The sequence below is a fragment of the Bradyrhizobium genomosp. I (2014) genome (genome assembly GCF_000261685.1).
Lineage (GTDB): Bacteria > Pseudomonadota > Alphaproteobacteria > Rhizobiales > Xanthobacteraceae > Bradyrhizobium.
Genome location: NZ_AJQE01000187.1, coordinates 1 through 43091 on the forward strand (window position 1 = coordinate 1; position 43091 = coordinate 43091).

At 64.5% G+C, this 43091-nt stretch carries 40 protein-coding genes, 1 pseudogene and 1 riboswitch; of the genes and pseudogenes, 16 read left to right on the forward strand and 25 right to left on the reverse strand.

Annotated elements, in window-relative coordinates; translation table 11 throughout:
* Positions 1-1310 (forward strand): GMC family oxidoreductase (locus IC50_RS17795; RefSeq protein WP_035707410.1); only part of this gene is annotated, 1310 nt, incomplete at its 5' end.
* 919 nt (positions 1311-2229) lie between these two features.
* On the opposite strand, the gene IC50_RS17800 is transcribed toward IC50_RS17795, so the two are convergent.
* Together IC50_RS17800 and IC50_RS17805 are read right to left on the reverse strand one after the other, a co-directional pair.
* Entirely contained in the window at positions 2230-2628 is a 399-nt protein-coding gene (locus IC50_RS17800; RefSeq protein ID WP_035707413.1) for a hypothetical protein, read from the reverse strand.
* A gap of 38 nt (positions 2629-2666) precedes the next feature.
* Positions 2667-2897 (reverse strand): hypothetical protein, encoded by a 231-nt coding sequence (locus IC50_RS17805; RefSeq protein WP_081492463.1) that lies wholly within the window; start codon positions 2895-2897, stop codon positions 2667-2669.
* Between the two features lie 101 nt (positions 2898-2998).
* On the opposite strand from IC50_RS17805, the gene IC50_RS17810 reads away from it, so the two are divergent.
* Positions 2999-3820 carry a helix-turn-helix domain-containing protein gene (locus IC50_RS17810; RefSeq protein ID WP_035707419.1) on the forward strand — a complete coding sequence of 274 codons (822 nt, stop codon included), beginning with the start codon at positions 2999-3001 and terminating at the stop codon, positions 3818-3820.
* Between the two features lie 71 nt (positions 3821-3891).
* Complete coding sequence (locus tag IC50_RS17815; RefSeq protein ID WP_035707422.1) at positions 3892-4557, forward strand: DsbA family oxidoreductase; 666 nt, start codon at positions 3892-3894, stop codon at positions 4555-4557.
* A 5-nt stretch (positions 4558-4562) separates the two neighbouring features.
* Here the strand turns inward: IC50_RS17815 and IC50_RS17820 are convergent, their stop codons facing one another.
* The 6 genes from IC50_RS17820 to IC50_RS17845 form a co-directional block, all read right to left on the reverse strand.
* Complete coding sequence (locus IC50_RS17820) at positions 4563-5732, reverse strand: GNAT family N-acetyltransferase (protein ID WP_035707425.1); 1170 nt, start codon at positions 5730-5732, stop codon at positions 4563-4565.
* A gap of 106 nt (positions 5733-5838) precedes the next feature.
* The gene (locus tag IC50_RS17825; RefSeq protein WP_244429604.1) at positions 5839-6321 is read right to left on the reverse strand and encodes a DUF6789 family protein; all 483 of its coding nucleotides are present in this window, start codon (positions 6319-6321) and stop codon (positions 5839-5841) included.
* A gap of 28 nt (positions 6322-6349) precedes the next feature.
* Positions 6350-7789, reverse strand: coding sequence for a cytochrome c oxidase accessory protein CcoG (ccoG, locus tag IC50_RS17830; protein ID WP_035707427.1), 1440 nt, complete (start codon positions 7787-7789; stop codon positions 6350-6352).
* Between the two features lie 36 nt (positions 7790-7825).
* Positions 7826-8029: a YgaP family membrane protein gene (locus IC50_RS17835; RefSeq protein ID WP_028181089.1), complete on the reverse strand. Its 204-nt coding sequence runs from the start codon at positions 8027-8029 to the stop codon at positions 7826-7828.
* 25 nt (positions 8030-8054) lie between these two features.
* Positions 8055-8498, reverse strand: a complete 444-nt coding sequence (gene trxC, locus IC50_RS17840) for a thioredoxin TrxC (protein WP_035707430.1) — start codon at positions 8496-8498, stop codon at positions 8055-8057.
* Positions 8495-9781, reverse strand: coding sequence for an NAD(P)/FAD-dependent oxidoreductase (locus IC50_RS17845; protein ID WP_035707432.1), 1287 nt, complete (start codon positions 9779-9781; stop codon positions 8495-8497). Before IC50_RS17845 ends, trxC begins: the two co-directional genes overlap by 4 nt.
* A 115-nt stretch (positions 9782-9896) precedes the next feature.
* Between IC50_RS17845 and IC50_RS17850 the strand changes: the two genes are divergently transcribed.
* From IC50_RS17850 to IC50_RS17865, 4 genes are all read left to right on the forward strand, one after another.
* Positions 9897-10196, forward strand: coding sequence for an ArsR/SmtB family transcription factor (locus IC50_RS17850; RefSeq protein ID WP_193374131.1), 300 nt, complete (start codon positions 9897-9899; stop codon positions 10194-10196).
* 131 nt (positions 10197-10327) lie between these two features.
* Positions 10328-11320, forward strand: a complete 993-nt coding sequence (locus IC50_RS17855; protein WP_035707437.1) for an efflux RND transporter periplasmic adaptor subunit — start codon at positions 10328-10330, stop codon at positions 11318-11320.
* Entirely contained in the window at positions 11317-14541 is a 3225-nt protein-coding gene (locus tag IC50_RS17860) for an efflux RND transporter permease subunit (RefSeq protein WP_035707440.1), read from the forward strand. Before IC50_RS17855 ends, IC50_RS17860 begins: the two co-directional genes overlap by 4 nt.
* Before the next feature lie 10 nt (positions 14542-14551).
* The gene (locus tag IC50_RS17865) at positions 14552-14908 is read left to right on the forward strand and encodes a carboxymuconolactone decarboxylase family protein (RefSeq protein ID WP_035707443.1); all 357 of its coding nucleotides are present in this window, start codon (positions 14552-14554) and stop codon (positions 14906-14908) included.
* Positions 14909-14985: 77 nt separating this feature from the next.
* Here the strand turns inward: IC50_RS17865 and IC50_RS17870 are convergent, their stop codons facing one another.
* From IC50_RS17870 to IC50_RS17885, 4 genes are all read right to left on the reverse strand, one after another.
* Positions 14986-15318, reverse strand: coding sequence for a hypothetical protein (locus IC50_RS17870; RefSeq protein WP_035707445.1), 333 nt, complete (start codon positions 15316-15318; stop codon positions 14986-14988).
* A 115-nt stretch (positions 15319-15433) separates the two neighbouring features.
* Positions 15434-15904 carry a PaaI family thioesterase gene (locus IC50_RS17875; RefSeq protein WP_035707448.1) on the reverse strand — a complete coding sequence of 157 codons (471 nt, stop codon included), beginning with the start codon at positions 15902-15904 and terminating at the stop codon, positions 15434-15436.
* 10 nt (positions 15905-15914) lie between these two features.
* Positions 15915-16505, reverse strand: coding sequence for a bifunctional transcriptional activator/DNA repair enzyme AdaA (locus IC50_RS17880; RefSeq protein WP_050991024.1), 591 nt, complete (start codon positions 16503-16505; stop codon positions 15915-15917).
* Positions 16506-16602: 97 nt separating this feature from the next.
* Positions 16603-17007 carry a hypothetical protein gene (locus IC50_RS17885; protein WP_035707451.1) on the reverse strand — a complete coding sequence of 135 codons (405 nt, stop codon included), beginning with the start codon at positions 17005-17007 and terminating at the stop codon, positions 16603-16605.
* Between the two features lie 185 nt (positions 17008-17192).
* Here IC50_RS17885 and IC50_RS17890 point away from each other — a divergent pair.
* Positions 17193-17415, forward strand: a pseudogene (locus IC50_RS17890) (hypothetical protein).
* Positions 17416-17467: 52 nt separating this feature from the next.
* Positions 17468-19456 (forward strand): pyrroloquinoline quinone-dependent dehydrogenase, encoded by a 1989-nt coding sequence (locus IC50_RS17895; protein ID WP_050991027.1) that lies wholly within the window; start codon positions 17468-17470, stop codon positions 19454-19456.
* A gap of 46 nt (positions 19457-19502) precedes the next feature.
* Here the strand turns inward: IC50_RS17895 and IC50_RS17900 are convergent, their stop codons facing one another.
* Together IC50_RS17900 and IC50_RS17905 are read right to left on the reverse strand one after the other, a co-directional pair.
* Positions 19503-19745, reverse strand: a complete 243-nt coding sequence (locus IC50_RS17900; protein ID WP_035707457.1) for a PilZ domain-containing protein — start codon at positions 19743-19745, stop codon at positions 19503-19505.
* A 230-nt stretch (positions 19746-19975) separates the two neighbouring features.
* A complete protein-coding gene (locus IC50_RS17905; RefSeq protein WP_035707461.1) occupies positions 19976-20440 on the reverse strand; it encodes a PaaI family thioesterase in 465 nt (154 codons plus the stop codon).
* A gap of 396 nt (positions 20441-20836) precedes the next feature.
* Here IC50_RS17905 and IC50_RS17910 point away from each other — a divergent pair, with 396 nt between their 5' ends.
* Positions 20837-21133: a hypothetical protein gene (locus IC50_RS17910; protein WP_035707494.1), complete on the forward strand. Its 297-nt coding sequence runs from the start codon at positions 20837-20839 to the stop codon at positions 21131-21133.
* A gap of 109 nt (positions 21134-21242) precedes the next feature.
* Positions 21243-21497, forward strand: coding sequence for a hypothetical protein (locus IC50_RS17915; protein WP_035707463.1), 255 nt, complete (start codon positions 21243-21245; stop codon positions 21495-21497).
* Between the two features lie 78 nt (positions 21498-21575).
* Here IC50_RS17915 and IC50_RS17920 read toward each other — a convergent pair whose 3' ends face one another.
* The gene (locus IC50_RS17920; RefSeq protein ID WP_035707466.1) at positions 21576-21809 is read right to left on the reverse strand and encodes a DUF6894 family protein; all 234 of its coding nucleotides are present in this window, start codon (positions 21807-21809) and stop codon (positions 21576-21578) included.
* A 382-nt stretch (positions 21810-22191) separates the two neighbouring features.
* Here IC50_RS17920 and IC50_RS17925 point away from each other — a divergent pair, with 382 nt between their 5' ends.
* Positions 22192-22449 (forward strand): DUF2798 domain-containing protein, encoded by a 258-nt coding sequence (locus IC50_RS17925; RefSeq protein ID WP_035707497.1) that lies wholly within the window; start codon positions 22192-22194, stop codon positions 22447-22449.
* A gap of 824 nt (positions 22450-23273) precedes the next feature.
* On the opposite strand, the gene IC50_RS42500 is transcribed toward IC50_RS17925, so the two are convergent.
* The 4 genes from IC50_RS42500 to IC50_RS41345 form a co-directional block, all read right to left on the reverse strand.
* The gene (locus IC50_RS42500) at positions 23274-23441 is read right to left on the reverse strand and encodes a hypothetical protein (protein ID WP_035707469.1); all 168 of its coding nucleotides are present in this window, start codon (positions 23439-23441) and stop codon (positions 23274-23276) included.
* Between the two features lie 154 nt (positions 23442-23595).
* Positions 23596-23796 carry a hypothetical protein gene (locus IC50_RS17935; RefSeq protein WP_035707471.1) on the reverse strand — a complete coding sequence of 67 codons (201 nt, stop codon included), beginning with the start codon at positions 23794-23796 and terminating at the stop codon, positions 23596-23598.
* Between the two features lie 205 nt (positions 23797-24001).
* Positions 24002-24187 (reverse strand): hypothetical protein, encoded by a 186-nt coding sequence (locus IC50_RS17940; RefSeq protein ID WP_035707500.1) that lies wholly within the window; start codon positions 24185-24187, stop codon positions 24002-24004.
* Between the two features lie 131 nt (positions 24188-24318).
* Entirely contained in the window at positions 24319-24495 is a 177-nt protein-coding gene (locus IC50_RS41345; RefSeq protein ID WP_157460996.1) for a hypothetical protein, read from the reverse strand.
* 210 nt (positions 24496-24705) lie between these two features.
* Between IC50_RS41345 and recA the strand changes: the two genes are divergently transcribed.
* Positions 24706-25794: a recombinase RecA gene (gene recA, locus IC50_RS17945; RefSeq protein WP_035707474.1), complete on the forward strand. Its 1089-nt coding sequence runs from the start codon at positions 24706-24708 to the stop codon at positions 25792-25794.
* A gap of 237 nt (positions 25795-26031) precedes the next feature.
* Here recA and gcvP read toward each other — a convergent pair whose 3' ends face one another.
* From gcvP to gcvT, 3 genes are all read right to left on the reverse strand, one after another.
* On the reverse strand, positions 26032-28899 hold the full coding sequence (gene gcvP, locus IC50_RS17950) for an aminomethyl-transferring glycine dehydrogenase (protein ID WP_035707503.1): 2868 nt from the start codon (positions 28897-28899) through the stop codon (positions 26032-26034).
* Between the two features lie 216 nt (positions 28900-29115).
* On the reverse strand, positions 29116-29484 hold the full coding sequence (gene gcvH, locus IC50_RS17955; protein ID WP_035707475.1) for a glycine cleavage system protein GcvH: 369 nt from the start codon (positions 29482-29484) through the stop codon (positions 29116-29118).
* A gap of 11 nt (positions 29485-29495) precedes the next feature.
* The gene (gcvT, locus tag IC50_RS17960; RefSeq protein WP_035707478.1) at positions 29496-30644 is read right to left on the reverse strand and encodes a glycine cleavage system aminomethyltransferase GcvT; all 1149 of its coding nucleotides are present in this window, start codon (positions 30642-30644) and stop codon (positions 29496-29498) included.
* Positions 30645-30788: 144 nt separating this feature from the next.
* Positions 30789-30880: riboswitch (glycine riboswitch) on the reverse strand.
* 221 nt (positions 30881-31101) lie between these two features.
* On the opposite strand from gcvT, the gene alaS reads away from it, so the two are divergent.
* The gene (gene alaS / locus IC50_RS17965; RefSeq protein ID WP_035707508.1) at positions 31102-33798 is read left to right on the forward strand and encodes an alanine--tRNA ligase; all 2697 of its coding nucleotides are present in this window, start codon (positions 31102-31104) and stop codon (positions 33796-33798) included.
* Positions 33799-33803: 5 nt separating this feature from the next.
* Positions 33804-35030 carry a cyclic nucleotide-gated ion channel gene (locus tag IC50_RS17970; RefSeq protein WP_035707480.1) on the forward strand — a complete coding sequence of 409 codons (1227 nt, stop codon included), beginning with the start codon at positions 33804-33806 and terminating at the stop codon, positions 35028-35030.
* A gap of 79 nt (positions 35031-35109) precedes the next feature.
* On the opposite strand, the gene IC50_RS17975 is transcribed toward IC50_RS17970, so the two are convergent.
* Positions 35110-36324: an NADP-dependent isocitrate dehydrogenase gene (locus IC50_RS17975; protein WP_035707483.1), complete on the reverse strand. Its 1215-nt coding sequence runs from the start codon at positions 36322-36324 to the stop codon at positions 35110-35112.
* Between the two features lie 327 nt (positions 36325-36651).
* On the opposite strand from IC50_RS17975, the gene IC50_RS17980 reads away from it, so the two are divergent.
* Positions 36652-37848: a TrmJ/YjtD family RNA methyltransferase gene (locus tag IC50_RS17980; RefSeq protein ID WP_035707511.1), complete on the forward strand. Its 1197-nt coding sequence runs from the start codon at positions 36652-36654 to the stop codon at positions 37846-37848.
* A 123-nt stretch (positions 37849-37971) separates the two neighbouring features.
* Here the strand turns inward: IC50_RS17980 and IC50_RS17985 are convergent, their stop codons facing one another.
* Together IC50_RS17985 and IC50_RS17990 are read right to left on the reverse strand one after the other, a co-directional pair.
* Positions 37972-42162 carry a hypothetical protein gene (locus tag IC50_RS17985; protein WP_157460998.1) on the reverse strand — a complete coding sequence of 1397 codons (4191 nt, stop codon included), beginning with the start codon at positions 42160-42162 and terminating at the stop codon, positions 37972-37974.
* Positions 42163-42606: 444 nt separating this feature from the next.
* The coding region (locus tag IC50_RS17990) for a TetR/AcrR family transcriptional regulator (protein ID WP_035707486.1) at positions 42607-43091 on the reverse strand (485 nt) is incomplete at its 5' end.

The window sequence follows — 43091 nt, forward strand, 5'->3', positions numbered from 1 at the left end:
GTGCCATGGGCGGCAGCTCGACCATCAACGGCCAGATCGCGATCCGCGCCGTTCCCGACGATCTCGACCGTTGGGTAGACGCGGGCTGCACCGGCTGGTCATGGGACGAGATGCTGCCGTTCTTCTGCAAGCTCGAGACCGACAAGAATTTCCCCGAGGCCGCCTATCACGGCGACCGAGGTCCGATCCCGGTGTATCGCGCGCCGATTCCGGCTTGGGGCAATGTCGACCGGGCGCTGCGGTCCTCGGCGCTTGCGCTCGGCTATGGCTGGTGCGAGGACCACAACGCGCCCGATGGCACCGGCGTCTCGCCCTACGCGATCAACAGCGAAGCGGGACTGCGCATCTCCACCAATGACGGCTATCTGGAGCCGGCGCGCGGCCGCGCCAATCTCCACATCGTGGGCAACGCGCTGGTCGACACCGTCGTCTTCGAGGGCAACCGGCTGCATGCCAGCGGCGTCCGGGTCCGCGTCAACGGCCAGTCCTACACGCCCCGCGCCGCGCGCGAGGTGATCCTCTGCGCCGGCGCCATCCATTCGCCGGCGATCCTGCAACGCTCCGGCATCGGCCCCGCCGCGCTGCTGGAGCGGCTCGGCATTCCGGTCCGCGCCGACCTGCCGGTCGGCGAGAACTTGCTGGACCACCCGATCGTCAACGCGCTGCTGCATCTGCGCGACGACTGCCAGGTCTCGACGCTGATGCACCGGCACACCAATTGCTGCCTGCGTTATTCCTCCGGCCTTGCGGGCACCGGTGACAACGACATGATCATGATCGCAGGCAATCTCGCCCGCACGCCGCAGGCGCTGGCCGTGGTCTCGCTGGGACGCATCGCCGTCTCCGTCTATCAGGCGTTCAGCCAGGGTCACGTCCGCATCACCACGACCGACCCCGAGGTCGACCCTGCGGTCGAGGAACGCATGCTGTCCGACCCGCGCGATCTCGCGCGGATGCGCGACGGCGTCCGCCGCCTGCGCGAGATCTGCCTGCAGCGGGCGGTGACCGAGATCGCCTCCCGCGTCGACTACGGCAACAGCGGCCGCTCGATGGACGCGCCGTTCAGCGATGCCGAGCTGGATGACTGGCTGTTCGCCGAGTGCAGCGATGCCCAGCACGCCAGCGGCACCTGCCGCATGGGCGCAGCCTCCGATCCGCGCTCCGTCGTCGATCCCGACTGCCGGGTGATCGGCTGCACGGGGCTGCGGGTGATCGACGCCTCGATCATGCCGGAAGTGCCGCGCGCCAACACCCATCTCACAACCGTCGCCATCGCCGAGCGCATGGCCGAGCGGTTGAAGATGTCGTAGGACGGGTGGAGCGAAGCGATACCCATCACCGGTCGTTCGGCAAAGCCGATAGGTTTCGCAAGAGCTCAACCCATCCTACCGGCTCTGGCGAGGCGTCGGGCAAAACACCCAAAACCCGTCAATCCCTCCCGTCAAAAATATATCACTTTTCCGAATTTCGGATTTGTGGCATATGTGCGCCCATCCCGGCCCTGCCAGAGGGGCGCTTCGCGATCGTCACGAGATGCGGGCTGGGGTGCGGTGGACGCGGCAGCGCCGGCGCGATTTGCGTGGGGCAGGGACGGGCGACCGTTGAGTTCCGGCACAACGTGCATACGACACGGCGCGGTCACAGCGGTTTGGTCGACGGTCCGGGGTGCGCACACCGAGCGCCGGGCGCTGAGGCCAGGCCGTCCGCGGACGGAGAAGTCGTGTGGTCCCGACGCCCGGGGTTCTGGCGTCAAGGCTTGCGGTGATGTGGCGACCGACCGGCGCGCGCATCAGTCATCCGCAAGGCGACGGGGGCAATAGTGCAACGCTCCCCGAGGAGAGCACGAAGGACACCGTTAAAACCATCCGCGCAGGGAAGGCCGGGCGACCGGCAACACCTGTGGTCCACCCCGTGTGCATTCCTTGTACACGGACTCGGGTGCCGCCGGCGCCCGGCCTTCCCTGCGCCCTTTGGCAATTGAAGGGTGCGATCGATCGGGCAAAGCTCGGGCGAAATGCGCCGCGAGAACGCGAGGCTATGTCTGCAATGACGATTGTGGAAACGGGTGTGCGACAAACTACGGTCTCGTGCCCCGGACGCAGCGCAGCGCGACTTCAGCGGTGCGCTGCTGAGCCGGGGCCCATATATCCGCGAGCGATCCGTGTGGCATGGGTCCCGGCTCTGCGCAGCAGCGCAGGAGCGCTGCGGCGCGTCCGGGACACGGGAGTGTCACGCCGCCACCACGCTCCCGCTCTTCCGCAATCCCACATATTGCAGCTCGGCGAACACGCCGGTGGCGATCGCCTGCGCGACGACCATGAGCTCGCCGGCGATATTCGGCGACACCGCGCCGGAGAGCAGTAGCGCGATACTGCCGACGGTCCAGGCCGCATTGCCGACCACGACCAGCAGCACGAGGGGCTTCGCCACTGTCGCGCGTGAGGCTAGCCAGCCGACCAGCGCGGTGTAGGCGATCAGGAACAGGCCGGTCTCGCGCAGCAGTGCTTCGGGCAGGTTGAACAGTGCCGAGAACGCGCTCGCGCCGAAAGTGAAGCCGAGGGCGGCGATGCCGCTGAAGATCGCGTCAGCGAGCAGGGCGCGGCGCAGGAAGGTGGATGCGTCGATCATCTTGGGTCTCCATGGTTGGGGTGGGCTCGGGGTGAAAGTCAGCGCAATCCGCGCCACCAGGCGCGAACGAGGCGGGCGAGGCGGAACGGGCAGAGGCTCCTGCCGACGCCGTGCTCGAAGGCGATGACCTGTGCGACCACGTAATCGCCGGTCGAATGCACCAGCGGCTCGGGCAAGTTGAGGCTGCGCGCCAGCATGCGGGTCGCGAGCGTCATGGCCCAGGGAAGAAGGTGGTCGGCGACGGTCCGGTACAGCAGCAGCGCGATCATGGTCATCTCCTGTTGCAACCGAAGATGCGCCGGCCGGCGGGCCAATTCGATTACCTCGCTGGTAATGGAAGGGCCGAAATCCGCATGATAGGTTTCTGGTCATGAACCCACATGCTTCCACGGCACGTACCGAACGCAGCCAGCCGGTCCATATCGGCGACCATTTGCGCGAATGGCGGCAGCGTCGCCGCATGAGCCAGCTCGATCTCGCTGGCGAAGCCGAGATCTCGGCGCGGCACCTGAGCTTCGTCGAGACCGGCCGCGCCGCGCCGTCGCGCGACATGGTGCTCAGGCTCGCCGAGCGTCTCGACGTGCCCTTGCGCGAACGCAACGTGCTGCTGGTGGCCGCCGGCTACGCGCCGGCATTCCAGCAGCGCACGCTGGAGGATCCCGCCTTGAAGTCAGCCCGCCAGGCGATCGACCTCGTGCTCAGGGCGCATGAGCCCAATCCCGCGCTCGCGGTGGACCGGCACTGGAACCTGGTCTCCGCCAATCGCATGGTGGCACCGCTGCTCGACGGCATCCCGCAGCATCTGCTCGGACAGCCCTTCAACGTGCTGCGGCTCGCGTTCCACCCGGAGGCGCTGGCCCCGCGCACGGTCAATCTCGCGGAATGGTGTGGGCACCTCCTGGAGCGGCTGCACCGCCAATGCGAGGCGACGGCCGACCCGGAACTGATCAAGCTCTACAACGACCTGAAGAGCTATCCCATTCCCGCGCGCGCGGCCCCGCTGTCGAGCGACACTGTCGCGATCCCCTTCAAGCTGCGGCATGGCGGGGAGATCCTCAGCTTCTTCTCCACCACGATGGTGTTCGGCACGCCCGTCGACATCACCCTGTCCGAACTGGCTCTGGAGACCTTCTTTCCCGCCGACGAGCGCACTGCCGAACGGCTGAAACAGATGGAAGCAGCCATGACCTAGCGCTCTTGCCTCGGGGCGGGTTCGGCTTATCTTTGGGCGAACCCGTGACCTGCCCGAAGGAGGCGCCTGACATGAGCACGCTGAAACCGCTCCAGATCGATGTCGTCTCCGACGTGGTGTGTCCCTGGTGCTATATCGGCAAGCACCGGATCGAGAGCGCGCTGGCGCTCGTGCCCGACGTTCCGGTCAAGCTCAATTTCCGCCCGTTCTTCCTCAATCCCTGGGTGCCGCGCGAGGGCATCAGCCGCGAGGCCTATCTCACCCAGAAGTTCGGCTCGGTGGAGGCGTACAAGGGCATTGCCGGGCGCGTCGTTGCGGCCGCAAGCGAGGAGGGCCTCGTCTACAAGCCCGAGCTGGTGGCGCGCCAGCCCAACACGACCGATTGCCATCGCCTCATCCTGTGGGCGGAAGCGATCGGCAAGGCGCCCGAGATGAAGCAGCGCCTGATGGAGCTGTATTTCCGCGACGGCGGCGATCTCACCGATGTGAACGTGCTGGTCGAGGCGGCCGCCGATGTCGGCCTCGATGCCGACGACGTGCGCAAGCGCCTTGCCACCGACGAGGATGTTGCGCGCGTCTCGGCGGACGCGCAGGAGGCTGCCGAAAAGGGCATCTCCGGCGTGCCGACCTATGTCTTCGCGCAGAAATACGCCGTCTCCGGCGCGCAGGATCCGAACCTGCTCGCCCGCGCCATCCGCCAGGTCTCGGCCGAGATCAACGCGCAGGCGGCGGAGTAGCTGTTCTATCTGCGAAGCAGGCGAACTGCGCGGCGCGCCGCTGCGTACGCGATGCCGTGCGCCGCGAGCGCGCCGTGAACCAGCGCCACGACGGGATCGTGCCGCCGCAACGGGATCAGCACGTCGCCGATCGCGAAGCGTCCGCGCCAGATCGGGTTGATCATGGGGTGATCGGCGCTCGCCGTCGAGTCCGCACTGGCGACGGCGGGATCGGCGCAGAGGTGGCGGGTGAGATCGAGGGTGAGCTGCACGCCCGGCGAATACCTTGCAAAGCGCTCGTCGATGCCGAGCTTGAAGAAGAAGGCGCGGTCCTGGTGGCGCAGCACGATGCCGGCGGCCACCGCTGTCGTGCCGGCGCGCAGCGTGATGATCTCGCATTGCGCGGTCTCCGCCAGCGCCGGTACGGCGCGGCGGATGAAGGCCGCATCGCCCGCATGCTGGACCAGCGCGGTGCCGCGCTTGCCCTTCCAGCCGCTGGCCTCGAGCTGCAGGAATGTCTCGAGCGCGGGCCCGATCTCATCCGGCCTGCGCGCAACCTCGAACCTGACCGGGCCGTGCTCTTCGAGACGATGGCGCTGGCGGCGCAGCTCCTTGAGCTTCCTGGCGCCGAGCGCCTCGCGCAGCAGCGTGTCGCCATCCTGGGTCGCATCGAGGCTGGCCCGGACGTAGGAGGAGAGGATTCGTGGCTTCAGGCCGCCGCGATTCAGGGCCTGCTTGAGCGAATTCATTGCCGCGCCGTCGAGCGCGACGTCGTTCAGCACGAGCGCATGTGCGCCGGCTTCGCGCGCCTGCTGCAACAGCTGCGTGGCCGCCTCGATCGGAGCCTCGCCGTCGAGCAGCGGGCTGCACAGCGTGCCGTAGGGATGCGCGCTCACCAGCGCGGGCAGGGGGATCTTCAGGGTGTGCCAGAGCGAGATCACCGGCATCAGCCCGATCAGCCGCGCCGAAGAGCCGTCGAATGCGGACAGTGCCGAGGCGTCCGTGCGGCCGCGCGCGGTGGCACTGACGGCCAGCTCCCAGGCGGGCAGGTAATATCCGTTCGGCTCGACCGCGCGCTGCGCGAGTGCGCGCCACTGGCCGGGGTCGATCGCGGTGAGCGGGACGCGCGCGCGCGCAGCTCCGGCATTCCTCGCCGATGCCGGATTGATCGCCGCCTGCTGCGCGATGTCGACCACGTCCCGTCGTCCCCGTTCACGCGGGCCGAGCCCGTGTTGCGCGGTCATCCTTAGCGCAAAGAATGGAAAATACCGTTGGGGCGCCGCTTCAATTCGAGTGGTAGCGTTAACCGCGCGTTGACCAAAGCCGCCCCGGCTCGGAATGCAGCACCGAAAACGCGATGCCCATGAAACTGCTGTAGGCGAGCACCATAGCGAACGAAAATGCGGCCGGAAGCACGCCTAGCCCCAGATGGGAGGCGAACGGTCCTCTCCCGAGGATGGGGAAGTAGAGCAATCCCATGGCGATCCAGCCCATGATGCCGAACAGGAATCCCTTCGTGACGGCGTTGTGCCCGGGCAGGAGATGGTAGGTGGAGCGGAACAGAATGCCGAGCACGAGAGTGCCGTTCACGAACGACATCGCCCATGGCACAGTGGGGTGGACCGGGCCGCCACCCAGCCAGTGGCTAAGGCCGAGCTGAAGATCGTGGTACGGCTGGAACGTTGGAAGCCAGCCCATCCACCGCTTGAGGAACATCACGCTCGAGTGTGCGGCGTTGCCGCACAAGCCGGCCGCCACGGATTTCCAGACGTGGTGGTTCACCATGCGGCGCATCGTTCCTCAGCCTGCTCCCTCATTGGTCAGACGGCACGAAGTGGTCGCGGGCGGTCGCGGTCTGGCCGCTGGCGATCTCGGTCGCTTCGATCTCGATGTCGGTGGCTGCCTTCGGCATCTGCGCGGGCGCAACCTGCACCGACATCCGGATCTCCCGGGTCTGGTCCTGCCCGACCTCGACGATCAGTCGGCCGTCGGGCTTGTGCTCGACGCCGGCGACGCGCACGCTCGCGCCCGGCAAGTCCTTGACCTCCATTGCGAAGGATCTCGTTGCGCCCTTGTTCAGCAGGCGCACCGTGTAGTCGTTGCGCACCCCGCCATCGGCCAACTGGACGAACAGCGGATTGCGCTCATGCAGCACGTTGATGCTCATCGTGCTGCGGGTCGCGAGCGTGTAGATCATAATGCCGCCGACGATCGCGATCGCAGCCGTGTAGATCACGGTGCGCGGGCGGATGATGCGGTAGATCGGCGGCTTGCCTTCGCGCCGGCGCTGCATGTTGATGTCGGTGTCGTAGCCGATCAGGCCCCTGGGCCGGCCGATCTCGCGCATGACATTGTCGCAGGCGTCGATGCACAGGCCGCACTGGATGCAGCCGAGCTGGATGCCGTGGCGGATGTCGACGCCGGTCGGGCAGACATTGATGCACTGGTGGCAATCGACGCAGTCGCCGGCGAGATCGCCGTGGGCGCGGGCAGCTTCGGCCTTCTTCACCGACATGCGCGGCTCGCCGCGGTCGCGGCGATAGGTGACGTTGAGCGCCCATTCGTCGGTCAGCGCCGCCTGGATGCGCGGCCAGGGGCACATGTAGATGCACATCTGCTCGCGGGCGTGACCGGCGAACAGATAGGTCGTTGCGGTCAGGATGCCGATCCAGAGATAGGCGAGGAACGGGGCCTGGAAGGTGGCGAGCTCCTTCACCAGCGTCGGCGCGTCGTCGAAATAGAGCACCCAGGCGCCGCCGGTCCACCAGGCAATCATGATCCAGAGGAAGTGCTTCAGCGCGACTTTTCGGATGTGATCGAATGTCCAGTAGCGCTTGTCGCCCTGCATGCGTTCGCGCCGGTCGCCTTCGACCCAGCGTTCGACGGCGTAGAACAAATCGGTCCACACCGTCTGCGGGCACAGATAGCCGCACCATAGTCGTCCCGCGACCGCGTTCATCAGGAATAGAGCCATGGCCGCGAGGATGAGGAGGCCGGTGAAGTAATAGACCTCCTGCGGCCATAGCTCGATGAAGAAGAAGTAGAAGCGCCGATGCGGCAAGTCGATCAGCACGGCCTGGTCGGGCAGGCCGGGGCCGCGATTCCAGCGAACGAACGGCAAGAGATAATAGATCCCGAGCGTGACGCAGAGGATCGCCCATTTGATGCGGCGGAACGGCCCGTGGACCGACTGCGGATAGACCTTCCTGCGCTTCTCGTAGAGAGGCCCCTCGATGAAGGTGTCGTCGGTCATGGCACGTTCCCCCGCATCACAGGCTACATTGCGCGTTCAGGAGAACGCGCAGCCGCTGCTCAGGCCAAGCTTCCTGAACACGATCGCTGCCGGGCAGAAGCCGGTGAACGAGGCTTGCAACATGTTCAGCCCCGCAAATGCGGTCAGCAGGTACCAATACGCATTGACATAAGTGCCCAGTGCGAGACCGAGCAGGACGACGAATCCCGCAAAGGCGAGAACGGCTTTATCGACATTCATGGCAGGCTCCTTTTTTCTGGCGACGTTACGAACGGGTCAGGCCGGCTTCGGTCCAGGCGACGATGCTGCGGGCATCCATCGCGCCGGAATGGCGGGCGATCTCGCGGCCGCCGCGCATCAACAGCAGGGTCGGGATGCCGCTGATGTTGAGGCGCGACGACAGCGCGGGTGCGTTGTCCGAGTTGAGCTTCAACAGCCGGACGTTCGGCTCCAGCTGTTGCGCGGCGCGCTCGAACATCGGTGCCATGGCGCGGCACGGGCCGCACCATGGTGCCCAGACGTCGACCAGCACGGGAATGTCGCTGTTGGCGACATGGCGGCCGAAGGCTGCTTCGTCCACCTCGATCGGATGACCGGTGAACATCGGCTGGTGGCAGGCGCCGCAGCGCGCAGCTTGCGCCGCGCGTTCGGCAGGCAGGCGGTTGATGCGTCCGCAACTGCCGCAGACGATCTGGCGTGTCGTGCTCATGTGCCGGTGCGGACCTCCTTGAGCTTGGTGATGTTCAGCTTGTCGAGAACGAAGCGTTCGTAGAACGGCTCGCTCTCGCCGCGCCGCATCTTGCGCAGGAAGTACTTCTCGAAGGCGACCTTGGCGAAGTGCACCCATTCGCCCTTGGAGGACCAATTGACGTTGCGCGGCGGAATCTGCGGCTGCGCCAGGAAGGCGACCCCGGAGTCGCCGAAATCGGCGAGACAGATCGCGTTCCAGGTCGGCTGCGCCGTCGGTGCCTTGCCGCGGAGCAGGGCGCCGATGTTGATCGCGGTTGCCGTCACCATGGATTCGATCATGAAGCCGGTCTTGGGGACGCCGACCGGCACCGGTGTCGCGCCGACCGGTGCGATCGCGACGCAGACACCGACCGCAAACACGTTGGGAAAGGCGGGGTTCTGCTGATGCTTGTCGACGACGACGAAGCCGCGCGGGTTGGTCAATTTCTCGATGCCCCGTACCGCCTCGACGCCGCGAAAGGCCGGCAACATCATCGAATAGACGAAGGGAAGCTCATGAGCCTTGCGGGACGTGCCGTCGTCGGAAAACTCCTCCACCGTCATCATGCCGGGGGCGACGTTGTCGACGCGGGCGTTGGTGATCCACTTGATGTGCTTCTCGCGCATCTCGCTTTCCAGAAGCCCCTTCGTGTCTCCGACGCCGTCGAGACCGAGATGGCCGATATAGGGCTCCGAGGTGACGAACGTCATCGGGACCCGGTCGCGCAGCTTCCGCCGGCGCAGCTCCGTTTCCAGGATGAAGAGGAATTCATAGGCCGGTCCGAAACAGGAAGCGCCCTGCACCGCGCCGATGACGACCGGACCCGGGTTCGCCGCGAGCTTCTCGAAGGCTTCACGGGCATGCGCGGCGTGATCGACGTGGCAGATCGACTGGGTATGGCCCTGTGGCCCGAGACCCGGAATCTCGTCGAACGCCAGTTCGGGACCGGTGGCGACGACCAGGTAGTCGTAGTCGATCGACGTGCCGTCGCCGAGCTCGACGCGGTTCTCGATCGGGTGGACGCGCTTTGCGCCCTGCGTCAGCAGTCGCACGCCCTTGCGTTTCATGATGTCCGCCAGATCGATCTCGATCTCTTCGCGCTTGCGCCAGCCGACTGCGACCCAGGGATTGGATGGGACGAAGTGATAGACGGCGCCTTGCGAGACGACGCTGAGGCGATCCTCCTTCCTCAACTGCGGCAGCAATTCATAGGCCATCAGCGTTCCGCTCAGACCAGCTCCGATTACGACAACTTCCGCCATGGGTACCTCCGTTGGACCAAGCCGCTCCGCCGGTTCAGCCCCGGCTGTCGTGCGGCGCTTGACTATATATTCGTATTTGCGTATATACGCAAGTATGAATATGAATGCTGAGATCATGGAGCGGGCGGCGGATCAGGCGAGCGAGCTGCTGAAGGCGCTCGCCAACCGGCACCGTCTGCTGATCATCTGCCAGTTGATCGATGGCGAGCAGTCGGTCGGCGAGTTGGCCGAGTTCCTGAACCTCCGGGATTCCACGGTCTCCCAACATCTTGCGCTCCTTCGCAAGGATGGACTGGTGTCTGCCCGGCGCGAGGCGCAGACGATCTTCTATTCGATCGCGAGCGAGCCGGCGCGCGAGGTTCTGAAGACGCTCTACCAGGCGTTCTGCGCGCCGAGGTCCGCAAGGACGAGATGAAACCTAGGAAAGCTCGGGTGAGGGCGCCTTGAGCAGGATCAACACGCTCCATTCCGATGCAGATGAAATGCGCTGCGCGGCGGCGTGGTGATGCTTCGATCATGACACGGAAGAGTTCCATGCGATGTACGATGAGATATTTGGGCCTGCTGGCCGCCTTTGCGGCGATCGGCTTGGCTGGAGCACCGGCGAGGGCAGCCGAAACACTCGTGGTCGTCAGGCAATCGATCGCCGATGAAAAGGCCGTCTTCGCCACGGTCGAAAGCATCAGCGTGGTGCCGGCGCGTGGGCGGATCGGCGGTACGGTGGTTCAGCTCAAGGTCAGGGAAGGGGATCGCGTTGCCGCCGGCCAGGCGATCGCGACCATCGGCGACGAAAAGCTCGTGCTGCAGATGAAATCGCTCGACGCGCAGATAGAGGCGCTGCAGGCGCAGGCGAACCAGGCGCAGCTCGACTTCACCCGGACCGAAGGGCTGGTCGAACGCGGTATCCTGCCCCGGATCAAGCTCGACGAGCAGCGCACCGCGCTGAACGTCGCCGAGAACGGCCTGCGTGCCAAGACTGCCGAACGTGCGGTGATCGCCGAGCAGCTCAACCAGGGCCAGGTGCTCGCGCCGGCGGATGGTCGCGTGCTGAAGCGGTTGATCACGATAGGGTCCGTCGTGCTCGCGGGCGATCCGATCGTCACCGTCGCCCAGCAGAATTTCAAGCTGCGGCTTCGCGTGCCGGAGCGGCATGCGCGCTTCCTCAAGGCGGGAGACAGGATTCGCGTCGACGGCGCGGAGTTCGTCGGAGAAGCCGCCAAGTCGGGCGTCATCGACCTCGTCTATCCCCAGATCGAGGAGGGGCGCGTCATTGCGGACGCGACCGTCGAGGGTCTCGGCGAATATTTCGTCGGCGACCGCCTGCGGGTCTGGATCTCCGGCGGCACGCGATCGGCCTACGTCATCCCCTCGAGCTATGTGACCACCAGGTTCGGTATCGACTACGTTCGGCTGCAGAAGGACAGCGGAGCGATGGACGTGCCGGTGCAGCGTGGCCGCGAATTGCCGACGCCGGCGCTTCCCGATGGGCTCGAGATCCTGTCCGGCGTTTCAGCCGGCGACCAGTTGGTGCGGCCGTGAATCTCGGGCTCTCAGGACGGTTGACAAAGTCGACCATCGCATCGCCGCTGACGCCGCTGTTCCTGCTCGCGGCGCTCGTCGTGGGGCTGATGGCCGTCGTGGTGATCCCGCGCGAGGAGGAGCCGCAGATCAGCGTTCCCATGGTGGACATCCGCGTCAATGCCGACGGCCTGCGCGGGCCGGACGCGGTGGAGCTGGTGAGCAAGCCGCTGGAGTCGATCGTCAAGGGCATCGACGGGGTCGAGCACGTCTACAGCCAGACCGAGGACGACCGCGTGATGGTCACCGCGCGCTTCCTGGTCGGCACCAAGTTCGAGGATGCCATCCTGCGGGTGCACGAGAAGATCCGCGCCAATCTCGACCGCATTCCCGTCGGCATCCCCGAGCCGCTGATCGTCGGCCGGGGCATCAATGACGTCGCGGTCACCGTATTGACGCTGTCGCCGAAGCCGGAAGCTGCCAGCCGCTGGACCGACAAGGACCTCTACGAGCTCGCCGACAAGCTGCGCGCGGAACTGATGAAGGTCGAAGATATCGGCCTGACCTACATCTCCGGCGGCGCGGCGCAGCAGATCCGGGTCGAGCCCAATCCGGAGAAACTGTCGCTGTTCGGCATCACGCTGCAGCAGCTCGTGGCCAAGGTGAAGGATGCCAACCGCTCGTTCCTGGCGGGGCAGGTCCGTGATGCCGGCATCGTGCGGAGCGTTGCGGCGGGGCAGACGCTGTCCGGCATTCCCGATATCGGACTATTGCTCATCACGAGCCGCGACGGCCGGCCGGTCTACGTCAAGGACGTCGCCTCCGTCGTCGTCGGCCCGAGCACCATCGAGCATCGTGTCTGGACGGAATCACGCGACGCCGCCGGGCAGTGGGCGCGGACGCCCGCCGTCAGCCTGGCGCTGGCGAAGCGGGCCGGCGCCAATGCGGTCGTCGTGTCCGAGAGCATCGCCGAACGCCTCGAAGGATTGAAGTCGCGCCTGATTCCCGAAGATATCCAGGTGACGGTGACGCGCGACTACGGCGAGACGGCCAACGAGAAGGCCAACGAGCTGCTGTTCCACCTCGGCCTTGCGACGATCTCGATCGTCGTCCTGATCGCGATCGCGATCGGATGGCGCGAGGCGCTGGTGACGTTCGTCGTGATTCCCACGACGATTCTGCTCACGATGTTCGCCGCCAACCTGATGGGCTACACCATCAACCGCGTCAGCCTGTTCGCGCTGATCTTCTCGATCGGCATCCTCGTCGACGACGCCATCGTCGTGGTCGAAAACATCGCGCGGCACTGGGGCATGCGCGATGGCCGGCCACGCCTGCAGGCGACCATCGAGGCCGTGGCGGAGGTCGGCAACCCCACCATCGTCGCGACGTTGACCGTGGTCGCGGCGCTGTTGCCGATGCTGTTCGTGTCGGGCCTGATGGGCCCCTATATGGCGCCGATCCCGGCCAATGCGTCGGCTGCCATGCTGTTCTCCTTCTTCGTCGCGATGGTGGTGGCGCCCTGGCTGATGCTCAAGCTCGCGCCGAAGGGCGACATTGCCCCGACGCATGCGGCCCACGATGAAGGCCGGCTCGGCCGGCTCTACCGGCGCTTCGCCACACCGATCGTGCGGAGCAAGCGGTCGGCCTGGATATTCCTGCTCGGCGTCGGCATCGCGACGCTGCTGTCGATGACGCTGTTTGCGACCAAGTCGGTGACGGTCAAGCTTCTGCCGTTCGACAACAAGTCCGAGATCGCCGTGGTCGTCGACCTGCCGGAAGGGGCGAGCCTGGAGGCGACCGAGCGCACGCTGTTCGGTGCGGCCGAAATCGCGCGGCAACTGCCGGAGGTCACCTCGCTGCAATCCTATGCCGGCACGCCGGCTCCCTTCAATTTCAACGGCCTGGTGCGGCACTATTACTTGCGGGAGAGGCCCGAGCTCGGCGAAGTGCAGATCAACCTGGCTGCGCGCGGCGAGCGCAAGCGCGCGAGCCATGAGATCGCGCTCGAGCTGCGCGAGAAGCTGAAGGCGCTCGTTCTGCCCGCGGGCACCAACATCAAGGTGGTCGAAGTGCCGCCCGGGCCGCCGGTGCTGTCGACGCTGCTCGCCGAGGTCTACGGTCCCGATGCGACCACGCGCCGTGCGGTCACGGCCGAGCTCAGAAAGATCTTCGCGGAAGTGCCGTTCATCGTCGACATCGACGATTCGGTCGGCGAGAAGCGGCCACGGCTGCGGCTCTCGATCGATCAGGACCGGCTCGAGTTCTTCGGCGTCGAGCAGCGCGATGTCTACGACACCATCCAGACGCTGTTCGGCGGCACATCGATCGGCTATTCGCATCGCGGCGAGGACCGCAACCCGATCGAGATAGCGGTGCATCTCGGAAAGCGCGATCTGCTCTGGGACGAGGCTCTGGCCTCCACGCCGGTGCCGGCCAATACATTGCCCGGCAGCAAGACGGTGGTCGAACTCGGCCAGGTCGTGAAGGCGACCGTGGAGGAGGGCTCGCCGACGATCTTCCGCCGCGACGGCCGCTTCGCCGACATGGTGATGGCCGAGCTTGCCGGGCGCTTCGAGGCGCCGCTCTACGGCATGCTCGCCGTCGCCGATCGCGTGGATGCACATGATTGGGGCAAGCTGCCGAAGCCTGCGATCAGCCTGCACGGCCAGCCGTCGGACGAGTCGCGTCCGACGCTGCTGTGGGACGGCGAATGGGAAATCACCTGGGTGACCTTCCGCGACATGGGCGCCGCCTTCGGCGCAGCCATCCTCGGAATCTACGTGCTGGTTGTCGCCCAGTTCAGGAGCTTCCGCCTGCCGCTCGTCATCCTGACGCCGATCCCGCTGACGCTGATCGGCATCCTGATCGGGCACTGGCTTCTGGGTGCGCCGTTCACGGCGACCTCGATGATCGGGTTCATCGCGCTGGCGGGCATCATCGTACGCAATTCGATCCTGCTGGTCGATTTCATCCGGCACAGCGGCGGAGACGGCAAGTCGCTTCGCGAAGTGGTGCTGGAAGCGGGCGCCGTCCGCTTCAAGCCGATCCTGCTCACCGCGCTCGCGGCCATGATCGGGGCGGCGACCATCCTGCTCGATCCGATCTTTCAGGGATTGGCGATCTCGCTCCTGTTCGGGCTGGCGTCGTCAACGCTGCTGACCGTGCTGGTGATTCCCGCGATCTATGTCGCCCTGCGCGCGCCGCGCGAAGCGGCTCCGACCACAGCCGAATCCAGCTAGCGAGGAACTGATGGACAAGAACTACGTCGACATCACCAAAAACATCTCGGCCAACCTGAGGAAGCTGCGGGGCGACATTCCCGACACCATGAAGGGGTTTGCCGTACTCGCGCAGGCCGCCACGCGCGACGGCGCGCTGGACAAGAAGACCAAGGAGCTGATCGCGCTGGCACTCGGCGTCGCCGCACATTGCGACGGCTGCATCGGCTTCCACACCGAGGCGCTGGTCAAGCTCGGTGCGACGCGCCAGGAGATCGAGGAGACGCTCGGCATGGCCGTCTACATGGGAGGCGGACCGTCGCTGATGTATGCCGCGGATGCGATCGCGGCCTACGAGCAGTTCCAGCAGCAATTGGCCGCCGTGTAATGTCGGTCACCTGATACGATTGTGCGAGCGGGACCGGACGAGTCGTCTCGCCGGTCCCGCCATCAAGCCTCGATCGATTACCAGCGGTCGTCGACACCGACGCCGACGCTGACGCCGGGCGCGCGAATGCCGACTCCGGCGCGCGGGCCGTCGTCCCAATGGCGATGATAGGTCCGGCGCTCGTAATAGCGGTCGCGCGGCATGTAGTTGTAGGAGTCGCGTACGATCACGCGCGAACCACCGCGCGTGCGATAGCAGCGGCCGGCGTCGTCGCAAACGAGTCGCACCTGCTGGACGAGATCCGGATTCGCATATTCGCTGGTCGTGTAGATATCGGAAGCGCTCGCACTCGACGCGGCTGCCAAAGCACCGACGCCCGCCAACAGCGCAATCGTAAACGTCCTCATCATGTCCTCCTCCGAGATTGCCCTCGGCGGTACAAGAAGGGGAGGCGGTGATCGTTCCCGGCCGCGATGCTGGTTTTTCCCGGAACCGGGACCTTGTGGGTGGTTTGTTCCCTTGATCTCAAGCCGGGAAGATGAGGCACGTGGTCGTGCCGTGAGCGAGCAGCCGGCCCTTGGCATCCGTCACACGTCCGTCGGCCGTTCCGATGCGGCGGCCGCAATTCAGAACCTTGCCCTCGGCCGTGACCAGGCCCGTCTCCGGCGTAATCGGCCGCAGCAGCGAAACCTTGAACTCGAGCGTGGTCTGGCCGGCCCCCTTGTCGAGGACCGACTGGATCGCCAACCCCATGCAACTGTCGAGCAAGGTGGCCGTGAGACCGCCATGCACCGTGCCTGCCGGATTGAGGTGAGCGCCGGTCGGGACGAGCGCGACGACGACGCGGCCAGATTCAGCCTTCACCACATCATAGCCCAATGTTTGGGCGAGCGTGTTGAGAGGCAACGTTCCGTTGGCGAGGCCCTGGACGAACTCCAGCCCGCTCAACTGCTTCTGTCGTCCGGCGTCGACCGTTCCATAGCTCTTCGCGGTCATCTGAATCTCCTCATCGCACTCGCCTGTGTTCGAGTCGCGAAGCTTCGGTCTTTCTCCGGAAGGTCGATGGCGGGCGACCGTAGAGCCGCGTGAATGCGGTGCTCATGCGTCGCGCGCTTGAAAAGCCGGAGCGTTCCGCGACGGCGGCCATCGGAAGATCGCTCGCATCAAGCAGCCGCTTGGCGCGCTGCACACGGATCGACAGCGCCACTTGCACTGGAGACGCATCGAGATGTCGGGCGAACAGGCGCGCCAGGTGGCGCGCGCCGACTCCCAACCGTTCGGCCAGCCGGTCCACGCCGCCGCGATCGAGCTCTCCCTTCTCGATGAGTGCCAGCGCGCGTTCGACGGTTGTCCTTGAACCTTTCCATGCGGGACAGAACGGCGCTGTTTCCGGCCGGCATCTCAGGCAAGGACGGAAGCCGGCGTGCTCGGCCGCGGCCGCGCTACGATAGAAGGTTACGTTGCGGGCGAGTGGCGTGCGCGCCGGGCAGACCGGACGACAATAGATGCCGGTTGTTTTCACCGCGACGAATATCACGCCGTCCAACGTTGCGTCGCGGCGGCGGAGGGCATCGTAGTGAGCGTCGAAGTCGAGCATGGCGCCTGCTATAGCGGCTACACCTTTGTCGCGCGAGTCCGACGCGATGACCGTGTCCGAAAACGACCGGAGCGGACGTCCATCGCCGGGGCTGGGCCTAGATCGGCTCGTAAGTCTCCGTCCCGCAGATATCGTCGGCTTCCGCCCGCCGGCGGTCCACGACTTTCCCGTCGTTGATGGTCACGATGTAGGTCTGGGCGCCGAGCGGCGTGCCGGTCGCGGAGGTGAGCTGCGCACGGACGCACGCCGTCCAGCCTGGTCCTCGCACCTCACGATGGGGCGGGGCGACGTGCACGTCGCGCGGATAGGACGTTGCGAGAAAGACGACGTCGATCTGCTCGCGCACCACGCGCTTGACGTCGGGAGGCGCTTCGGGCGGCGGCTGCTCCGCCTCCTTCATGCGCATGAACTCCGGCACCGGTGCGCGGCTGTCGGCAAAGCCGCAGGCACCGAGTGCAAGCGCGCCAATGAGCAGCGCCGCATGAGCAACAATCCGCAACATCCGTGAAGGTCCCCTGCGGGCGAACAGATAGGCACGAATGCGATTCGACGAAGTCCATGCCGATCAAGTTTTGCTGAAGTCCAAGTTCTGCTGAAATCCGAGTTCTGCTGAAGTCTGGAACCCGCGGCATTTGCTATTCCGCGATTGCCGGCTAGCTTGTACCCCACAAGAGGGGGATTGCACCGATGAGGATTTTGATCGTGGCGGCCGCGGTTCTGGCACTGACGGCTGCCTCGGCGGAGGCGCAGGGCCGGCCATCCCAATGACGGAGGCAAGCCGGCGGACAACAGGCCCATGGTCGACGAAAAGGCCTACAAGGCTGCGCTCGAGCGCATTCCCGAGCCCAAGGACAAGTACGACCCGTGGGGCGGCGCCCGCCCGAGCGAACCTGCCAGAAGGCCGAATTGAAGTGAGGCGGATATTGCGGACCTGCTTATGGGTTTCGGCCGGGCTCGCATTCCTGCTGTTTGCAGCGCGGCCGTGCTTTGCCTGGGAAAGTTGGGGCGGCGATGTCGGCGGCTCGCGCTTCTCGGCCTTGCGCGAGATCACGCCGGACAATGTCGGACAGCTCGTCCGCGCTTTCGAATATCACACCGGCGATCTCGCCGCGCGCCCGCCCGAACTGATGCGGCGGACCAAATTCCAGGCGACGCCGCTGTTCGTCGAGGACAGCCTCATCTTCTGCTCCCCCTTCAACGAGGTGATCGCGCTCGATCCCGGCACGGGCGCGCAAAAATGGCGTTTCGATCCCGGGATCGCCACCAATCAGCGTCCTGCCAATCGCTATGTCTGCCGCGGTGTCACGTACTGGATCGATGACAGGGCACGCCGGGATTCCGTCTGCCGATCGCGCATCTTCATGGGCACCAACGATGCCCGCCTGATCGCGCTCGATGCGAAGACGGGAATTCCCTGTGCCGATTTCGGCAAGGGCGGCGAGATCAAGCTCGAGATCGGCATGGCGCTGGATTGGCCCGGCGAATTCCAGATCACCTCGCCGCCCGCCGTCGGACGCGGTGTGGTCGTGGTCGGATCCGCGATCGGCGACAATCGCCGGGTCGATGCGCCGAGCGGCGTGGTGCGTGCGTTCGACGCGCGGAGCGGCCTGCCACTCTGGACCTTCGAGCCGCTCAAGCGCGACGGCATCGAAGCCGGTCACGCCAATGTCTGGGCGCCGATGTCGGTCGATGACGCGCGCGGGCTCGTGTTCCTGCCGACATCCTCGCCATCGCCGGACTTCTGGGGCGGCAAGCGGCCGGGCAACAATCAGCACGCCAACTCAGTGGTTGCGCTGCGTATCGAGACCGGCGAGCTGGTGTGGGCGTTCCAGACTGTGCATCATGACGTCTGGGATTACGATCTGGCCGCGCAGCCGACGCTCACGCGCATCGACACCGGCGAGGGGCAGCGCGATGTCGTGATCCAGCCGACCAAGCAGGGTTTTGTCTTCGTGCTCGACCGCGATACCGGCAAGCCGGTCTGGCCGGTCGAAGAGCGTGCCGTGCCGCAGGGCGGAGCCGAGGGCGAAGCGCTGTCGCCGACGCAGCCCTTCCCGACGCATGTGCCGGCGCTGACGTCGCAGAGGATCTCGCCCGACGATGCGCTCTCGCTGTTGCCGGGCCTCGGCCGCTCGTCCTGCGAACGTCAGTTCGCGGAAGCACGCAACGAAGGTCTGTTCACGCCGCCTTCGGTGCAGGGCACGCTGTTGTTTCCGTTCACCGGCGGCGGCGTGAACTGGGGCAGCGCGGCCTTCGATCCCGTCAACCAGATCCTCTATGCCAACACCAGCCGCGCCGCCCATCTGGTCAAGCTGATCCCGCGCGCCGAGGCGGCCGGATTCAATCCGCCGCCCGGTCACGATTTCGGCCGGCAGCGTGGCGCGCCGTTCGCGATGTCGCGTGCGGTGATGATGTCGCCGCTCGGGTTGCTGTGCAACAAGCCGCCCTGGGGTGAGATGGTCGCGGTCGATCTGAGGGGCGGAAAGATCCTCTGGCGGGCGATAGTCGGCACCACCGAGGATCTGGCGCCGCTCGGCGTGCCGCTGCCCTGGGGCGCGCCGCTCGTCAACGGGCTGGCGGTCACCGCCGGCGGTCTCGTCTTCACCGGCGCAATGGACGCTTACCTGCGTGCTTTCGATGCGCGCAGCGGCAGGGAGCTGTGGCAGGGCCGGCTGCCGGTTCCGGGCGTCGCCAATCCCATGACCTATCTCTGGAAGGGCGAGCAATATGTCGCGATCGGCGCCGGCGGCCACTCCGAGGCGGGCACCTCGATCGGCGACAGCCTGGTTGCGTTCCGCCTGGCGCGGCCTGGCGAAGCGCCATCGTTGCGCTCGCGCACGATCGATCGTCCCGGCGGACGATTACTTGCGGCATCGATGGCGCTCGCGCTCGCGATCATCGTGCTTGTCATCGCGGGCCTGCGCTGGCGTCGGCGTATCGGGCGAACATGACGCTGCATTTCGCGTGCGATGCGAACGGCCATTCACACTGCGTGCACTACGGCACGAACGCGAGGCCGACGCGCTTGTCGTTGCGCCAAACTGTGCGACAATGCCGCACGAAGTCGTCGCGCTCGATCGAGAGCGTGAACGATTGCGGCAACATGACCGGGGCGTCGAGGTCGATCGCCGCGCCGCTCGCCGACATGTTTCGCACGGTGCAAGGGATGCCGCCGTTTTCGAAGGTGATCGTTCCGCCTTTGAAAACACGGTGACGTTGATCTTCACGCTTCTCGATCATCGGCGTTGGTCCTGCTGATGATCGTGAAGTAGTGCATAGAAATTACGTTGAACTAAACTCAATACTGGCGCTACTTGCACGGCGCTTCAGACTTTGTTTACGACGTTGGGGTGGAGGGCCGCTCCGCGAATTTTCCTGCGAGCCCTTCCTTTATGGCGCGCTTTTATGGCGTGATCGAGAGCCGCGGCGGGCTTTGCGCTTCCCGCGGTTCTCCTCCCTTCAGAGCGCGTTCAGCCCGGCAGCATCGCGAACGCGCTCGACACCATCGCGACCGGCTTGCTGTCGGCGGCGGAGAGCAGCGTAACGCGGCCAAAGCTCATGGTCCGCCCGAGCCGCACCACGCGGGCGTCGGCCAGCACGTCCGCTGAGGAGACCGCACGCATGAAATGCGTGGTCTGGTCGACCGTGGTCATGGGGCGGTAGCCGCGATTGGCAGCGAGGATCGCGATCACCATCGCGGTGTCGGCGAGCGCCATCAGGGCCTGGCCGCAGACCACGCCGCCGTTCCGGCACAGTCGCTCCGAAAACGGCATGCGCAGGAGCGCGCCAGGTTGCCAGTCCGGTATGTCCGCCGGCTGCGCGTGCTCGATGCGCTCGACCGCGAGGTTGAGATCCTGGACCCAGGGCGCAAAAACCTCGCCGAGGATGCGGCGGGCGTCGGTGAGGCCGAATTCGGCTTCTGGCTGCCTTTGCATTGCTGTCGCGCTCTCCTGTATTGCCGGATGTTTCGCCTCATTGTGCGCGCATCGGCGCGGCAAAGTCACCCGGTCTCGCGCCGGTCCCGTCGGCTTGAAATTGCCCGACTTGGCCCGATATGATGCCTCGCTTGGGTACGGGTGGATGATGTTGCGTCGGGGTGTCCTCGTCTTTTGCATGGTCGGGCTCGGTCTCGCGCTGAGCGGGTGCACCAAATGCGGCCCGATCTGGGACGACTGGCTGCATGCCCCCAAATCGTGCAGATCGGATCGGCTTTAGCGGGCCCACACGGCATCGAGCGGCGCCGGGGTGCGACCGGGCTGAGACAAGGATGACACGGCGCGGGCGATCCGCGCGCCATGGATATCAAGGACATGGATATCAAGGAGTAGATGATGAAGCTTTTCCGTTTGGCCGCGGTGCTGGCCGTGCTGGCGGGACCTGCCTACGCGCAAATGCCCAATCTCAACTTGCTGCAGGAGGGTCCGGGCAAGACCCCCGAGGAGAAGGCCGCGGAAGCCGAGCGTGAAAAGGCCTACAAGGAAACGCTGAAGAAGATTCCGGATTCCAAGGCGTCCAACGATCCCTGGGGTGGCATGCGCGCCGACCCGCCGAAGCAGCCGGCGGGGCCGAAGGCATCGGCCGCAACCGGTACGCCGAAGAAGAGCAGGAGCGGCACGGCCGCCAACTGACCGCGACTCCGTTCGGGGGGCGACACGACGCCTTCCGGACAGGACTCCTCTTGATCCGGCCGGCACCCTACATCTGCCTGAGAGCGTGGCGCGTAGAGGAGAGCAGGACATGGCCGATCGTCCGCGGGATCTCGCCGAGCGGATGGCGCGCCGGCGCAAGATGGCCGGCAAGCCGGGCCAGACGGTCGGCGACGGCTATCTGCGCGAGACCTTCACGCTGCCGCGCGCGGCGGCGCGGGAAAGGGCGCAGGCCTTCTTCGCCCGCTATCCCAAGGCCGGCTATATGAGCGCGGTCGAGACCTGGCGCGAACTGCCCGGCGGCGACATCGAGTTCACCATGCGGCGGCTGCCCAGCGCGGACTGACTGGCCCGGAAAAGTGCGCAGCGGATCTCCCTCGCGACAAGCGCGGAACCCGTTTGCGCGGAGATCATGCTCAAACACCTAGTCGAAGGTTTCGGCAACGATGCGAATCCGGAACACCGGCTCCTTGGCCTCGTCCAGCAGCTCCATTTGCCATTCGGAATTTTCCTGGAGCTTGCGGGCAATGCCGGCGGTCATGTCGGCGCAGACACTGGTCATCTCCTTCCAGGCCGCATCGCGATCGGCAAATTCCGTCGCCTGGTCGGCGCAGCCGGAATAACGGCCGTTGCGGATTCGAAAGAAATAGAGCGGCATGGCTGGCACCGATCGCGCGCATGATGCCTCGCCCCCCAAGGCCCCCGGGCGCGCGCAGTCCAATCCCAAACCACGGTCGGATCAATCCCGGGCGGCTACGGATTGCACCCCGCGAGTCCCCCTGGCGCCCCGCCGCTCGATCCCGCTTCGCCTCCCGGTCGATGCTTGGCTGCAGGCGCCGGATCGCCTGCAGGTCCGCCGGTCCGCGAGTGGGCGTTCGAACTCCGTGATTCTCCCACCATGAACAGAGTTCCTGCCGTCGAGGCCGCATGCGGCGCCGGCAAAGGCGTGCGGGGCGGTTCGCGCCAACGTTTCCGGATCCTCGCCAGGTGACGGCATGTGCCTTGCTTGCGTGATGACGGCAAGCAAACATGGACGCCTCATGCTTGGCATTCCCCGCCGCTATGCTCATTTCGTCTTCGGCATCATCCAGTCCGGACTGACCTCGCTGGTCGCCACGGGAATCGCCAGCTTTCCCGCGGGCAGCGCGATGATCTTCGTTCGGCACTGGATGGTGTCGTGGCTGATCGCATGGGCCGCGATGCTGCCGGTCGTGCTGCTGGCAGCGCCCGCGATCCGCGCCTTCGCGCTGCGCCTGACGCAGGAGGAGAGCGACCCGCGAGCCGGGCGACAGGCATGAAAAAGCCCCGCCTGGGGAGAGCCAGGCGGGGCAGAGAGTTGTTGGAGGCTGAGGTGCTGGGCTGCAACACCATAGCCGAGCGACTTTAGCCGGCGCGGCTTACGACAGCCTGACAGGCGGGTCGGATCTGCTCCCGGCCGACGGCTGCCCGTATCGGCCGCCGAAGGAACGAGATCGAAAGGCCGCAGACTGGCCCCGCACCTGTCCCAATTTCGACATCCGTTCGCACAACTGCGGACACACCCGTCGGCAAGATTTTATCCTTCGGCTCAGCCATGGGGGAAACGTGGCGCGCCGAAAACGGGGTGGCATCATGGATAACGTAGAGCGGTCATTTGCCGCCGCGACGGCGGCTGGCTTCGTCGTGCTGGTGATCGGCCTCGTGCTGCTGGCGGTGCTGTAGACGGGGCGGGCAGGCCGAGGGGACGGCGACCGTGCCCTTCGATGGACAGCGCCAAGCACGCCTCGACTTTGAAAAATGGAAAACGACCCCATGCACTGTAGGCCGCTTGGCAATTTCCTTGATTGGCCAATGGCTTATTGGTGGTATTTGGATACCTGAAGGCGCGCGCTCGCGCCTTCGAGATCATGCACACCTGGCGGTGACGCCGCATCGAATCAACAGGCGATCGCTTCCCGGCCAGGGATCGGCGCCGGCTGCCGCACCCTCGGGGCGGGCCTCGCCGGCTCCGAGGCGGTCCTGTCCGAGGCGGTCCTGCCGGCCTAAAGCGCGCTGAGATTTGGATGAATCGTCATCGCGCTTTAGGTTGTTGTTTAAGCATGATCTTTTCGGAAAACCGCTGCGCACTTTTCCGGATCATGCTTTAGTGGATCTTGATCCCGTTCAGGGGAAGATGGAGCTCTGCGGCACGCTCCGCACGGTCCTTCTTGCGGAACTCGTTTTCCTTGCGTTCGAACTTCACCATCTCCTCGTGCGCTACTTCGAGCAGGTGATTGCGTCTGGTGGCATCGCCGCGCATGTTTTCAGTCATGACTGAGGTCCCAGGGTTGTGGTCCCATTCCGTGAGAAGGCCGGAGATCCCGAAAAGGTTCGGTGCCGCAAGATTGCGGAATTCTGACGGCGCACCGGCCGCGCGTCTTTGATGCGCGTCATCTCGCGGTCGAAAAGCAGCGACGGGTGCCCGGCTATTTCGGTGGTTGAAGCCCGGGCGATTTGACCCAGCCGTGCAGTTGATTGGCGACGTCGGCCTGGCGCGCCTTCTCGAGGAGGGCATCTCGCTCCGGACCAGGTGGAAGCTCGGAGGCCTGCTTTCGGACCTGCTTCACCCATGCGGAAAGCCGGTCTTGCAGGGTCAGCTGCTGCTTGAAACGTCGCCGCTTGAACATGGTGCTCTCATTTCCATGCGGGGAGGCGGGAGCGCGGGTCAGCGTTCTCGTCACCGATGGCAGCCACGGTCCGCGCGGTGATGATGCATTAGGATCCATGAACGGATCCGCGTCTGTTCAGTTGTGCACAATGGGAACGAAATCGGCAGAGTAGCAATGGGGGCGGGCGCCAAGGAAGCGAAGGAGGCCGCCAACCGAGGCTGCCTTACGTTCCTGTCGTCTTCTTCCGCTCAAGCATTGCCATCTCAACCTGATCGGCGAGGACGGTTAGATGGCTGGCGATCCGGTCGAACATCTGGCGCTTCTCCGGATCGGTCGCCAAGTCACGGATCAGAGCAGCCTCGGCGGCTTCTTTTCGTAACTTTTCGACTTGTGCTAGGTAATCTTTCACGGTCGCACCCCACCAAAGCGGTGCGAAGGCATCGTTGGCTTCGCCGGTAGCAAAGTAAATTGGGACAGTTCTAAATTCAACCTGGGACACTCGGGGGTCGAATACGGACAGTACCGCCCACTGAGGCGGCCTTACCCCTTCGCGGCCTTAGAAATCGACGCCTCCAGCTCAGTGACGAGAGCTTTGTAGCTCGTGACGATCCTTTCAAAGAAAGCGCGCTTTTTGTCCGACTTCGCTGCGTCCCTAAGTTCTTCGCACCGGCTGATCTGCTCACGAAGGATCGTGAGATGTTCCAGCATGTCTTTCATTGAGCGCTCCCTAAGGGAAGCACGTTACCGGAAAATTAGGACACTCCCAAAATCAACTTAGGACGCTAGGGGTTAAATACGGACAGTACCCCACTTCCCAAAAGAACATATTGCGAACCTAGAACAAATAGGGTACGTTGCTTTTATCGCCGAGCTGCCTCGCAACCGTTTGTCCCTCACGCGAATCCTCGCCATAAGGAGCACGACCCAATGTCCGCAACTGCCCTGCGTATCGTCGAAGGATCTTCCATGGACAAGAGTAAAGCTCTGGCTGCTGCGCTCTCTCAGATCGAGCGCCAGTTCGGCAAGGGCTCGGTGATGAAGCTCGGCAAGAACGACCGGTCCATGGACATCGAGGCGGTGTCCTCCGGTTCGCTCGGGCTCGATATTGCGCTCGGCATCGGCGGCCTGCCCAAGGGGCGCATCGTCGAGATCTACGGGCCGGAATCCTCCGGCAAGACCACGCTGGCGCTGCATACGGTGGCGGAAGCGCAGAAGAAGGGTGGCATCTGCGCCTTCATCGATGCCGAGCACGCGCTCGATCCGGTCTATGCCCGCAAGCTCGGCGTCAACATCGACGAGCTCCTGATCTCGCAGCCGGACACCGGCGAGCAGGCGCTGGAAATCTGCGACACGCTGGTGCGCTCGGGCGCGGTGGATGTGCTGGTGGTCGATTCGGTCGCGGCGCTGGTGCCGAAGGCCGAACTCGAAGGCGAGATGGGTGATGCGCTGCCGGGCCTGCAAGCCCGCCTGATGAGCCAGGCGCTGCGCAAGCTCACGGCCTCCATCAACAAGTCCAACACCATGGTGATCTTCATCAACCAGATCCGCATGAAGATCGGTGTGATGTACGGCTCGCCGGAAACCACGACCGGCGGCAACGCGCTGAAATTCTATGCCTCCGTCCGTCTCGACATCCGCCGCATCGGCGCGATCAAGGAGCGCGACGAGGTGGTCGGCAACACCACCCGCGTCAAGGTGGTGAAGAACAAGCTGGCGCCACCCTTCAAGCAGGTCGAGTTCGACATCATGTACGGCGAGGGCGTCTCCAAGATGGGCGAGATCCTCGATCTCGGCGTCAAGGCCGGCATCGTCGAGAAGTCCGGCGCATGGTTCTCCTATGACAGCCAGCGCCTTGGCCAGGGCCGCGAGAACTCGAAAGCGTTCTTGAAGGCCAACCCCGACATCACCGCCAAGATCGAGACCGCGATCCGCCAGAACTCCGGCCTGATCGCCGAGCAGATCCTGGCCGGCGCGCCGGAGCGCGACGCCGACGGCGAGGAGCCGGCGGACGAGTAGGACCTGACCCGAAAGCTTTTCGCGAGGAGCGGGCGCTGAGGACGTTGAGTTGCCGACGTCATCGGCGCCCGTTTCGTTTTGCGTGGGCGGATCGCGTGGTTTCGTGCCCCGGACGCAGCGCAGCGCGAAGCGGTGCGCTGCTGAGCCGGGGTCCATCACCTCTGTCAGCAGCATGGGTCCCGGCTCTGCGGTGCGTCATTTCATGCCGCACCGCGTCCGGGACATGAGGCCGGCGTCCTATTCCGCCGCTTCCGCGTAGTCGCTCACCGGCGGGCAGGAGCACACCAGGTTGCGGTCGCCATAGACGTTGTCGACGCGCCCCACCGGGCTCCAATATTTGTCGGTGCGCGAGACGCCGTCGGGGAAACAGCCCTCACTGCGAGTGTAGGCGCGATTCCAGTCATCATCCGCGATGTCGTGCACGGTGTGCGGGGCGTGGCGCAACGGCGAAGCCTCGATCTTGAAGCGGCCGGCCTCGACTTCGGCGACCTCCTTCCTGATCGCGATCATGGCGTCGCAGAAGCGGTCCAGTTCCGCCTTGGATTCCGACTCGGTCGGCTCGATCATCAGCGTGCCCGGCACCGGGAAGCTCATGGTCGGCGCATGGAAGCCGTAGTCGATCAGGCGCTTGGCGATGTCGTCGACGGTGACGCCTGAGGTCGTCTTCAGCGGACGGGGATCGACGATGCACTCGTGCGCGACACGGCCCCTGGCGTTCTTGTAGAGCACCGGGAAGTGCGGATCGAGCTTGGCCGCGATGTAATTGGCATTGAGGATCGCGATCTCGGTCGCACGCTTCAAGCCTTCGCCGCCCATCATCAGAATGTAGATGTAGGAGATGGTCAGGATCGAGGCCGAGCCGAACGGTGCGGCCGAGACAGGGCCGACCGGAGCATCCGCCTTCGTTGCGGGATGACCCGGCAGGAACGGTGCGAGATGCGCCTTGACGCCGATCGGGCCCATGCCGGGACCGCCGCCGCCATGTGGGATGCAGAAGGTCTTGTGCAAGTTGAGGTGGCTGACGTCGGCGCCGTAATCGCCGGGCCTGCTGAGGCCGACCTGCGCGTTGAGGTTGGCGCCGTCGAGATACACCTGGCCGCCATGGCCATGCACGATGTCGCAGATCTCGCTTATATGCTCCTCGAACACGCCGTGGGTCGAGGGATAGGTGATCATGACCGCGGCGAGATCATGCGAATGCTTTTCCGCCTTGGCGCGGAGGTCGTCGACGTCGACGTCGCCGTTCTTCTCGCAGGCGACCACCACCACGTCCATCCCGACCATCGCGGCCGAGGCCGGGTTGGTGCCGTGGGCGGAAGAGGGGATCAGGCAGATCTTGCGATGGCCCTGTCCGCGCGCGGCGTGATACCCGCGAATAGCCAAAAGCCCGGCATATTCGCCTTGCGCGCCCGAATTCGGCTGCAGCGAGATCGCGTCATAGCCGGTGATGTCGCACAGCCATTTTTCCAGCCGCGCGAACAGCGCGTGATAGCCGGCGGCCTGTTCGCGCGGGACGAACGGGTGCAGCGTCGCGAATTCCGGCCAGGTCAACGGCATCATCTCGGTGGTCGCGTTCAGCTTCATGGTGCAGGAGCCGAGCGGGATCATCGCGCGGTCGAGGGCGAGGTCGCGATCACTGAGCTTGCGCATGTAGCGCAGCATCTCGGTCTCCGAGCGATGCGCATGGAAGACCGGATGGGTCAGGAAAGCGGTCGTGCGCTTCAACTCGTGCGGCAGCGTCTCGCGCGCCTCGGCGTCGATCTCGGCATAGGCGAAGGTGCCGCCGAAGGCGCGCCAGACCGCTTCAACCGTCGCAGGCGTCGTGGTCTCGTCGAGCGCGATGCGCAAGCTGGTGTCACCGATGCCGAGATTGATTGTCTCGGCCGCGGCGCGCGCGACGATCTCGGCGCGCCTGGCGCCGGCATCCACGCTGATGGTGTCGAAGAAGGTGTCGGACTGCGGCGCAAAGCCGAGCTTGCGCAGGCCGCTGGCGAGCACGACGGCGCGGCGATGGACGTTGCGCGCGATCTGGATGAGCCCCTCGGGGCCGTGATAGACCGCATACATCGCCGCGATCACGGCGAGCAGCACCTGCGCGGTGCAGATGTTGGAGGTCGCCTTCTCGCGGCGGATGTGCTGCTCGCGGGTCTGCAGTGCGAGGCGGTAGGCAGGCATCCCGCGCGAGTCGACGGAGAGGCCGACGATGCGGCCGGGCAGCGAGCGCTTCAGCGCATCGCGCACCGCCATATAGGCCGCGTGCGGGCCGCCATAGCCCATGGGAACGCCGAAGCGCTGGGCCGAGCCGATCGCGATATCGGCGCCCAACTCGCCGGGCGAGGCGAGCAGCGTCAGCGCCAGCAGGTCGGCGGCCAGGATGGCAACCGCACCCTTCGCCTTCAACGTCGCGATGGCCGCACGCGGATCACGCAATGCGCCGGAGGAGCCCGGATATTGCAGGAGCCCGCCGACGACATCGGCTCTTTCCAGGTCGGTCGCGGGATCGCCGACGATCAGGGTCCAGCCCAGCGGCTCGGCGCGGGTGCGCATCACAGCCAACGTCTGCGGATGCACGTCCTTGTCGACGAAGAAAGCTTTTGCCTTGACCTGCGCGTGCCGCTCGGCGAGCGCCATGGCTTCGGCCGCCGCGGTCGCCTCATCGAGCAGCGAGGCGTTGGTGACGTCGAGCCCGGTGAGGTCGCAGATCATGGTCTGGAAGTTGAACAGCGCCTCCAGCCGGCCCTGGCTGATCTCGGGCTGGTAGGGCGTGTAGGCCGTGTACCAGGCCGGATTCTCCAGGATGTTGCGCTGGATCACCGTGGGCAGGATCGTGCCGGAATAGCCTTGGCCGATCAGGGAGGTGAAGACCCGGTTCTGACGCGCGAGCTCGCTCATGTGCGCGATCGCCTCGGTTTCGCTGAGCGGTTTGCCGAGATCGAGCGCGGCGGCCTGCCGGATCGAGGCCGGCAGCGTCTCCGCCATCAGGGCGTCGACGCTCCTGGCGCCGACGGTTTCGAGCATTGCGGTGACATCGCGCGCGGAAGGGCCGATGTGGCGGCGGGCGAAAGAGGTGGCGGTGTCGCCGTTGGACTTGCGGTGCGCGGTCATCATGGGTCCTCGCTATAGGTCATCTGTCGCTGTCATCGTCCGGGACGGGAGCGCGATGACGCGGTTGTTCGCCTCACCACTCCGCTGTCATGCCCCGCAAAGGCGGGGCATCCAGTAAACGCAGGCGTTTCGGCTAGGGCCGATGGGCCGCGGCGTACTGGATCACCCGCCTTCGCGGGTGATGACACCGAGAATGGGGAAACAGCTCGCTTCATCTCACGCCGTGTGTGCCTTGTAGGCGGCTTCATCCATGAGGCTGCCGAGCTCGCTCCTGTCGGCCAGCTTGATCTTGAAGAACCAGGCCTTGCCTTGCGCATCCGAGTTCACCAGCGCCGGCTCGGCGGCGAGCGCCTCGTTGGTCTCGACCACCTCGCCCGTAACGGGCGCGTAGACGTCGGAGGCCGCCTTCACGGATTCCACGACGGCGGCGGCTTCGGCCTTCTTCAAGGCGCGGCCGACCTTGGGCAATTCGACGAACACGACGTCGCCGAGCTGCTGCTGCGCGTAGTCGGTGATGCCGACGGTGGCGACGTCGCCGTCGATCGCGAGCCATTCATGGTCGGAGGTGTACAGCGTCGTGGTCATTTTCGAGGTCCTCAGCGTTTGTAGGTGTTCTTGACGAAGGGCATGGCGGAGACCTGCATGGCCAAGCGCTGGCCACGCACTTCGGCGAAAAGTTTCGCGCCGAGCGCGCTCAGGCTCACAGGCACATAGCCCATCGCGACCGGCGCATTCAGGCTCGGGCCGAAGCCGCCCGAGGTGACCTTGCCGATCGGCTCGCCTGCGGCCTGACCCGCAAACAGCAGCGCGCCCTCGCGCACCGGCGCGCGGCCTTCGGCGCGCAGGCCGACGCGGCGGCGGCTGGCGCCCTGATCGAAATGAGCCAGGATCTTTTCAGCGCCGGGAAAACCGCCGGCGCGCGCGCCACCGCTGCGGCGGCTCTTCTGCACGGACCATTCCAGCGCGGCCTCGACCGGCGTGGTCGCGGTGTCGATGTCGTGGCCGTAGAGGCAGAGCCCGGCTTCCAGCCGCAGGCTGTCGCGCGCCCCGAGGCCGATCGGCAGCACGTCGGGATTGTCGAGCAGCGTCCTCGCGAGCCGTTCGGCATCGGCCGCGGGAACGGAGATCTCGAACCCGTCCTCGCCGGTGTAGCCGGAGCGCGAGACGAAGCATTTGATGCCGGCGACCTCTTGCGGGCCGGCGTCCATGAATGTCATGGACGACGCTCCTGCACACAATGTCGCCAGTGCCGCTTCCGCCTTCGGGCCCTGCAGCGCGATCAGCGCGCGGTCGGCCAGAGAATCGATGACGCAGTCGTCCGCGAGATGCGCGCGCAGATGCGCCTCGTCCGCTTCCTTGCAGGCGGCGTTGACGACCAGGAACAGGTGATCGCCGAAATTGGCGACCATCAGATCGTCGAGAATCCCGCCTTTCGCATTGGTGAACTGGGCGTAGCGCTGCCGGCCAGGTGCGATCGCCACGATGTCCTGCGGCACCAGCCGTTCCAGCGCGCGGGCGGCGTCCTCGACCTTGCCCGACTTCGGCCGAAGCGCGAGCTGCCCCATATGCGAGACGTCGAACAGGCCGGCGGCGGCTCGCGTGTGGAGGTGCTCCTTCAGCACGCCCGCGGGGTACTGCACGGGCATGTCATAGCCCGCGAACGGCACCATCTTGCCGCCGAGGGACACGTGCAGGGCGTGGAGGGGCGTATGTCGGAGAGATTTCTGGTCGTCGGGTACTGGCATCACAGGGGTCCTCGGCGGTTCCCCGGGGACGATTCCCCGGGGCAACCAGTCGAAGCCCCATCTGTCGCTGTGCCTGAGAGTATTATCCCGTCGGCGGGTGCCACCCGGGTCTTAAGCCCGTCGGCGCCTCTTTCCAGATGTCGTCAAAGCCACGCGGTCCTTTTGCCTGAGAGTTTCCGGGGCGGTTGCTCCTTCGGCGCCGGCTGCCTGAAGCCGGTCTCTCCCGATGTGGCCGTACGATATGGATGGATAAAGACCACAGGGCGGCCAAGCCTGTCAACGCGGCACTAGCGCCTTTCAACGGGATTGCGCGCCTGCGGCAAGCCTCTGATCTCTCTGCACAGTTTCTGGACAGCGAAGCTGGCCTTGTCTAAAAGCGCTTTGGCCCGCAGATATCAGCCTTAACGTCCGGTTCGAATGGCAGGAAGCGGGTCCAAGCACACCCGATTGGATGAACATGAGCGGCGTCAACGAGATCAGGTCGACCTTTCTGAACTTCTTTGCCGAGAACGGCCACGAGATCGTGCCGTCCTCGCCACTCGTGCCGCGCAACGATCCGACGTTGATGTTCACCAATGCCGGCATGGTACAGTTCAAGAACGTCTTCACCGGCGTGGAGAAGCGGCCCTACCAGCGCGCCACCACCTCGCAGAAATGCGTGCGCGCCGGCGGCAAGCACAACGACCTCGACAATGTCGGCTATACCGCGCGCCATCTCACCTTCTTCGAGATGCTCGGCAACTTCTCGTTCGGCGACTATTTCAAGGAGCGCGCGATCGAGCTTGCCTGGAAGCTGATCACCAAAGAGTTCGGGCTGAAGAAGGACAAGCTGCTCGTCACCGTCTACCACACCGACGACGAGGCGGCGGGACTGTGGAAGAAGATCGCCGGCTTCTCCGACGATCGCATCATCCGCATTCCGACATCGGACAATTTCTGGGCGATGGGCGACACCGGCCCGTGCGGTCCGTGCTCGGAGATCTTCATCGATCGCGGCGAACACATCTGGGGCGGGCCTCCGGGCTCGCCGGAAGAGGACGGCGACCGCTTCCTCGAATTCTGGAATCTGGTGTTCATGCAGTTCGAGCAGGTGACGAAGGAGGAGCGCCAGCCGCTGCCGCGTCCTTCGATCGACACCGGCATGGGCCTGGAGCGCATGGCCTGCATCCTCCAGGGCGTCGAGAGCGTGTTCGAGACCGACCTGTTCCGCAACCTGATCGACGCGACGGCGTCCGCGCTCGGCACCGGGCCGAGCGAGCAGACCGTCGCCTCGTTCCGCGTCATCGCCGACCATCTGCGTTCCTCGGCGTTCCTCGTCTCCGACGGCGTGCTGCCCTCGAACGAGGGCCGCGGCTATGTGTTGCGCCGGATCATGCGCCGCGCGATGCGCCATGCGCAGCTGCTGGGAGCCAAGGAGCCCTTGATGCATCGCCTGGTCTGGGCGCTGGTGCGCGAGATGGGCCAGGCCTATCCCGAACTGATGCGCGCGGAAAAGCTGATCGAGGAAACGCTGCGGCTGGAAGAGACTCGTTTCCGCAAGACGCTGTCGCGGGGCCTCGCCATCCTCGACGAGAAGAGTGCTTCCTTGAAGAAGGGCGACATGTTCGACGGCGACGTCGCCTTCACGCTGTACGACACCTACGGCTTCCCGCTGGATCTGACGCAGGACGCGCTGAAGTCGCGCGGCATCGGCGTCGACCAGGCGGCCTTCACCGACGCGATGGAGCGCCAGAAGACCAAGGCGCGCGAGTCCTGGAAGGGCTCGGGCGAAGCTGCTTCCGAGGCGATCTGGTTCCCGCTGCGCGAGAAGCTTGGGGCGACCGAATTCCTGGGCTACGAGACCGAGAGCGCCGAAGGCGTGGTGTCCGCGCTGGTGAAGGACGGCCACGAAGTCGCCGGCCTCAAGGCCGGCGAGACGGGCGCGATCGTGCTGAACCAGACGCCGTTCTATGCGGAGTCCGGCGGCCAGGTCGGCGACACCGGCGTGCTCTCGGGTGAGGGCGGCGTCAAGGTCCGCGTCACCGACACGCAGAAGAAGCTCGGCGATCTCTTCGTCCACATCGGCACGGTCGAGAGCGGCGAAGTGAAGCTCGGCACTGCGCTCCAGCTCGAGGTGGATCATGGCAGGCGTTCCTCGATCCGCGCGCATCACTCGGCGACGCATCTCATCCACGAGGCGCTGCGCCAGGTGCTCGGCGACCACATCGCCCAGCGCGGCTCGATGGTCGCGCCCGACCGGCTGCGCTTCGACTTCGTGCATCCGAAGCCGATCACGGCCGACGAGCTCGCCCGCGTCGAGGACATCGCCAACGACGTGGTGCTGGAGAACGACGAGGTCACGACGCGCATCATGGGCGTCGATGAAGCCCGTGAGGCGGGGGCGCGCGCGCTGTTCGGCGAGAAATACGGCGACGAGGTCCGCGTCGTCTCGATGGGCAGGACCGCGCGCGAGCGCGGCGCCAACGCGCTCGGCTGGTCGGTCGAGCTCTGCGGCGGCACCCATGTCAAGCGCACCGGCGACATCGGCCTGATCACGCTGACGAGCGAGAGCGCGGTCGCCTCGGGCGTGCGCCGCATCGAGGCGCTGACCGGCAATTACGCGCGCAGGCACGCCAACGAGACCATGGCGCTGGCGAAGACCGCGGCGAACGAGCTGCGCACCTCGATCGACGACGTCCCGGGGCGCATCGCCGCGCTGATGGAGGAGCGCAAGAAGCTCGAGCGCGAGCTCTCCGACGCGCGCAAGAAGCTCGCGATGGGCGGCGGCGCTGCCGCCGGCGGCAATGGCGCGGCTTCGGGCGTGCGCGAGGTCGGCGACGTCAAGCTGATGGCGCGCGCGGTCGAGGGCATCGAGATGAAGGATCTCAAGAGCCTCGCCGACGACGGCAAGAAGCAGATCGGCTCGGGCGTCGTCGCCATCGTCGGCGTCACCGAGGACGGCAAGGCCGGTGTGGTGGTCGGCGTCACGCAGGACCTCACCGCGCGCTTCAACGCCGTGAACCTCGTCCGCGTCGCCTCCGAGGCGCTCGGCGGCAAGGGCGGAGGCGGCCGCCCGGACATGGCGCAGGCCGGCGGCCCCGACGGCGCCAGGGCGACCGAGGCGCTCGCGGCGATCGAAAAAGCCATGGCTGAACACAAATCGGCGGGCGCCTGACGATCATGCGCCCCGTTCCGCGAGGACGTGGGCCTCGCGATCCCAATGTGAGGGATCGCCTCTACGAATTGCTGGAGCACGATCCGCTGGCCTATTCGGCCGGGTCGCGCTTCATCCAGTTCATCATCGGCGTCGTCGTGCTCAACGTCGCCGCGATGATCCTCGCCTCGGTGCCGGAGCTCGACGACCGGTTCGGCACGCTGTTTGCGGGCATCACCGTCCTGTCCGTGATCGTGTTCGCGCTGGAATATGCCGCGCGGCTATGGACCGTGGCGGGGCATACCCAACGCAAGGGATCGGCGCTGTCCGACCGGCTCTGCTACGCCTTCTCGGCGCTCGGCATCATCGATCTCATGGCGTTCCTGCCCGCCGCAATCGTGCTTGCCACCGGCCAGCACGCGACGCTGGCCGCGCTCGGCGTGCTGCCGTTCTTCAAGCTGATCCGCTATTCGCCGGCGATGCGTTCGCTGCTCGCCGCGGTGCATGCCGAGCGGCGGGCGCTGATCGGCTGTATCGTGATCCTGATCGGCGCGGTGCTGACCTTCGCCTCGCTGCTCTATGCCATCGAGCGCGACGTGCAGCCGGACAAGCTCGGCACCATTCCGCAGGCGATGTGGTGGGCGATCGTGACGCTCGGCACCGTCGGCTATGGCGACGTCGTGCCGGTGACGCCGCTCGGCAAGTTCGTCTCCACCTTCGCCATCATCGCCGGCTTTGCCATGATCGCGCTGCCGGTCGCGATCATCTCGACCGCGTTTGCGGAAGAGGTGAGGCGGCGCGATTTCGTCGTCACCTGGGGCATGCTGGCGCGGGTGCCGCTGTTCTCGCATCTGTCGGCCACGGAGATCGCCGACATCATGCGGCTGCTCAGGGCACGCACCATCGAGCAGGGCGAGATTCTGGTGCGGCGGGGCGATGTTGCCTCGTCGATGTATTTCATCACCGCCGGCGAGGTCGAGATTGCGCTGCCGAGCCAGCAGGTGCGCCTTGCCGACGGCACCTTCTTCGGCGAGATCGCGCTGCTGCACAAGACCAAGCGCAGCGGCACGGTGACGGCGACCCGCAAGACCCGGCTGCTCGTGCTCGACGCCCAGGATTTCCACGCTTTGATAGCGCGCATGCCGACGCTCGCCCAACACGTTCACAATACGGCCAAGGCGAGGCTCGCCGACTCCGGCGATCTCGCGCTCGCCGAACTCGCGCAGGCGGAGAAGGAAGGCGGGGAGCGCTAAGCGGCCTCAAAAGCAAAGGGCCGCGCCTCGAGGCGCGGCCCTTGATGATCTGGCCCAGTCGGGCGAAAGAGCGGACGGCTTACGCCGCCAGCGCCTTGGTCAGGTTTTCCGCGACCTTGTCGAGGAAGCCGGTGGTCGAGAGCCAGCGCTGGTCGGCGCCGACCAGGAGCGCGAGGTCCTTGGTCATGTAGCCGGCCTCGACGGTGTCGACGCAGACCTTCTCCAGCGTGGCGGCGAACTTGGCGAGCTCGGCATTGTTGTCGAGCTTGGCGCGGTGCGACAGGCCGCGGGTCCAGGCGAAGATCGACGCGATCGAGTTGGTCGAGGTCTCCTTGCCCTTCTGGTGCTCGCGGTAGTGGCGGGTCACCGTGCCATGGGCGGCTTCGGCCTCGACGGTCTTGCCGTCGGGGGTGAGCAGCACCGAGGTCATCAGGCCGAGCGAGCCGTAGCCCTGCGCGACCGTGTCGGACTGCACGTCGCCGTCGTAGTTCTTGCAGGCCCAGACATAGCCGCCGGACCATTTCAGCGCCGAGGCCACCATGTCGTCGATCAGGCGGTGCTCGTAGGTCAGGCCCTTGGCGTCGAACTCCTTCTTGAACTCCTTGTCGAAGATCTCCTGGAAGATGTCCTTGAAGCGGCCGTCATAGACCTTGAGGATCGTGTTCTTGGTCGACAGGTACACCGGGTAATTGCGGAGCAGGCCGTAGTTGAAGGAGGCGCGGGCGAAATCGATGATGGAATCGTCGAGATTGTACATCTCCATGGCGACGCCGGCGCCGGGGGCCTTGAACACCTCCTTCTCGATCACGGTGCCGTCCTCGCCGACGAACTTCAGCGAGAGGGTGCCCTTGCCCGGGAACTTGATGTCGGTGGCGCGGTACTGGTCGCCATAGGCGTGGCGGCCGATGATGATCGGCTTGGTCCAGCCGGGAACCAGGCGCGGCACGTTCTTGCAGATGATCGGTTCGCGGAAGATCACGCCGCCGAGGATGTTGCGGATGGTGCCGTTCGGCGACTTCCACATCTGCTTGAGGTTGAATTCCTTCACCCGGGCTTCATCGGGGGTGATGGTGGCGCACTTGACGCCGACGCCGACCTTCTTGATCGCCTCAGCCGCGTCGATGGTGACCTGATCGTTGGTGTGGTCGCGGTATTCCATGCCCAAGTCGAAATACATCAGCTCGACATCCAGGAACGGGTTGATCAGCTTGTCCTTGATGTACTGCCAGATGATCCGGGTCATCTCGTCGCCATCGAGTTCGACGACGGGATTGGATACCTTGATTTTTGCCATGATCGGGGGAGCCTCTTGGGAACGGCGCTTGTGGCGCGCCACGGGAATATCCGCCGCCTCTTAGCACCGCCGCGCGGCGGGCGAAAGCCAAGGGATTATGCACTTTTAGCTCATCCAGCTTCCGCAGATGGGGAGCGGCCGGCCGGGGGCGGGGTGAGGTTTCAGGCGAGATTCAAAAGTCGAATCCAACCCGTTATTTCCCTTGAGAATTTCGTCAGGACAGGCAAACGACAGGCGAACGCGGCGGGCCGGCCAACGGCTGGCTTTGAATCAATTCCTGAGGCGGCCTTGCCAAGGCCTTGAGAGACAGTGGGAAAGCGAAGCGAGATGTCGGGGACTGACAGAAGCAAGGCGGGCCTTTCCCTCGACGGTCCCATCGTCATCCTGGTCGAGCCGCAGCTGGGTGAAAACATCGGCATGGCCGCGCGCGCCATGGGCAATTTCGCGCTTGGTGCCCTGCGCATCGTCAACCCCCGGGACGGATGGCCCAACATCGCCGCCCAGCGCGCCGCGGCCGGCGCCGACCACATTCTGGAACGGGTCGAATTGTTCGACACGGTGGAGCAGGCGGTGGCCGACCTCGACCTGCTGTTCGCCACCACCGCGCGCCCCCACGATCAGGCCAAGCCGGTTGTCGGGCCGGAGGCGGCCGCAAGCGAGATCGCCGGGCATGTCGCCGCCGGGGGCAGGGCCGGCATCCTGTTCGGCCGGGAGCGCTGGGGCCTGACCAATGAGGAGGTCGGGCTCTCCAACCGCATCATCACCTTCCCGGTCAATCCCGGCTTTGCCTCGCTCAACCTCGCCCAGGCCGTGCTGCTGATCGGCTATGAATGGTTCAAGCGGGCCACATCCGGCGAGCTGCCGCATGCCATGCCGGAGCGGTCCGAGCGCGCCTCGCAGCACCAGATGCAGGCCTTCTTCGACAATCTCGTGCGCGAGCTCGACAAGGTCGAGTTCCTGCGGCCGGCCGAGAAGCGCGACACCATGCTGGTGAACCTGCGCAACATCTTCAGCCGGATGGAGCCGACCAAGCAGGACATGCATACCCTCCATGGAGTCGTCATGGCGATCGCGGAAGGACGAAAGGGTCCGGCCAAGGGCGGCGTGCTCGATGGCGAGCAGGCGACGCGCCTGCGCGCGCTCCTGGCCGAGCACGGGCAGGGCGGCGGCGTGCCCGACAGCGGCTCCACCGTGCGCGGCCTTGCCCGCCTGCTCCGCCGCAATCCGACCGACGCCGAGCGCCTGCTCTGGCAGGCGCTGACCCGCGACCGCCGCTTCGCCGGCCAGTTCAAGCGCCAGACCCCGGTCGGTCGCCACATCCCGGACTTTGTCTCGTTCCCGCACCGGATCGCGGTCGAGCTGGTGAACCCGGGCGAGGGGGAAGCGATCGCCGCCGACCGTGCGTCGCGGCGGGCCTGGCTGGAGGCAAGGGAATATCGTGTGCTCGACATCCGCGCGGCGGATGTGGAGCGCGATCTGGAGGCCGAGCTGGCGCGGCTGCAGGGGATGATGGAGGCTTCGTAGGGTGGTTTGCCTTGTGGCAGCGCGAAGCGCGGGCCGCAAGTGGTCGCCAAGACGCTTTCCCACGAGCAGCGGCATCATCTGACGCAAGGCTAGCGGACCTAGCCTTCGCGCTTTACGCGCCTTTTAGACCGTCTTCTTTTTCGCGCGGTTGCCGCTGGTCTTTGAGCGCCCAACGGGGGCTTTCTTGATGCGCTTGCCTCCAGTATTTGCTCCCTTCTTAGCCGCCGTATTGCTTGCCGCTTTAGAGATTCCTTTTTTCGAGCGGCTCGCAGGAGCCCTCGACTTTGCATTCTTCGCAGCCTTAGTGCGGCGCTTTGCGGAAGCGACTGAATTTGCGCGACTTGTCTTGGGCGGCCTCGCTACTTTAACCGTCTTCTTATTGCGCTTGGCAACCTTCTCGCGCGATACATCGAGCACGTAAACGTCAATCCTGCCGGCAAGCTCCGCGGGCATCCTTCTGATAATTTCCTCACGCAGCATGGCGGGCGAGATTATCGAAGGATCTTTCCGGCCGGCGATTTTTTCATCGGCGCCGAACCACAGCACCAAGTATACCCCCTGATTGGCAGCGCCCGGATATATTGTGTAACGTCCTGCGAGTTGAACCGAAGCGGCGGTGTAGATTTCAGGATTCCACTGCCCCTTGAGTTCGGTCACCAGAACTACTGGGGATTTATCGATCACGGCCGAAGCTGTAAAATCACAGCGCTTCTGGTTGGCCATCTGATGCTCGACAACGACGCCAAGGTTTAGCGCGCGGAAAAGATCCTGAAGCCGGTCGACGATTCGGTCTCGCGCTTTATTTTCGCTGACGCGCTTGTCGCCCGAATAAAACACCTCGACAGGATCTGTGGCGTCCCCCTTCAGCCGACGCTGAAATTCATCCAGAAGCTCGATCAGCAGTGCGCGCATGTCCTCTACCGACGCAATCTTGCTGTCGTCTAGAAGTCGGGAGGTATCGGTTGGCGTTGGGGCGCGAAAATCGGACAACGCTTGTTGCCTGACCGCTTCTGCGCGTTGGCTTTTAATTGAGTTCCAGAAGTCAGAAAATCCGGAATCCGACAATATTCGATCAAACACCGGGATGGAGTTTGAAGGGTCGTCTCTTCCAATCGTGAAAACGATGTCCGTCAGGAATCTGTAAGCGGTTTCTTCTGGAGGGTCGCCAGTGCCCCAACTATTTGGCAAGGGCACCCTCGGCCACGACGAAACGAATGCGTCGAGAACACAATAAACCTGTTCCGCGTTGAGCTGCGGCCATCCCTGGGAATCATACCGAGTAAGTCTGCCCGAATAGTGCTCGATCTCAAGTATTGCTTTTGGATCGGCGCTGAACTCGGTCCATCTTGCATCGGAGGTTGGTAGTATGAAAAAGAAATGGCGCAGAAGCCAAAATTTCCGGCGGGCCACACCACCGTCGGATGGGTCTATAGGGTCGTGGCAGCGCATCTCAATCAGAGAGTTGAGCTCAGCTCTATCGCCGTGAGCTGCGGCGATGCCGAACAGCGCTTCCCGCGCATGCCACGGCATGGCCGGATAGCGTGTGAGCCAATCCACAGCGAGCGCGCCTTTCACACTCGCGAAGGTCTCACCGTGATCGAGCATGTGCACTTGAGCGAAGGCGTCTCCTGTGCGCGCCAGTTGAGGTTCGACAAGACGAGTTAGAAACGCGATCTTGTCGGCGTCGGATGTGAAGATCAGGTTGTCAATGCTTCCTTCGAAGCGTTCGGCTTCGCCTTCCTGGTATGCTGCCCCTCCGATGCCACCGGCTTTGACGGCACGAAGCATATCGAGGGACATGTCTGCTAGCGTTCCGGTCTTACGGAACTTCGCAAGGCAGGCTGCTTCGAGTACCATTAAAGCATTGGACGAGCCTTGCTCTGATATCACTTCGACCGAGGGAATCTGGGGAGCGATAAAGCTGAAGCAGTTGAGCAGGGCGGTTTCGACGATCTGTCCGTCACTAATTTCCAGATCATCCTCGTCTGCACCATGGAGGTAACGTTGGGCTAAAGAGATCAGCCAGCCCCAATGTTGTCCCGCTTCGATCAGAGTTCGGTTTGCCGCAAAGTGTGCTCTAAGATTCGCTTTCCGCTCGGCTTCGACACGTTTGTAATGCCTGCGCGAGTGTCCAAATTTTACATGGTCCCTTCGCATGACCTCGCGACTAGCCCGATTGGTCTTGGTCCAGATGCGTAACAGGTCCGGCGACGAGCGTGCCTGAGCTCTCATTCTGGCTCTGGTTGGATTTGGACCTCTTGCTGAACTCTCGTAAGGGCTGTGGGAGACGATCAGATGCCGCCAGAGCACATGATTTCCAACAGCAAACGCATGGTCAACGAGCGCATCATAATCGCCTTCGCGAAAGCTCAATCCGGAGTGGGTTGAGCTCATGAAGAAATTGACACGCGTGTCGCGGATTTGCTCCGGATCGGACAATCCACCCATCATTGAGGCCTGGATTGCTCGGCGAAGACCAGCGTTCTGTGACATCGCCTCGACAGACCTGCTCTGGTCAGCGTTCTTATGGTTTTCAAACACAAGAGGTTCAGTCCACTGTCTGATTTGACGTGGATCATAGGGGCCGACCATAAGCTCGAAATAGCGGTCGAGGAGATGCCCTGCAATCTTGCTAATTCCCCTGCGGCAAGTGCAACGATGGGGTTTTATCTTTCCGCAAGTACAGGCGAGACTGTTTGTGATCCTATCAAGAAGGTATCGCGTGTCATCGAGGCTGAACGTCGATATGACCCGACGGATAAAGTACCTCGACCCCAACCTGCGCTCACGCAGTCGGCTTTCGGGATAAAGCGTCGCAAGCGCCTGGGTGAACGCGAGGGCATGAGATCGTCCTATGCGCGATATCCCCTCGTTCAAGAGTATTTGCGACGCAACATCGAGTGAATCGCGTGTACCCTGCCTGACCAATGTAATGAAGTCGCTGGGCAGGCCATTCTTCGAGGTCGCTGCGATGTTTTGATAGGCCTGGTCTCGGTCATGCTCTCCGGCCTGAGGGTCTAAGAGTATGGTTCGAAACTCCGGCTCAAGGCCTCGCCCTGCTTCTGTGTCGTAAAGGAGTTCCAGCATCAAGCCGCGCAAATGCGTCGTGGTATTGGTTCCGGAAAGCAGAGGGCGGACATGCGCAATCATATCCGCGGTAAAGAAACCCGCGACATTGAACTTCCTCCACGAATCCATGCGCCGGAAAAATGGATCATTTTCAGCTAGCGCCCTTAGTCCGCTAAGAAGAGACGGCTTGACCGATGGATCGAGCTGCGATGCATCGCCGTTTGCAAACACTGCATAAGGATCAAGCTTGATAATTGTCAGCTGTGTATCGCGATTTCCGAGCGAGGCCATCCACCCCAAAAGGCCCCGCAGTTCGTTCCGTACTGTTGAATTCGGAGCAACAACCGCAAGGCAACGCCGTAAAGAGAAGGTATTAGAAGGGTCTTCGATGCGCTTGACCAGGTAGTCGGCCGCACAATATTCCGCGACGATGCGATGGACGGGATCATGGCGGTTGATGGTATCAGTCGGTTTAAAGAGCCGTGAGTTAAGAGCAAAGTCGGCGATTGCCGGATCTGACGCTATGCTACGAAGATACGGATAGGCATCATCCTCAATTTCTTCGTTGGCTGAAATGCCTAAAGTGCCTGAAAGAAGCAGTTTGGCGAAAATTTCGCTGGCCACGGCAACAATAGCGTCAATCTCCGGGCGAGCGGTCGCACCTGGAGCATCTCTCCGTTCGCTCGCAAGCCTGCGTACCGCATCGGCGTAAATCTGTTTCTTTGACGAGAATCGTCGGCCACCCTGCACGTAAGCGTCGGCAAGTAGCTTGAGAAACTGTGGATTGCCCAGGATGGGCGAGAGCTCGAAACGGGTCGCCTCGGTCCGGAACGCCTCGAAATCCTCCAGAGGCAGGCGGTCTGCGAACAACTGACGCTGTTCATCGTCATCGAATGGTTCGAGACGCAAAATGGTTGGCTTGACGCCAAAGCAATCGCGAACCGCAGCCGTGCGCGCCTCATCCCAAACGTATGAACGGCTTGCAAGAATGACAGTTGTAGCCGTGGATGCGCGCGCCTTCACAATGATTTCGTTGATTTTCTCCTCGCCGATGCGCGCCACTTCGTCGAGCGCATCGATCACGAGCACATTTTCCGGGGCGGGGTCTTCATGGACGAACTGAGCTGCACGGCGAAGGGGCACTCCATAACTCTTGCTAAAAAAATCGAGCAAGTCGGACTTTCCAGCGCCAGGCTCGGCAAGAACGACAAATATACCGCTCTGTCCGACGAGCTCGCTGTCCATCAAGAGCTTATCGCCACGGTGCAGCTTTCTTTGGATGTACAATTTCGGCATCAAGAAACTATAAGAAAGTTAGTGGTAGCCAGCCAGAAATTATGCTCGCTTGACGCGATTGCCTTGTTGACAACACGCGGGGATGTACAACGGACTTATCCTTGACCGACGAAGCGAGTGCATGGCCGCCAAAGTCTTCGGCTGGTTCGCCTTCGAAGATGCCCTAACGTTCTGATTTTTCGACCTAATATAGTTCGCGCTGCTGAGCGCGAGGTCAGGCGGCTGATCGCGCGTCGCGGCGCGCGTGGCTTGATTCGCCGATGATCGGGAGTGTAGATCCGGGCGGCGAATGTGGGGCGCGATCTCTAGATGGAGCGGGTGTGGCTGCATATGATAGCGCAGTCGCTTTTCTTTGGATCGTGCTTACCTGCCGATCAACGCCTTCGCCCCCGCTCACACCGCCTCGAGCTGATCCGTCGCGCGCTTCTTCTTCGCCTTCGATTGGCCGAGCAGGGTGCCTGCCGTGAGCGCGGCCGTATCGGCGACACCCGGGTCGCGCGAGATCATGGCGGCGACGATGGCGCCGTCGATCAACAGTCCAAGTTGATGCGCCAGCACCGAGGGCTCGCTCGAGCCGAGCTCGCTGGCGAGCTTCTCGATGTGGCCGAGCACGATCTTCTTGTGCTTCAGCGCGATGTTGCGAAACTGCTTGGCGTCCTTGTCGTGCTCGCCGACCGCATTGATGAAAGGGCAGCCGTAGAAGCGCTCCTCGGCAAACCAGCTCTTCAGCGCGGGAAAGATGCGCGTGAGCTTCGCCTGCGCATCGCCGCCGCCTTGCTCCATGGCGCCGATGAACCATTCGCGCCACTGCTTGCCCTCGCTCTCCAGCACGGCGTTGACGAGGTTGGTCTTGGAGCCGAACAATTTGTAGAGCGTCG

Excerpts from the sequence above, each read along its gene's own strand:
- IC50_RS17800 (WP_035707413.1), bottom strand. The coding sequence starts at position 2,628 with ATGATCGACGCATCCACCTTCCTGCGCCGCGCCCTGCTCGCTGACGCG.
- IC50_RS17805 (WP_081492463.1), bottom strand. The coding sequence starts at position 2,897 with ATGATCGCGCTGCTGCTGTACCGGACCGTCGCCGACCACCTTCTTCCC.
- IC50_RS17810 (WP_035707419.1), top strand. The coding sequence starts at position 2,999 with ATGAACCCACATGCTTCCACGGCACGTACCGAACGCAGCCAGCCGGTC.
- IC50_RS17815 (WP_035707422.1), top strand. The coding sequence starts at position 3,892 with ATGAGCACGCTGAAACCGCTCCAGATCGATGTCGTCTCCGACGTGGTG.
- IC50_RS17825 (WP_244429604.1), bottom strand. The coding sequence starts at position 6,321 with ATGGTGAACCACCACGTCTGGAAATCCGTGGCGGCCGGCTTGTGCGGC.
- ccoG (WP_035707427.1), bottom strand. The coding sequence starts at position 7,789 with ATGACCGACGACACCTTCATCGAGGGGCCTCTCTACGAGAAGCGCAGG.
- IC50_RS17835 (WP_028181089.1), bottom strand. The coding sequence starts at position 8,029 with ATGAATGTCGATAAAGCCGTTCTCGCCTTTGCGGGATTCGTCGTCCTG.
- trxC (WP_035707430.1), bottom strand. The coding sequence starts at position 8,498 with ATGAGCACGACACGCCAGATCGTCTGCGGCAGTTGCGGACGCATCAAC.
- IC50_RS17845 (WP_035707432.1), bottom strand. The coding sequence starts at position 9,781 with ATGGCGGAAGTTGTCGTAATCGGAGCTGGTCTGAGCGGAACGCTGATG.
- IC50_RS17850 (WP_193374131.1), top strand. The coding sequence starts at position 9,897 with ATGGAGCGGGCGGCGGATCAGGCGAGCGAGCTGCTGAAGGCGCTCGCC.
- IC50_RS17855 (WP_035707437.1), top strand. The coding sequence starts at position 10,328 with ATGAGATATTTGGGCCTGCTGGCCGCCTTTGCGGCGATCGGCTTGGCT.
- IC50_RS17865 (WP_035707443.1), top strand. The coding sequence starts at position 14,552 with ATGGACAAGAACTACGTCGACATCACCAAAAACATCTCGGCCAACCTG.
- IC50_RS17870 (WP_035707445.1), bottom strand. The coding sequence starts at position 15,318 with ATGATGAGGACGTTTACGATTGCGCTGTTGGCGGGCGTCGGTGCTTTG.
- IC50_RS17875 (WP_035707448.1), bottom strand. The coding sequence starts at position 15,904 with ATGACCGCGAAGAGCTATGGAACGGTCGACGCCGGACGACAGAAGCAG.
- IC50_RS17880 (WP_050991024.1), bottom strand. The coding sequence starts at position 16,505 with ATGCTCGACTTCGACGCTCACTACGATGCCCTCCGCCGCCGCGACGCA.
- IC50_RS17885 (WP_035707451.1), bottom strand. The coding sequence starts at position 17,007 with ATGTTGCGGATTGTTGCTCATGCGGCGCTGCTCATTGGCGCGCTTGCA.
- IC50_RS17900 (WP_035707457.1), bottom strand. The coding sequence starts at position 19,745 with ATGATCGAGAAGCGTGAAGATCAACGTCACCGTGTTTTCAAAGGCGGA.
- IC50_RS17905 (WP_035707461.1), bottom strand. The coding sequence starts at position 20,440 with ATGCAAAGGCAGCCAGAAGCCGAATTCGGCCTCACCGACGCCCGCCGC.
- IC50_RS17910 (WP_035707494.1), top strand. The coding sequence starts at position 20,837 with ATGAAGCTTTTCCGTTTGGCCGCGGTGCTGGCCGTGCTGGCGGGACCT.
- IC50_RS17915 (WP_035707463.1), top strand. The coding sequence starts at position 21,243 with ATGGCCGATCGTCCGCGGGATCTCGCCGAGCGGATGGCGCGCCGGCGC.
- IC50_RS17920 (WP_035707466.1), bottom strand. The coding sequence starts at position 21,809 with ATGCCGCTCTATTTCTTTCGAATCCGCAACGGCCGTTATTCCGGCTGC.
- IC50_RS17925 (WP_035707497.1), top strand. The coding sequence starts at position 22,192 with ATGCTTGGCATTCCCCGCCGCTATGCTCATTTCGTCTTCGGCATCATC.
- IC50_RS42500 (WP_035707469.1), bottom strand. The coding sequence starts at position 23,441 with ATGACTGAAAACATGCGCGGCGATGCCACCAGACGCAATCACCTGCTC.
- IC50_RS17935 (WP_035707471.1), bottom strand. The coding sequence starts at position 23,796 with ATGTTCAAGCGGCGACGTTTCAAGCAGCAGCTGACCCTGCAAGACCGG.
- IC50_RS41345 (WP_157460996.1), bottom strand. The coding sequence starts at position 24,495 with ATGAAAGACATGCTGGAACATCTCACGATCCTTCGTGAGCAGATCAGC.
- recA (WP_035707474.1), top strand. The coding sequence starts at position 24,706 with ATGTCCGCAACTGCCCTGCGTATCGTCGAAGGATCTTCCATGGACAAG.
- gcvP (WP_035707503.1), bottom strand. The coding sequence starts at position 28,899 with ATGACCGCGCACCGCAAGTCCAACGGCGACACCGCCACCTCTTTCGCC.
- gcvH (WP_035707475.1), bottom strand. The coding sequence starts at position 29,484 with ATGACCACGACGCTGTACACCTCCGACCATGAATGGCTCGCGATCGAC.
- gcvT (WP_035707478.1), bottom strand. The coding sequence starts at position 30,644 with ATGCCAGTACCCGACGACCAGAAATCTCTCCGACATACGCCCCTCCAC.
- alaS (WP_035707508.1), top strand. The coding sequence starts at position 31,102 with ATGAGCGGCGTCAACGAGATCAGGTCGACCTTTCTGAACTTCTTTGCC.
- IC50_RS17970 (WP_035707480.1), top strand. The coding sequence starts at position 33,804 with ATGCGCCCCGTTCCGCGAGGACGTGGGCCTCGCGATCCCAATGTGAGG.
- IC50_RS17975 (WP_035707483.1), bottom strand. The coding sequence starts at position 36,324 with ATGGCAAAAATCAAGGTATCCAATCCCGTCGTCGAACTCGATGGCGAC.
- IC50_RS17980 (WP_035707511.1), top strand. The coding sequence starts at position 36,652 with ATGTCGGGGACTGACAGAAGCAAGGCGGGCCTTTCCCTCGACGGTCCC.
- IC50_RS17985 (WP_157460998.1), bottom strand. The coding sequence starts at position 42,162 with ATGGACAGCGAGCTCGTCGGACAGAGCGGTATATTTGTCGTTCTTGCC.